Origin of the sequence: Rhizobium azibense (genome assembly GCF_004342325.1) — a bacterium.
GTDB lineage: Bacteria > Pseudomonadota > Alphaproteobacteria > Rhizobiales > Rhizobiaceae > Rhizobium > Rhizobium etli_B.
This window is the reverse complement of the sequence record NZ_SMBJ01000002.1, coordinates 342,542-399,888: the sequence shown is the minus strand read 5'-3', so window position 1 is coordinate 399,888 and position 57,347 is coordinate 342,542. Positions and strand designations below refer to the sequence as shown.

Sequence of the window (57,347 nt, the reverse complement as noted above, 5' to 3'; positions counted from 1 at the left end):
ACTTTGTTCCCTCTTTTGTTTGGTCTGACATGTTGCAGTTTCCGGTCGTTGCCGTTTTTAGTCGCCCTTTCCGCCGATGGACGGGCTGAAGACCATCAGGCTCAGGATTTCGAACAGGACCTGGGCGCCGGCATGGGCGGTATTCGTGGTCGCGTCATATTGCGGGGCGACCTCGACAACATCTCCGCCGACAAGATTGATCCCTTTCAGGCCGCGGATCAATTGCAGAACTTCACGCGTGGTCAAGCCGCCGACTTCCGGCGTGCCGGTGCCGGGGGCAAAGCTCGGATCGAGGCTGTCGACGTCGAAGGAAAGATAGGCCGGCGCGTCGCCGACAATTTTCTTCGCCCTTTCGATGATCGCGGACATGCCCATCTCCGTCACCTCCTCGGCGTGGATCACCGTCATTCCGGATTCGTAGGAAAACTCCCAGAGATATTCTGCCGAACCGCGGATCCCGATCTGCACCGTGCGTGTCGGATCGAGCACGCCGTCGAGAACGGCATTGCGGAACGGACCGCCGTGGTGGAATTTTGTCTGGTCGAAGGCGCCGCCGGTGTCACAATGCGCATCGATGTGAATCATGCCGACCGGCTGCTTCTTGCCGAGTGCCTTGAGGATCGGGTGAGTTATCGAGTGATCGCCGCCGACGCAAAGCGGTGCGATTCCTGCATCGACGATCTGGCCGATGCGTTTTTCGATGTCGTCATGGCTGAGCTCCAGTCGGTAACGGCTCTGGAAGGGAACGTCGCCGATGTCGGCTGCGCGAAGATCGAAAAGCGGCGCTGTGCCCAGCACATGGTTATAAGGGCCAATGCGCTCGATTGCGCGCAGTGCCCGCGGTCCGAAGCGCGATCCCGGACGGTTGGTGACGCCGAGATCCATCGGAACGCCGGTGATTGCGACCTGCAGATTGCCGAAATCCGGCTCGTCGGCGCCAACGGGCATATAAGGAGCGCTGAGGAATGTCGGAACGCCGGCATAGGGCGCAAGGCGCGTGCCGCTTTTTGAGAAGATCTTGTCGGCTACCTTGCGGAAGTCGGGGTCGAATATCTCGCCGCCGTGGCTGTCGGCAAACTTTGCGCGCAGTTCTTCGAGCTTCGTCTGATTCCAGGCCAATTCAGTTCACCTCTCATCTTGAACGGCTGGGAAGCGGAACCTTGTTGCGGCATCACATCATTCCCCTCGTCGCTCTTGCTTTTTACCCATTACCTAACAAAATGGTTGGAAATGCAACTCACATTGTTATAGCAGTTAGCGTGAGATTTACTCACATATAGATTGGCCATGTTCAACCGACTGCCGCCGCTGAATTCCCTGCGCGCTTTCGAAGCTGCTGCCCGCCGGGGCTCGGTCTCGGCGGCTGCGCGCGAGCTCAATGTTACGCATGGTGCCGTTAGCCATCAGATCAAGGCGCTGGAGGCGGTCTTCGGCACGCCGCTCTTTGAGCGCAATGGCAAACGGCTGAAGCTTACGCCGCAGGCTGCCCTGCTGTTGCCGGCTCTGACGCATGCATTCGAGAACATTGCGGCGGCAACAGCCCTGGTGACCCGGCCTTCGACAAGCGGGAGCCTTAGAATTTCCTGCGTTCCGGCTTTGCTGTCCTTCTGGCTGATCCCGCGCATGCACCAGTTCAGCGAGCAATTCCCCGATATCAGCCTGACGCTCGTCGCCTCCAATGATCCTGAGCTGCTTTACTCTCCGGATATCGATGTCTGTATTCTCTATGGTGATGGGACCTGGCTGGACTGCTGGGCGCGTCTTTGGAGCAACCTGCAACTCTTTCCGGTCGTCAGCCCAACCCTGATGAACAGCCGGGCACTGCGTTCGGTGCGCGATCTGCGCGACCATGTTCTGCTTCACGGCGACGATGGACGCGAATGGAATACGTGGTTGGCGGCAGCCGACGCGCTGGACATGCCGCGGGGCCGGCAGCACTTCATGAGCGATGCGCGCCTGTCGACGGAGGCGGCCTTGAGCGGGCAGGGGGTCGCACTCGGCGATACGATTACGGCCGGCAGCCTGATTGCTCAAGGCGAACTCGTCGTGCCCTTCGATCTCTCCGTTCCTGCCAATGATGCCTTTTATGTCGCCTGCCGAAACGAGGTGCGCTCCGCGCCGATCGTCAAGGTCTTTGTCGACTGGTTCTTCTCGGCGCTCGAAAGCGACCGCGGAGCAGAACTGCAGGCGTCGGCCCGGCGTGCGATCCGCGGGCGCGGACGCGTCGATGCTTTGGCGGCGGCAGCTGAAAGCTTCACGCCGGTCTCCCGTGCGCGCGCTGCGGCACAACGGCCCGTCAAGCGCCGTTTGAAATCCTGATCGATCTCTCAAGGAAGCCCTGGAATGCCGCTTGCTCATCCAAATCCGCTCGTCGCCCGTCTGTCGCCGCCGCCCATCCCATCGGTACTTGCCTGGGCTTGTGACTATGATGGTGCCAAAGGGCCGCTGATTGATCTGTCCCAGGCTGTACCCGGCTATCCGGCGCATCCAGAGATGCTGCGGCTGCTCGGCGAGGCGGCCGCCTCTCCGGCCATGACCAGCTATGGTGCGATCGAGGGGGAGGAGGTGCTCAGGAAGGCTTATGCGGCACATGTGTCGGCGGTCTATGGCGCCAGCGTTTCTGCCGCCAACATCCACATTACCTCCGGCTGCAACCAGGCCTTCATGTGCAGCACCATCGCGCTTGCCAAGTCGGGCGAGACGATGGCGCTCACCAATCCCTTCTATTTCAACCACGAAACCACGCTTTCGATGCTGGGGATCGGACGTGTTCTCGTCGATTGCGATGCCGCAAATGGCTTCCTGCCGTGCCTGAGATCGGCAGAAGAGGCCCTGATGTCGGGAGTGCGAGGCCTTGCGGTCGTTTCGCCGAACAATCCGACCGGTGCTGTCTATCCGCCGGTGCTGCTTCGCGAACTCTTTCACCTCTGTCAAAAATATGGAGCGTGGCTGATTTTGGACGAAACCTATCGGGACTTCTTGCCGACCGATGCCGGAGCGCCGCACGACCTGCTCTTGATCGAGGATTGGGAAGAGACGCTCGTCCTGCTCTACAGTTTCTCCAAGTCCTTCTGTATTCCGGGTCATCGATTGGGGGCAATCACCGCAGGTCCGCGCATCGTCAGCGAGATCACCAAGATCATGGACAACATGCAGATCTGCGCCCCGCGGGCAGCTCAGGTCGCCGTAGCGGCAGCGCTTCCGATTCTGGCGGAATGGCGGGTGGCAAATCGGCTGGAGATCTTACGCCGTGCCGATGCGCTGAAAGCTGTCATGGCAGCAACAGACGGCTGGTCGATCGCCGCCGTCGGTGCCTATTTTGCCTTCATCCGGCATCCTTACGGCAACACACCTTCCGCCGAGGTGGCGGAAAAGCTGGCGAAGGAAGCTGGAGTGATATGTATCCCCGGAAGCTATTTCGGCGAGGATCAGGAAGATTATCTCCGATTTGCCTTCGCCAATGCCGAAGTTGGCGTGATCTCGCAGTTGCACGAGCGTCTGCGATAGGCGGCTTGCGCGCAATTTTGTGATAGTCTCGCCCGACGATCCGATGGAGTAGGGAGGGCACCGATGAGGCGCTCCAAAGGGAAGGCAGCTCAAAGACTTGCGCCGATCGCAGGTGCGTTCATTGCCACTTTTCTTGTCAGCCACGCTGCGCATTCCCAGCCCGAATGGAGCGTCGCGCCGTCTGCATGTCTTTATTCTCTAGAGGCTTCGGCAGGCGGGCCGGCCCTTTGCGTTAGAAAGGAGAGCTTCAGCGTCGACATTTGCACGGCGATCGATCATTTTGCCCGCGCTAACCGACTTCCTCCTGATTACTTTGCCCGGCTCATCTGGCGGGAAAGCCGTTTCCGCCCCGATGCTCTAAGTCCGAAAGGCGCTGAAGGTATCGCCCAATTCATGCCGGACACTGCCAAATTGCGTGGCCTGGAAAACAGCTATGATGCGCTCAGCGCGCTGCAGGCATCGGCGTCCTATCTTGATGAATTGCGTAACCGTTTCGGCAATTTGGGGCTTGCCGCGGCAGCTTACAATGCCGGCGAGAAAGGTCTTTCGTCATTCCTCGAACATGGCACGTTGCCTTTCGAGACACGAAGCTATGTCACGGCGATAACCGCACACAGCGTTGAAGAATGGAAAAACGGCCCGCCCGACAAAGCAGCACTGGAACTCGATAAGGACAAGACGTTCCTGGAGGCTTGTACTGTTCTTGCCGAAAGCCGCCGCCTAAAGAATGCGCCTTGGCAAGGGGAAGGCAAGTGGGCGCCCTGGGGCGCCCAACTCGCCGCGCACTTCGATCCTGCGGCCGCGCGTAGCCGCTTTCAGGAAGACGTTTCCAAGTTGCCGGCGCCTTTGAACGCTGAAAAACCGCTCATTCTGCGCCAGCGTGACCGCAGCTTCGGCTACCGGCCTCGCTATGTCGCTCGGGTTGCGCGCCAAACGAGGACGGAGGCAAATCAGGTCTGCACCGAGGTGCGCAAGCGCGGCGGTGTCTGCCTCGTGTTCAAGAATGAATAAGTGCCTTTCTATTTGGCCGGAGAGTTCAGGGCCGTCGCCCGATCGGGATGAGCCGCAGCAAAGGCAGGCAGCCTTTCGCATTTTTCGGCGATGGCGCTCGCGCGCGGGAAGGCGGAAAGATCGACGTTCCATCGCCGGGCGTTGTAGATCTGCGGCACGAGGCAAAGGTCAGCCATGGTGGGCTGATCTGCATGGCAGAACTCACCAGCCTCTGTCGCCTTCAACATACGCTCGAAGGCCTCAAGACCCTCGCGGATGAATTTTCCCATCCATGCCAGCCGGGCAGCGTGGGGATCGTCCGATTGCCGCATGACATGGGAAACGACGCTCAGATTGCAGATAGGGTGAATGTCCATCGCGATGGCATAAGAAAGGGCCCTGACGCGCTGCCGACCCAAAGCATCTGGAGGCAGCAGGCCGGCGTTCGGCCGCGTTTCCGAAAGATACTCGATGATGGCGAGCGACTGCGTCAGCGTCTCGCCGTCGATGGCAAGCACGGGAACCAGACCCTGGGGATTTCGCGCGAGATGAGCCGCCTGCTTGTGTTGGCTTGCCAGCAGATCGACGGGAACCGACCGATAGGGAATTGCCAGCATGTTGAGTGCGATACGGACGCGATAGCTTGCCGAAGAGCGCCAGTAGTCGAAAAGAACGGTATCGCTTGGCATGGTCTGACCTCATGGTCTTTCGTAGCTGGCAACGACCTGCTCGATGGCTCCGAAGATCGAGCGTCCCTGTGCATCCTTCATCTCGATGCGGACGGTATCGCCGAACCGCATGAAGGGTGTTGCGGCCGCGCCGGTCGCGATTGTCTCGATCATGCGGATCTCCGCGATGCAGGAATACCCGGCGCCGCCTTGGGAGATTGGCTTGCCCGGCCCGTCGTCGAGCTTGTTTGAGACGGTCCCCGAGCCGATGATCGTGCCGGCGCCAAGCGGTCGGGTCTTTGCAGCGTGGGCGATGAGTTCACCGAAATCGAAGGTCATGTCGATGCCGGCATTGGCTCGCCCGAAGGGCTGGCCGTTGAGGTCGACGAGGAGCGGCAGATGCAGTTTTCCCCCATCCCAGGCATCACCAAGCTCGTCTATCGTCACCGCAACCGGCGAGAATGCAGAAGAGGGTTTTGACTGGAAGAATCCAAAGCCTTTTGCAAGTTCGGCCGCGATCAGTCCGCGCAGGGAAATATCGTTGGCGAGCATGACGAGCCGGATGGCTCTACGCGCCTCGTCGATCGTTGAGCCCATTGGCACGTCGTCGACGATGACGGCGATCTCCGCTTCCATGTCGATGCCATAGGATTCGTCCGCCATGAGAATGGCATCGCGCGGCCCAAGAAAGCTGTCGGATCCACCTTGATACATCAACGGCTCGGTCCAGAAGCTGGCCGGCATCTCGGCGTTGCGCGCCTTGCGAACCAGCTCGACGTGGTTGACGTAGGCTGAACCATCCGCCCATTGATAAGCGCGCGGGAGCGGCGATGCGGCATGGTGTTCGTGAAATCGCACGGCAGGTTGCGCGCCGGTTTCCAGACCCTCTGCAACCGCGGCTAGGCGTGGTGCGGCGTGCGCCCAGTCATCGAGCGCGGCCTGAAGCGTCCGGGCGATATGACCGACTTCGGAGCATTGGCTGAGGTCTTTGGAGACGACGACCAGGCGGCCGTCACGGGTGGAGTCCTTGAGCGATGCAAGCTTCATGCGTTGGGGTTCCGTTTCTTTTATAGCTGGTAACCGGCTTCACTTGATCCCGGGCGTTCCGTCGAATTTGCGCTCCAGGCCATCCCAGCATTCGAGATAGTTATCCTGCAGCGTCTCAAGCTCGGCAGCGTATCGTGTTAGTTGCTGCGGATAGCGGGTCTCGAACATGAAGGCCATCGTGTGGTCGAGCTTCACGGGCTGCAGATCGACGCTGGATGCCATTTCGAAGCCAAGCGAGTCCGGTCCATGCGGCAGCATCATGTTGTGCAGGCTCATGCCGCCCGGGACGAAACCCTGCGCCTTGGCATCGTATTGACCATGGATGAGCCCCATGAACTCGCTCATGATGTTACGATGGTACCACGGCGGACGAAATGTATGTTCTGCCACCAGCCATCGCGGCGGAAAGATGACGAAGTCGACATTGGCCGTTCCCTCTTCGCCCGAAGGCGCCGTCAGCACGGTAAAGATCGATGGATCGGGATGATCGAAGAGGATTGCGCCGACGGGCGCGAAAGTGCGCAGATCATACTTGAACGGCGCATAGTTGCCGTGCCAGGCCACCACGTCGAGTGGCGAATGGCCAATCTCGGTCGCATAGAACTTGCCGCACCATTTGACGTGGAGACGGCACGGGATTTCCTTGTCTTCGTAGGCGGCCGCCGGCGTCTTGAAATCGCGCGGGTTGGCAAGGCAATTGGCACCGATCGGTCCGCGATCCGGCAGGGTGAACTTGGCGCCATAGTTCTCGCAAATATAACCGCGCCACTCGGGACCCTGGCCGAGGCGCTCTACCTTGAAGATCATCCCACGCGGAATAAGGCAGATCTCCAAAGGCTCGACATCGATGATCCCCATTTCGGTGAACACGCGGATAGGGCCAAGCTGCGGCACGACCAGCAATTCTCCATCGGCATTGAAGAAATAGTCATCAACCATGTCGCCATTGAAGACATAGGCATGGGCAGCCATGCCGGTCTGGGTCATGACATCGCCGGCTGCTGTCATCGTGCGGATGCCGGCGAGGAAGCTGAGTTCGTCCGCTGGCGCCGGGATGGGGTCCCAGCGCAACTGACCGAGCGGCAGCGAATGATCATCGAGACAGGGCGCTGATTTCCAGAAGGGATAACTGGCGTTGGAAAAGCGGCCTGTGTGGCGCACACTCGGACGAATGCGGTAGAGCCAGGAGCGTTCGTTGGTGCCGCGCGGCGCGGTAAAAGGCGAGCCTGACAATTGTTCGGCATAAAGCCCGTAATTGCATTTCTGCGGACTGTTCTGGCCCTGCGGCAGCGCACCGGGCAGGGACTCCGTCTCGAAATCATTGCCAAAGCCAGGCATGTATTTCGGATTGTTGACGACGGCATGGGCAGCCGTGCTCCTCGTCTTGTCCAGCATCGCTTGCACCTCCTCTGCAGATATAGTTACAAACGTAACTGTCGATTTTGTAACTATCAAGGAAGCCATGGACATCAGTGATTTCGATCTCGAGCAGTTCCTGCCGTTTCGCCTCAATCGCGCCGCGGAATTCGTCGCCCTGCGCTTTGCTGCCGCCTACAAGGCCAAATATGACCTGACGAGGCCGGAGTGGCGCACGCTGGCGGCACTTGGAAGTTCAGGGCGTATGACGGCAAAGGAGATCGGCGTTCATTCGACGATGCACAAGACCAAGGTCAGTCGTGCGGTTTTTTCGCTTGAGAGACGCCGCTGGCTGAAGCGGACGCAGCACGAGGAAGACCGCCGCGTCGAGTATCTCGAGTTGACGGCTGCCGGAAGCACCGCCTATCGCGAACTGACGATGCTCGCCGTTCACTATTCGGCGGAAGTAGCGTCGCTTCTCGGCGCGGAAGGCCTGAAGGCGCTCTCCTCCGGTTTGAGCGCTGTGGAGGCTGCCATGGTCAAACGGCGCCGCTAGCTTTGACCGGGTTCGCGTGTAGGACCTGCAGGTTCAAATCCTGTGGTCATCGAAGCCTCCATCGGCGAGCGTCGGAGGCTCCTTTTTCGAAACGATCACGCTTCATGTGCTGTTGTGGCGGATAGAGGAAGCACCGCCGGATTGGGGCGCCAAGCGAGTCTCAGGCAGGAGGCTTCAGGCCGAGAGCGCGGTGCTGCAGCCTTCGGCGATCTTGCTGTCGGCTGAGGTTTGTCCTGGCATGGTTGCCCATCCGCCGGCTTCGATGAACTGGCGCTTCTTATAGCTGTCTGGAAGAGCCTTGAATTCGACTAGTTTTGCGGCGGCATCCGGCGCACTGTTGAACCGGTCAACGCATATGGCCGATGCAAGTTCTCCACGGGCTGTTTCGCCCGCAGTCGTCGCCGCTTTGAGGGAAGTGCTGCCCGTCACCCAGCCCCCCCAGCTAAATCCGACGATGATCGTGGCCACTGCAGTGACGACACAAGCCCATACGAGGATCGTCTTCGATGGCTGATAAGTGTTGAAACGTTGCGAAATCGATGTTTTGCTGCTGCTTTGCACTGCCATTGGAATTCTCCTTGCAATGTTGTTTGATTCACCGCTGCGGCCGTCCTGGCCGAGCGGCTCAGGCACTTTCCTCAGTATCCCATGCCACTCATGCCGCCGCTTCCGGCCGGCAGTGCAGATTCTCTTTCGGGAATATCGGCAATCACCGCTTCGGCGGTGATCAGAAGTGCTGCGATCGAGCCGGCGTCTTGCAAAGCGGTCCGCACCACCTTGGCAGGATCGACGATGCCAGCCTTTATCATATCGACATAGGTCTCCATCTGTGCGTCGAACCCTTGGTTGTAATCCGTGCTGTCGGCGAGTTTACCAATTACGATAGAGCCTTCGACGCCGGCATTGTCGGCGATCTGCCGGATCGGGGCTTCCAGCGCCCTCAGCACGACAGAAATCCCCGCCGTCACGTCGGCGTTTTCTGCAGATAGCCCCGCCAGGACCGACTTGGCGCGCAACAGGGCGACGCCTCCGCCCGGAACGATACCTTCCTCGACCGCCGCACGCGTGGCGTTAAGGGCATCGTCGATGCGGTCCTTCTTCTCCTTGACTTCAATTTCGGTCGAGCCACCGACGCGGATCACCGCAACGCCGCCGGCGAGTTTTGCGAGGCGCTCTTGCAGCTTTTCCTTGTCGTAGTCGGAGGTGGTTTCCTCGATCTGCGCCTTGATCTGGCTGATGCGTCGAGCGATCTCGGATTTTTCACCTGCGCCGTCTATGATCGTGGTGGTATCCTTTTCGATCAGGGCCCGCTTGGTGCGCCCAAGCATATCCAGCGTGACATTTTCCAGCTTGACGCCGAGATCCTCGGAGATCATCTGGCCAGCCGTCAAAATGGCGATGTCCTCAAGCATGGCCTTGCGGCGATCGCCGAAGCCCGGGGCCTTGACGGCAGCGACCTTCAATCCGCCACGCAGCTTGTTGACGACCAATGTGGCCAGAGCCTCGCCTTCGACATCTTCGGAAATAATAAGCAGCGACTTGCCGCTTTGCACCACGGCTTCGAGGATGGGCAGCATTGCCTGCAGATTGCCGAGCTTCTTCTCATAGACAAGAATATATGGGTCCTCCAGCTCCACGCGCATTTTTTCGGCATTGGTTACAAAGTAAGGCGAGAGATAGCCCCGGTCGAACTGCATGCCCTCGACGACATTGAGTTCAGTATCGGCCGTCCTGGCCTCCTCGACTGTGATCACACCATCGTTGCCAACCTTTTCCATCGCATCAGCGATCATTTTTCCCACCGTCGCATCGCCATTGGCGGCGATTGTGCCGACCTGGGCGATCTCGCTTGATGAGCTAACCTTCGTGGCGCGCGCTTTGATTTCCGCGAGTACGGCCGCAACGCCAAGATCGATGCCGCGCCTCAAATCCATCGGGTTCATCCCGGCCGCAACAAGTTTGGCGCCTTCGCGAAAGATCGAGGCTGCGAGCACGGTCGCGGTTGTGGTGCCATCGCCCGCAAGATCGTTGGTCTTGGATGCCACCTCGCGCACCATCTGCGCGCCCATGTTCTCGAATTTGTCTGCAAGTTCGATTTCCTTGGCGACCGCGACGCCGTCCTTCGTGATGCGTGGCGCGCCATAGGACTTGTCGATGACGACGTTGCGGCCTTTGGGACCTAGCGTTACCTTGACGGCATTGTTGAGCACCTCGACCCCGCGAAGCAGACGATCGCGCGCGTCGGTGGAGAAGATGATTTGCTTGGCAGACATTGTCTGTGGTCCAGTTCTGTCTTGAGAGTCGGGGTCGGAATTCGGCCGATCAGCCGGCCGTATCGGCGGTCGCCTCGGTCTTTTCGGCGATGCCCATGATGTCGCACTCCTTGACGATCCGGAGATCTTCGCCGTCGATCCCGATCTCTGTTCCCGTCCACTTTGCGAACAGGATCACTTCGCCGGACTCCTCGTCGAGCGGCATCAGTCGCTCATTTTCGTCGCGCAAGCCCGGCCCAAAGGCGATCACTTCGCCCTCCTGCGGCTTTTCCTTGGCGGTGTCGGGAATGATGATCCCGCCCTTGGATCTAAGGTCACCTTTCGCGCGCCGTATGACGACGCGGTCGTGGAGAGGACGGAATGTCATGAAGATCTTTCTGCGGTCGGCGCATAGGGTGGCCGCATCTATTACATAACATCTCTGGCACTCGATTGGTAGGAGTGCCAAGAAATATTATCTGCAAGCGAATAATCCAGATCATTATCGTTCAGAAATACAAAAAGCTCTTCGCTAGACCGTAGAGTTTTAGTTCGATTTTCATGAAGTTTTCATTTGAATCCTGAACTTATACCGCAGAACAGACCGCGAGGTCGTTAAAGTATCCAAGACGATTTTTCGGAGCATTAGCTCTCCGCGCTCGAGGCCATTTCCAACGCCCGGCAGGCGATATCGCTGCCGTCATAGCCGAACCCAAACTGCCTTGCCCGGTGCTGGTGGGCTCGTCGCTTGGTGGCTTCGTCGCTGGCCGCGGAACGAACGGTGGCGACGGCGGATTTCCTCGTTTCATGCTTTCATCAACCTCCAACGGGTGACGAACTGCAGGGATGTTTGTCATCAACGGCATGACGCCGCGTCGCGGTGAACGAAGGTTTCGTGAAGACCTCAGATCCGGAGCCTGCGTGCCGCGACTTTTCGCACCCCACTGTCCTGACGCACGGCAAGCACGATCGGCCCATCGGTCGGACATGTCGCAATAATAAGAGCGATGGACGGCCGCTTGTGGATCTTTGCCGAGAGCGCCGCTTCGCCCTTTTTACGACGGGGCCGACGCTTTGGGCGCGAACTGGCGATGTTCGTGAAGGCAGCAAATCGAGAGTGAATATAAAGGCTGGCCCCGGCCAAGCAGATTGGTTGACGCTGGCCGGAAGCAGACCAGGAACGAAGCCGTGGCGGCGCGCCCGTCGCAACCAAAACCTCCTTGCCGTAAGACTGGTGGACGAGCTTTCCGGCGGGCAACGCAAGCCTCTGGATTGCCTTGGCGCGCGGCCGGCCACATCACAACCGCAGTGGCTTGTCTGCCGACGACAATAATCTTGTGAAAAATCCGATACTAGGGCACAATTTATAAATGCACCTGAAGTGCGGAGCTATCTCAAATCCGGCCGTCTCGCGCCGAGTGACAGCTCGCGTGGGAGGGTCGCGTCGATGGGTCAGGGGTTCTTTCTTCTGTTCGCTGCGGTGTCCGTGATCACGGCCCTGACCGTGGTCCTGGCGCGGAATCCGGTTCACTGCGCATTGGCGCTGATGGCATGTTTCCTGCAGATTTCGGCAATCTTCGTCCTGCTCGAAGCGCCACTGCTCGCGGTCATCCAGATCTTCGTATATGTCGGCGCAATCATGGTCCTGTTCCTGTTCGTGATCATGATGATCGATGTGCGTGAAGCAATGTCGCAGCGGTTCCTGCCAGGCGGCAACCTGCCGGCTCTGGTGATGCTGGTTCTGCTGGGGATCGAGATGTCGGTATTGGTGCTTTGGAGCGATCGATTTTCCGTCACGGTTCCTGCAGGCGGCGGTGATGAGATCAGGCAGCTCAGCACGACGCTGTTCGCCGGTTATCTTCTGCCGTTTGAGGCCGCCTCCGTCATCCTGTTGGTGGCCCTGATCGGCGCCATCGTACTGGCGCGCAAGGAGCAGGGGTGATGGTTCCGCTATCGTGGTATATCCTGCTTGGGGTGATCCTGTTCGTGATCGGAGCAGCTGGCGTGCTGCTCAGGCGCAATATCCTGGTCGTGCTGATGTCGCTGGAGTTGCTGCTAAACTCGGTCAACATCAATTTCGTCGCTTTCGGGCGCATCTACGACGACTTCCGCGGGCAGATCTTCGCCATCTTCGTCATCGCAATCACTGCGGCGGAGGTCGCCGTTGCTCTTGGCATCGTGGTTGCTCTTGTAAGGAACAAATCCACCCTCAAGGTCGACGACGTGACCATGATGAAAGGATAAGGGCTTGGACCCGGTGATATCGATCAGGCCGCTGCTTGCCATCGCCGTCCCGGGCCTGACCGCTGTGGCAGTTCTTCTTCTGAATAACCGTGAGAAATTTCGCGATCTCGTCTCGCCGCTGGCCGCGATCGTCCTGTTTGCGATTGTCGCCTCTATGGCGCCCACGGTGTTGGCGGGCGGAACCGTCGATTTGCGCCTGTTCGAGATCCTGCCGGGGGCCGACTTCGCTTTCCGGGCGGATGCGCTCGGAATGGTATTCGCCAGCGTCTCTTCCCTCCTATGGATCGTCGCCGCCGTCTACTCCCTCGGCTATATGCGGCACTTGAACGAGCATGCGCAGACCCGATTCTTTGCCTGTTTCGCCACCAGCCTCGCGGCGGCCATCGGAGGCGCATTTGCCGCCAACCTGTTCACCTTGGTGATCTTCTACGAAGTGCTCAGCCTCGTTACCTATCCGCTCGTTTACCACCACGAGGATGAAGAGGGATGGGCGGGCAGCCGCAAATACCTCGTCTATTTGATGGGCGCGTCGAAAAGCGCGCTGCTTGCCGCGCTGGCACTGACCTATTCCATCGCAGGATCGCTCGACTTTGTGGCGGGGGGGCTATTGCAGGGCGTCAATGCCTCGGCGCCGCTGCTGACGGTCGTCTATTTCTGCTATCTATTCGGCTTCGCCAAGGCTGCGGTGATGCCCATGCACGCCTGGCTTCCGGCCGCTATGGTGGCGCCAACACCTGTCAGCGCGCTCTTGCATGCAGTAGCTGTCGTCAAGATGGGGGTGTTCTGCGTGCTGCGGGTGGTGTTTCATGTCTTCGGCGTCGGGCTGGTTGGAGGACTGGGCCTTGGGATCGCCACGGCCTACCTGGTTTCATTCACGATCCTGATGGCGTCGGTCTACGCCCTGACACGGGACGACCTGAAAGCTAGGCTTGCCTATTCGACCGTTTCCCAACTTTCCTACATCGTGCTGGGCGCGGTCCTGTTGTCGCCGGTCGCAATGGTCGGCGGGATCATCCATATTGCGGCGCATGCATTTTCCAAGATCACGTTGTTTTTTTGCGCCGGGTCGATCTACTGCGCATCGGGGAAGCGCAACATCAGCGACATGGCCGGCATCGGCCGCCGGCTGCCCTGGACGATGGGGGCATTCTTCGTCGCCTCGCTCAGCATGATCGGTGTGCCGCCCACCGCGGGATTCGTCAGCAAATGGTATCTGACGCTGGGGTCGGTCGATGCCGGACAGATCTCGTTCCTGGTCGTGCTCCTGGTGAGTTCGATCCTGAATGCCGCCTATTTCCTGCCGGTCAGCTATGTCGCCTTTTTCGGGACCGAGCCGCAGGAGAGCCGGGCGACGGTCCGCGAAATTCCGATGATTACGATTCCGCTCGTCGTAACCGCCATTTTATCGGTGCTGATGGGCATCTTCCCCGATTATTTCCTTACCCTGGCGGACGGAGTGGTTAAATGATCAAGCGCGTGGTCGACTTCTTTGGTGACGAGAAATGGGCAAGGCAGCGCCGCCGGCTGTTCTATCTGGCACTCGTTCTGATCGTCGCCGCCGACTTTCTGGTTATTCGCGAACACGCCGAATATCTTTGGGAGCGCCTGCCTGGCTGGTCCGCCGTCTACGGTTTCGGCTCCTGTGTTCTGCTCATCTTCGTTTCAAAGTTTCTCGGCCATCGGATCGGGCTGATGCGGCGCGAGGACTATTATGACTGAGTTCATCCACCCGGCTCTGCTCTTCATTCTCGGTGCTCTGCCGATCCCGTTCCTCAGAGGATCGATCGGCAAGGCCTATCTGCTGCTGATCCCGACGCTGGCGATCCTTGCCGTGCTCACGATGCAGCCGGGCACTTATGGCGAGGCGAGGTTTATCGGGCAGGAAATCCTGATTGCAAGGGTCGACAGGCTGAGTATCGTCTTCGCCACCGTTTTCACGGTCATGGCGCTGATCGGCACCGTCTACGCGTTGCACCTGACACGCACCGGCCAGCATGTGGCCGCGTTCATCTACGTCGGCAGCGCACTCGGCGTGGTATTTGCCGGTGACTACCTGACCCTCTATCTGTTCTGGGAAGGCATGGCATTTTCCTCTGCCTATCTGGTTTTTGCCCAGGGAGGCGACAAGGCGATCCGGGCAGGCTTCCGGTATCTCATGGTCCATATCACCGGAGGGGTCTGCTTGCTCGGCGGCATTGTTCTCCACGGGCTGGCAACAGGTTCATCGCTGTTCGGCCCGATCGAGGGGGAAATGGGCGTGGCCGTCATCTTGATTCTCGCCGGTTTCATCCTCAACGCCGCAGTGCCGCCGCTTAACGCCTGGCTCACCGACGCCTATCCGGAGGCGACCGTCACAGGCGCGGTGTTCATGAGCGCTTTTACCACGAAGACCGCCGTCTACGTGTTGGCGCGTGCGTTTCCCGGGACCGAGCTCTTGGTCTGGCTCGGCACCGCAATGGCGCTCTACGGCGTAATCTACGCGGTGCTGGAGAACGACTGCCGGCGGCTGCTTGCCTATCACATCGTCAGCCAGGTGGGATACATGGTGGCAGGCGTCGGCATTGGGACCGAGATGGCGGTGAACGGAGCAACCAGCCATGCCTTCGCCCATATCCTCTACAAGGGGCTCCTATTCATGGGCGCGGGGGCTGTGATTCATGTCACTGGTCGGCGCAAGCTCACCGAACTTGGCGGACTCTACAAGACCATGCCGCTGACCTTGACGCTCTACATGGTCGGCGCCCTGGCGATCTCGGCATTTCCCTTCTTCTCGGGTTTCGTCACCAAGTCGATGGTGGTGGCCGCCGCCGGGCAGGATCATCGCGCGCTGGTCGTGCTCGCGCTGACGATGGCATCGTCCGGGACGTTCCTGCACACCGGGCTCAAGCTTCCGTACTACATGTTCTTCGGCAAGGACCAAGGGCTGCAGGCCCGGGATCCGCCCGGCAACATGCTCCTTGCGATGGGTATGGCGGCGGTGCTTTGCATTGCGATCGGGGTGTTCCCGCGGCCGCTTTATGCATTGCTACCCTATCCGGTCGACTTCGAACCATATACGGGTCTCCATATTACCGAGAGCCTCGGCGTGCTGATGTTCACGGCACTGGGTTTTGTCATTTTCCTGCGAGCGCTCGATCCCGAGAATACCGTCAGCCTCGACACCGACTGGTTCTACCGCAAGGGCGCGCGGTACTTCATGTGGTTCGCCGAAAGGCCGCTGGCGCGCTGCGAGAAGGCGGTGAGCGAGGTGTCTGAGACCACGGCGCTGCCTTTCCTGCACGGGTCGGCACGAGAAGGATTAAAGATCGACCTTAACGGTGTGGACGCCGTCGTCAACGGCGTCGCTCGTTCGGTCCTGCGCGGGGGCGCGGCGTTGCGGCGGGTCCAGACTGGCGTCGTGACCCATTATGTGCTGGCGATGATTGCCGGCCTGATTGCCGCCGCCGTCGTTTTCGCCGTGGCGTGGCGGTAAGGGGTTGCGATGGGATTGCCGCTTCTCAGCCTCATTGTATTCACGCCCGCTGCCGGGGCAGTGGTTCTACTGCTTTTCCGCAGCGAAGATGCGGTGCGCTGGACAGCGCTGGCTATCACCGTCCTCGACCTGGCTCTCTGCATTGCAATGCTGGCCGGCTTCGACCAGTCGACCCACCAGATGCAGTTCACCGAGATACACCCGTGGGTGCCCACGCTCGGGATCACCTATGCGCTCGGTATCGATGGGATCAGTGCGCTCTTCGTGTTCATGACCGCACTGCTGGGGTGGATTTGCGTGCTCGCCTCATGGGTCGCGATAAACAGCAAGGTGAAGGAGTTCATGGTAAGCCTGCTCGTCATGCAGGCACTGATGCTCGGAGTATTCTGCGCCCTCGATCTGTTTTTGTTTTACGTCTGCTGGGAGGCGATGCTGATCCCGATGTATCTGATCATCGGAGTGTGGGGCGGTGATGGCCGGGTCTATGCCGCCTTCAAGTTCTTTCTCTACACGCTGGCGGGCAGCCTCCTGTTCCTGATCGGGGTCATCGTGCTCTATTTCCACGGCGGCAGGACCTTCGACATTCTCGCGCTCACAGGTCAGGATTTGCCGTTCTGGGTCCAATCCTGGCTTTTCTTCGCCTTCCTGATCGCCTTTGCCGTGAAGGTGCCGATGGTCCCGGTTCATACCTGGCTGCCGGACGCCCATGTACAGGCGCCGACCGCCGGCAGCATCATCCTGGCCGGAGTGCTCCTGAAGATGGGTGCCTATGGTTTCTTGCGGTTCTCGCTGCCGATGCTGCCCGAGGCGTCGGTATACTATTCGACGCTGATGCTGGCGCTTTCGGCACTTGCCATCGTCTATGGCGGATTGCTCGCGCTGGCACAGGACGATCTGAAGAAGCTGGTGGCCTATTCCAGCATCAGCCATATGGGTTTCGTAACGCTGGGGGTGTTTGCGCTGAACCTCCGCGGGCTCGAGGGCGGCATCCTGCAAATGTTCAATCATGGCATAACGACGGGCGCTTTGTTCCTCCTCGTCGGCCTGATCTACGAGCGGACGCATACGCGCAATATCCCAGATTATGGCGGGCTGATGAAGGTGGCGCCGGTCTATACCGCGTTTCTGGCGCTGTTTACCTTGTCGTCGATGGCCCTGCCGGGAACGAATTCGTTCGTCGGCGAATTGCTGGTGCTGTCGGGCGGATTTGCCGCCAACCTGGCCGCCGGCGCGGCCGCGGTCGTGGGCGCCTTGCTGTCAGCGGCGTATCTTCTTGGCATGTTTAGGAGGGTAGCACTTGGTCCGGCCAGCATCGGCGCTCGCTTCAAGATACGCGACGTGAACGCTCGCGAGATGGCTGCGATCCTGCCGCTGGCCGTCTTCGTGCTTTGGGTCGGGCTCTATCCGAAACCCTTTCTCAACATCATCGACGTCTCGGTGAAGCATCTGCTGGCGCAAGTCCTCACCAAGGGGAGCGGCCAATGACCGCCACCGCGCTTTTCCAGTCGGCTTTAGCGAGCCTTCCCGAGATCGTGGTGATCACCGGCGCGTGCATCCTGCTGATCCTTGGCCAGCTTGTGGGCAAGGGGCAGGGACATGTCTTTGTCTGGGCTTCCGTCGCCGTCGTGCTGATGGCAGCCTTGGGGACACTCATGCTGGCGAGCGAGGTTCGGCCTGCCTACACGGGCATGTTCGTCGCCGACGGCTTTTCGGTCTTTTTCAAGTTCGTTTTCTACATAGCGACTGTTTTGACATTCTTCCTGTCGCGAAAATATGCCGACATTGAGGGCATTGAAAGTAGCGAATACTATGTCCTGCTGCTCTTTGCCCTTTCGGGAATGATGATCATGGCCTCGGCGACCGATCTCTTGTCGCTTTATGTGGGGCTCGAGCTGATGGTGCTCTGCACCTATGTGCTGACCGGCTTCTTGCGGCGAGAGCCGCGTTCGAACGAAGCGGCGCTGAAATATGTGATCCTTGGCGCGGTCTCAACCGCGATCTTCCTCTATGGCGTCTCGCTGATTTACGGGCTCACCGGCACGACGCAACTGGACGGCATGGCGGCTGCGGTGACGGGCGATCCGCTCGATCCCGGATTACTGCTGGCGGTGGTCTTCATCGTCGCTGGGTTGGTTTTCAAGGTCGGCGCGGTGCCATTCCATATGTGGGTGCCGGACGTCTACGAGGGCGCGCCCACGACGATCACGGCTTTCATGTCTGTGGGGCCGAAGGCTGCGGGGTTCGCGGTGATCCTGCGGGTGTTCCTCAACCCGCTGGTTGCAGCCTCGGACGCCTGGCTCGTTGTCGCAGTCATTGCGGTGGTGACGATGGCACTCGGCAGCTTCGTGGCGCTGGTGCAGGACAATTTCAAGCGCCTCCTGGCCTATTCCAGCATCGCCCATGCCGGCTTCGCCATTTTTGGCGTGGTGGCCGGCAGTGCGGACGGGACCGCCAGCGTGATGCTCTACCTCCTGATCTATTCCATGATGAACCTTGGCATTTTCGGCATCGTCATCATGATGCGGAACGGCGATTTCTCGGGCGAGATTATCGAAGACTACGCAGGCTTTGCCAGGTCGCATCCCGGGCTGGCACTTCTGATGCTGCTTTATCTGTTCTCGCTGGCCGGCATCCCGCCAACAGCCGGGTTCTTCGCCAAGTTCTACGTGCTGGTCGCCTTGATCGAGCGGGGCTTCGTCATGCTGGCGGTGATCGCAGTGCTGCTCAGCGCCGTCGCGGCCTACTTCTACATCCGCATCGTCATGGTCATCTACATGCGCGAGCCACAAAGGGCGTTTGACCCGGCTCTGACGCCCCTGGTTCGAGCGACGCTCGCCTTCACAGCCTTAGGGACTCTCGGGATCGGCCTATTTCCGGAACGCTTCCTGAGGCTTGCTCAAGGTGCAGTGTTTGGAGGCTGATCTATTGGAATTGCAATGATTCCCCCGAGGGAATACACTGACGATCAAAGAAAGGAGCGCCCAAGTCACTTACTGGGGCGACCGCATTGCCGGCCCGAATGGCGCCGGTCGCGGCCTGAGCAAGGCCCCCGGTGACCGGGAAAATGCGACATGTCTGGAATGGAATTCCTGCCGGTTCTTTTCATGGCCGCCGGAATTGTTCTGGTGGCGATGACGACGCTTTTCGTTTCCTCGCTGCTGCGCCCCTCCAATCCCTATCCCGCAAAGAACATGCCCTACGAATGCGGCATGGACCCGTCGGGCGAGGCCGCCGGGGGCCGCTTCAGAGTGCCGTTCTTTATTCTTGCGATATTGCTGGTGGTCTTCGATGTCGAGGCAATGTTCCTCTTTCCCTGGGCCGTCGTTCTCAAAGAGATCGGATTCATCGGTTATGTCGAGATGTTCGTCTTCATGTTGCTGCTTATCGTGGGTTTCGCCTACGCTTGGCTGAAGGGAGCGTTGGAATGGGAGGAGTAAACAACGCGATCCGCGATAGCGTGCTGTTCACCACGACCGAAAGCGTCATCAATTGGAGCCGGAAATCGGCCCTTTGGCCTGAGACCTTCGGTATTGCCTGCTGTGCCATCGAGATGATCTCAGCGGGTTGCGCGCGCTATGATCTCGACCGGTTCGGCGTGGTGTTCCGCCCTTCACCACGTCAGTCCGATGTGATGATCATCGCCGGCACCGTGACCCGGAAATTCGCGCCCGTGGTGCGTCGGCTCTACGACCAGATGCCGGAACCGCGCTGGGTCATTGCAATGGGCACCTGCGCCATTTCTGGGGGCGTTTACAACACTTACGCCGTGGTGCAGGGATCGGAGACTTTCGTGCCCGTCGACGTACATGTGCCCGGCTGTCCTCCACGGCCAGAGGCGTTGATGCACGGCTTCCTCCTGCTTCAAGAGAAGATCAAGAGGTCCCGCGCGCTGGCCGGAACGTCTTTGGAACGGGCTGCAGTGTCATGAGCATGGCGCGACCTTTCAATCATGGTCCGATCATCGAGCGTTTCGGGGACGCAATCGAGGACCTAGGCTCTGCGCACGGCATTCACGTCTTTGCTGTTCCTCCCGAGACAATCGTTGAGTTCTGCCGGTTCCTCAAGGAGGATCCAGCGCTGCAATTCAACTTCCTGTCCGACATCTGCGGGGTTGATCACTATCCCGAAACGCCGCGGTTCGAGGCGGTGTACCACCTCTACTCGCTACCCAACCGGTGGCGGATTCGCATCAAGTGCTGGCTTGGCGATCCGCCGAAGCTTTCCTCGGTTACGGGCGTCTGGCGTACGGCCAACTGGCATGAACGCGAAGCTTGGGACATGTACGGGATCAGGTTTGACGGCCATCCTGACCTGCGCCGGATCTACATGTGGGAGGGATTCGAAGGCTTCCCGCAGCGTAAGGACTTTCCGCTGCGTGGATACAAGGACAAGTTGAATCCGTTTGGAGCCGAAGGTCCGCCGCCGACACCGCCAGACCTTGCCACCAGGGAAATTCCGAAAGGGGGCCGTTCCGCGCCGGAGCGTTGAGATGACTGAAGTCACCGAACTCAGCAGGCCAGAAGGCGAAGCGCTCAACACCAGGGAAGTGCTTCTCAACCTCGGCCCGCAACACCCCAGCACCCATGGGGTTCTTCGGCTCGTCCTCGAACTGAACGGCGAATACGTCGAGCGCGTGGATCCGCATATCGGCTATCTCCACCGCGGCACCGAAAAACTGGCGGAGAGCTTCACCTATACCCAGATATTCCCATTGACGGACCGGCTCGACTATCTCTGCCCACCGTCGAATAACCTGGCGTTTGCGCTGGCCGTGGAGAAACTCCTCGGCATAGAAGCCCCGGTACGGGCGCAGTATATTCGCGTGTTGATGGCTGAGCTGGCGCGGATTTCCGGCCATCTCCTGATCACCGGCGCACTGCCGATGGACCTCGGCGCCATGACGGCCTTGCTTTACGCGATGCGCGAGCGCGAAATGATCATGGATCTGCTGGAGATGATCACCGGGGCGCGGATGCATACCTCCTTCTGCCGGGTTGGCGGTGTGCGCGAGGATCTGCCAGACGGGTTCCTCCCCAAGATCCGGGAATTCTGTGACATCTTCCCGAACCGCATTCGCGACTATGAGCGACTGCTCGAGACCAACCGGGTGTTTTTGAACCGCACGCAAGGGATCGGCATAATCGCCGCCGAGGATGCCATCGATCTCGGCCTGAGTGGCCCGAACCTGCGCGCCTCGGGTGTCGATTGGGATATTCGCCGCGACGAGCCGTACGAGATCTACGATCGGCTCGACTTCAATGTCGTTACCCGCAAGGAGGGCGACTGCTATGCGCGCTGGCAATGCCGCGTCGCTGAAATGCGCGAGAGCATCCGGATCATTGACCAATGTCTCGACCAGATGCCCGAGGGACCGTTCCAGATCGACATGCCGACAATCGCCTACCCGGTGGACAAGGAAAGGGTGCACTGCTCGATGGAGGCATTGATCCAGCATTTCGACCTGTCGGCCTACGGCTTCAAGGTGCCGAAGGGCGAAGTCTATTCGGCGATCGAGGCGCCAAAGGGCGAGCTGGGCTTCTACATCATCAGCGACGGATCGCCCAAACCGTTCCGCATGAAGGTGCGGGCACCGTCCTTCGTCAACCTTCAGGCGCTCTTTGGAGTGACCAATGCCCGCTATCTGGCGGACATGATCGCCGTGCTCGGCAGTCTCGACCCGGTGATGGCCGAGGTGGACAAGTAGCAGGAAGGTGCAAACGCAATGACCATGCGCGAACAAATCGAGGCGGCGGCGGCGCGGTATCCCGACCAGCGCTCAGCGATCATGCCCGCGCTTGTGATCGCGCAGAGGGAGCATGGCCATTTGCCTGGTCCAGTGCTGGAAGAAGTCGCCGATATCCTTGGTGTCGAGCGGATGTGGGTCTACGAACTTGCGACCTTCTACACACTCTTCCATACCGAGCCGGTGGGCCTGTTTCACCTGCAACTGTGCGACAACGTTTCCTGCATGCTGTGCCGCGCCGAGGACCTCTTGAGGCATTTGGAAGAGGTTTTGGAAATCAAGAAGGGGGGCACGACACCGGATGGGCTGTTTACGCTTTCGACCGTCGAGTGCCTCGGTGCGTGCGAGATGGCGCCGGTGATGCAGGTTGGAAACGACTACCACGGCAACCTCGATGTCGTGCGCATAGACGCGCTCCTGGAAAGCCTCCGCGCCATGGCGAGGCAGGTCGAAACTGTTGAGCCCGCCGCTGTGCGATCGCCTGGGAAGTAGCGCCATGTTCGAACCGGTTCTTCTCAAGAATATCGACGTCCCAGACAGTCATTTGCTGTCGACATATGAGGCCGGCGGCGGCTATCAGGCGCTTGCCAAGGCGCTTCGCGAGTATTCGCCGGACGATGTCATCGAACTTGTCAAACAGTCCAACCTGCGCGGCCGCGGCGGGGCCGGGTTCCCGACGGGCATGAAATGGAGCTTCGTGCCGAAGCAGGCCGGAAAGCCGAAATATCTGTGCTGCAACGCTGATGAGGGCGAACCCGGAACCTTCAAGGACCGGATTATCATGGAGCGCGATCCTCACCAGCTCATCGAGGGCCTGGCGCTAAGCGCCTACGCAATCGGTGCCGACACCGCCTATGTCTACATCCGGGGAGAATATGTGACGGCGATACGCCGCCTGGAGCAAGCGATCGCTCAGGCTCGCGAAAAGTCCTATATCGGAGCCAACGTCCTAGGCTCTGATTTCAAGTTCACCGTGCACGTTCACTGCGGCGCCGGCGCCTATATCTGCGGCGAGGAGACCGCGATGCTCGAGTCGCTCGAGGGCAAACGGGCCCAGCCGCGATTGAAACCGCCGTTTCCCGCCGTGGCCGGGCTCTACTCCAGCCCCACCGTCATCAACAACGTCGAGACGCTTGCTTGCGTGCCGCATATTGTAATGCGCGGGCCCGCCTGGTTTCGGGGGATCGGTCCGGATCGGAGCCCCGGCCCGAAGCTCTACTGCCTGAGCGGGCAGGTGCGCAAACCCGGCCTTTACGAGTTGCCGATGGGCATAGCGTTGCGCGAACTGGTCGAGGAGCATGCTGGCGGTCCGTTACCGGGACGCAGGATCAAGGCTGTAATTCCGGGCGGGGTTTCGGCCCCGGTCATACCTGAGGACGGGCTGGAGGTCGGGATGGATTTCGACTCGCTTGCTGCCGCCGGCTCGATGCTTGGCTCGGCCGGCGTTGTCGTAATCGACGACTCGACCTGCATGGTCAAGGTCTCCACCAGGATCGTCGAGTTCTTCCATCACGAGTCCTGCGGCAAGTGTACGCCGTGCCGGGAAGGGTTGAACTGGGCCGTAAAAGTATTGCGTCGCATTGAGACCGGGGAAGGCGAACCTGGCGATCTGGAGCAGCTGGAGATGCTTTGCAAGGGCATTTTCGGCAATACGTTTTGTGCCTTGGGTGACGGTGCCGCGATGGGATTGCGGGCGGCGCTTAAGCATTTCCGTGACGAGTTCGTCGCCCATATCGAGGAGCGGAGGTGCCCGTTTCACTGAGAGCGTGTCTTTAAGGCGGGCTTGGAGGAAGCATGGTTAGCGTTACAATCGACGGACAAGCGCTCGAGGTCGAGGCTGGCTCCACGGTGCTCATGGCGGCCGAGCGTTTGGGAATCGCGATTCCGACCTTCTGTTACTGGAAGCGGCTGCCGCCGCTGGCCTCCTGCCGCATGTGCCTGGTGGAGATTGACGGGTTGCGGCGGCTGCAGCCGTCTTGCGCCACCACCGTCACCGAAGGCATGGTCGTGCGGACGAATACGCCGATGATCGACGAAACACGGTCTTCGATGCTCGACATGCTGCTTGCGAACCACCCACTCGACTGCCCGATCTGCGACAAGGGCGGCGAATGCGAGCTTCAGGACATGGTGATGGCATACGGGCCCCGCAAAAGCGAGTTCCACGACCCCAAGCGCGTATTCCACTCCGAAGATCTCCGTCTCAGCCCGGTCGTCATCATGAACGTCAATCGCTGCATCCAGTGCCAGCGTTGCGTGCGGATGTGTGAGGAGGTGGTCGGCGCGGTCGCACTTGGCACAGTCGAAAAAGGCATGGATACGGCCGTCACCGGGTTCGAGGGTAGCCTTGCGAGTTGCGATCAGTGCGGCAATTGCATCGAGGTCTGCCCGGTCGGCGCTCTGATGAGCTTTCCCTACCGTTACAAGGCGCGGCCCTGGGATCTGGTAGAGACCGACACGGTCTGCCCGCATTGCGGCACCGGTTGCCAACTGACGGTGGGCACACGCAAGGGAGAGTTTATGCGGGTGCGCTCGAAATGGGACGAAGGGGTCAACCACGAAACGCTTTGCGTGCGGGGACGCTTCGGTCTCGATTTCGTCTCGGGCAGGGACCGGATCGAGCGGCCGATGATCCGTCGCAATGGCGCTCTGGCTCCGGTTTCCTGGGACGAAGCGGCGGACTATCTGGGCCGGCGGCTTTCGGCTGTCGAGGACAAGGCCGCAGCGGGGCTGGCCTCGCCGCGCCTGCCCAACGAGGTGCTCTATCAGTTCCAGAAGCTGATGCGGACGGTATTCCGGACCAACAACATTGATTGCTCGTCGCGCTGGTCCGTACCCTTCGATACGCTCGGGCCATTACTGGCAGCCTTCTACAGCCGCGCACCACTGGACGAGGTGATCGCCAACGACTGCGTGTTTGTCGTCGGCGGCAACGTGACCGAGGAGAACCCGGTCACCGAATACCTGCTGCGGGACGGCGCCCGACGGCGGCAGACCGCATTGCTCATGCTTTCGGCGCGGCCCTCCCGTCTGGAGGCCGATGCCTGCGCTGTGGTTCGCGTGCCGCCGGGCGGAGAAACGGCCGCTCTTGCGGCGGTTGTTGCCGGGCTCGTGGCGGCGGCAGGTCACGCCTTGCCGGGCGAGGCTTTGGCGGACATCGAAGCGACGGTCGGCAGGCCGCCGGTCGATACCGGTCGCGACGGACCCAGTCGCCTGGCCAGCGCGCTCAACGAAAGCCGAAGCGTCTCTGTGCTTGTCAGCGTCGAGCTCTTGAGAGCATCCGCAGCGCGCCAGACGCTGCAGCAACTCAACAACCTACTGCAGGTTCTGCGCCTGCTCGGCAAGGGCCCGGCAATGCAGTTCCTCTTTGACCGTGCCAACCAGCTGGGCGCCTGGGACATGGGAGTTTTGCCGGCTGATTTGCCGGGATCGTGGACGCTCAGCCATGATACGGCCCGTACAACCCTTGCACGGAACTGGCGGACCGAAATCGCCCCTCCATCCGGCGCGGGACTCGACGCCATTCTGGAGCTCTGCCTCGGTGGCGGGATGGGCGCGCTCTACCTTGCCGGAGCAGACCCCCTGATCGCCTACCCCGACAGGGATTTCGTCATGCGGGCGCTTGGCGCCGCCGATCTCCTGATCGTGCAGGATACCTTCCTAACCGATACGGCAGGACTGGCCGAGGTAGTTCTGCCCGCGGCAGGCTACGGCGAGGAATCGGGGACCTTCACCAACAACGAGGGTCGGATCCAGAAGATCCGCAAATTTCGCGAACCCGCCTTCGAGGCAAGAGGCAATCTGGCGATTTTCGACTTCGTCGCAGCGCTGCGCAGCAAGACGCTGCAGCCTTCGACCGAAGGCGGAATATTCGACGAGATCGCCCGGCAGGTTCCGGCCTATCAGGGATTGACGCAGGATGGGCTTGGCGCTGACGGCGCGTTCACCAAGGCGGTCCCGTTCCAACCGTCTGGTGCGTTTTTCGCGCCGCCGTTGGTTGCTCAAACAGCCGGCGGACTCATGCTGATTACCGGCAACTGCCTGTTCCACAACGGATATCTTTCCGAACGCTCGGAGATCCTGAATACCGTCGCTGACGACCCCTATGTCGAGATGAGCGGGCAGGATGCCGCCCAACTTGGTTTTTCGCATGGCGATCAGGTGGTCGTGCGATCGGCTCTGGGAGAATTGACGGCGAAGCTCAAGGTCAACCGGCGCTTTCCCAAGGGCCTCGTATTCATCCCTGAAAACTATAGGGCCCTACGCCTCAACAGACTGATGCGTCGAGGTGTATATCCATGTCCGGTCGAGGTCTACAAACTCAAAACGTCCGTCGCCCCTCTCACCGGTTCTACGTCGAGCCCTGAGGATCGACACCAAGGCATGGGCGGTGACTTGCCCGACGACCCTCAATCGCACCTTGGTCAGTGATATCTGGTTCCGCAGATGTAATCCTGCAGATCCTGCTCCGTGCGCTGCGCTTCGTCGAGCCTGTGTTTGACCACATCGCCGATGCTGACCACGCCGACGACATTGTCCCCATCCATGACCAGGACATGACGCGTACGCCGCCGTGTCATGATACCCATCGCGACCGGCAGCAAATCCCGGGTGGAACAGGTTGCTACATTGCGGTTCATGATGTCGGCGGCTCGCATCATCGCCGCCGCGGCCCCGTATTCGGCAATGGCATTGCAGCAGTCCCGTTCCGACAAGCTACCAAGGTATTCGCCGTCTGACTGGCCGACGACGACGAAGCCTATATTGTTTTCGCGAAACAGCCTCAGGACTTCCACCATCGTCTGATCGCGATCGACCGCGATGACACCGACACCCTTGTTCTTCATGATTTCGCCGACAAACATCTGAGCCTCCTTTGCGAGCGCATTGTTTGACAGCTGGCGCGTCTTCACGTTCGCCGTATATTCCGCCACCAGTTGTAGCCCTGCGTCTCTTTGGTTTCGACGAGCACATCCTTCTCCGTGTTCAGGCGCGCGGCAACTACGCCGCCACCGGTTGCCGCCTTGCCCGGTTTGTCGAGCAGATCGTCGCGCCCGATCACCAAGTCGCGCGAGGAAAAGCTCGAAAATTCGTATTGTTGGCCAAGAGCGATCGCGTCTGCCGGACAGGCGTCCTCGCATAGCCCGCAAAATAGGCAGCGGGCCGTGTCAATCTCGAATTTTGCCGGGTGCCGGTTACCCTTCTCGTCCTCGTAGGGGATGACTTCGATGCAGTCGCAGGGACAAATTCGGGCGCAGAGTTCGCAGGCCACGCATTTGATCTCGCCCAGTTCGTCGCGCTTCAAGAAGTGATGCCCGCGGTAGCGCGGGTAAGGCAACCATTTTTCCTTGTCCGGATATTGCATGGTGACGGATCTGGCGAATATGTAGCCGAAGGTCACAGCCAAGGCTCTCGCCAGATCGGCGAAGAATGCCCAGCCGATCCATGTCCCAATTCTGTCTTGCGCGCGCGACATCATCGCCCCGCTTCAGAGCCACCGCGGCCCCTAAGAAAAAACAATTCCGGTAATGATTATGTTCGCCATCGATAAAGGAAGCAAGACTTTCCATCCGATCGCCATCAGTTGGTCGTAGCGGTAGCGGGGGAAAGTGAAACGGAACCAGATAAACAAATAGACGAAGAAAGCGACCTTCAGCAGAAACCAAAGCAGCGGTGGCAAGGGGATCAGCACGCCGTTCCAGCCGCCGAAGAACAGGATCACCACCAGCACCGACACCAGCAAGACGACGGCATATTCACTGATCATGAAAAACGCAAAGCGGATACCGCTGTATTCGGTATGGAAGCCAGCCCCCAGATCACCTTCCGCTTCCGAAAGATCGAAGGGAATGCGCTGAGCCTCGGCCAGTCCGGCAACGAAGAACACCAGGAAGCCGATCGGTTGGTAAACGATATTCCAGACATCGGCCTGCGCCCGTACGATTTCGAGCAGGCTCATGGATTGCGCCAACATGACTACGCCAATGACCGCAAACCCCATCGGAATCTCATAGCTGATCATCTGCGCGCAAGTCCTGAGACTGCCCAGAACAGCGTATTTGCTGTTGGCGGCCCATCCGCCGAAGATGACCCCATAGACCTCAATGCCGATCACGGCGAACACGAAAAGCAGTGCCACATTCATGTTGGAGACGTAGAGCGTGATCTCGGCACCCAATACCGAGACGGTTTCGCCGAACGGGATCGCGACAAACACCACGAATGGTGGGGCGAGCGCCAGGATTGGTGCCAGCTTGAACAGAAAACGGTCGGCCTCGTCTGGGATGTGGTCTTCCTTGGTCAAAAGCTTGATTCCGTCCGCCACTGGCTGCAGCAGCCCGTGCCAGCCGACGCGCATTGGCCCCAACCGCTGCTGGATGTGCCCGGCGATCTTGCGTTCCAGCCAGGTCAGCGGCAAGGGCAGCAGTAGCAGGATCGCGATCAGAAATGCGACCTTGAAGATGATCAGACCGAGGGCGACGATAAGGTCCATGATCGGCGGCTACTTATTCATCGGTTGAAACGCGCGACCGGACTTTGGCCCGGGCTTTGAACTGAGGACTTGCGCAGTTATCTGCTTGATAAGGTACAGCGGCGACGCGCCACTTGCAAAGCGGAAATCAAGTCTGCCTCAAGATGGCAGGAACTGCTTTGAACAGGATTTTCTGTAAACGACCAAGGTCGATGACAGGCAGAGTTTTTCAGGTCCGGCCTTTTGCGAGGGAACGGAAACTGGCTGGAATCGAGGCGAACAAATCTGTCGCTGGAATTTCAAAAAGATCGGAATGACGAGAAGCCTTTAAACCGGGCCTACGGCCTACTGCGCTGGTGGACCGGCAATCCCTGAAAGTCCTTGAGCGTTGCGAGTACGATCGACGTCTTGACGTGCTGAACGCTGTCGTGCGGCAGGAGCACGTCGTTGACGAAGCGGGAAAGTCCGGCAAGATCAGGCGTCACGACCTTGAGGTGATAATCCATTTCGCCGGTCAGGGCATAACACTCCAGCACCTCCGGCAGGTCCGCAATCAGAGCTGCGAAGCGCTTGGCGTTGTCGCGGTTGTGGGTGGCAAGGGTTACGGCGATGACGACCATGAGGTCGAGCCCCAGCCTGCCGCGATCGAGCACGGCACGATAGCCGTGGATAAAACCCTCGGCCTCAAGCCGTGCCCTGCGGCGCGAACATTGCGATGGCGAGAGCGCGATCAGTTCGGAGAGCTCGTTGTTGGTCAGGCGGCCGTCGCCTTGCAACTGGGCAAGGATCTTCAGGTCATATCTGTCGATCTGTTCCATTTGTGCGCGTTCTCCCGTCTTTATGCATGAAACGTGTATTGATTTGCCAAAACGGCGCATGAATGCAAGCACTATGCGTGAGAATCCCGTCATAATGTCTCCAGGATCCTGTTTTGGAGGAGAGAATGATGGGCCCTTATCCGCACGACGCGCCGCCGACAGGCATCACTGCCGACAATCCGGCCGGCACTGACGGTTTCGAATTTGTCGAATTCGCCCATCCGGAGCCGGAAAAACTGCGCGAGCTTTTTATGCGCATGGGCTACAGTTGCGTCGCCAAGCACCGGACAAAGGACGTTACCGTCTGGCGCCAGGGCGACATCAACTATCTGCTCAATGCCGAGCCTTCCACCCACGCCATGCGCTTTGTCGCCGAACACGGCCCGTGTGCGCCCTCGATGGCCTGGCGTGTCGCCGACGCAAAACATGCCTTCGACCACGCGGTTTCAAAAGGCGCGACGCCCTATGAAAGCAAGGACAAGGCCCTCGATATCCCGGCCGTCGTCGGCATCGGTGGCTCGCTGCTCTATTTTGTCGAAACTTACGGAGAGAAGGGCTCGCCCTATGATGCAGAGTTCGAATGGCTGGGTGAACGCGACCCGAAGCCGAAAGGCGTTGGCTTTTACTACCTCGATCATCTGACCCACAATGTCTATCGCGGCAATATGGACAAGTGGTGGGATTTCTATCGCGAGCTCTTCGGTTTCCGCCAGATCCATTTCTTCAGTATCGACGGCCGCATTACCGGGCTGGTGAGCCGGGCGATTACATCTCCTTGCGGCAAGATTCGTATCCCGCTGAACGAGTCGAAGGACGATACCAGCCAGATCGAGGAATATCTGCGCAAGTACAAGGGCGAGGGCATTCAGCATATCGCCGTTGGTACGGAGGCAATCTATGACGCGACGGACAAACTCGCCGAAAACGGCCTGAAATTCATGCCCGGGCCGCCCGATACCTATTACGAACTCTCGCATGAGCGCGTGCACGGCCATGAGGAGCCGATCGAGCGGATGAAAGAACATGGCATTTTGATCGACGGAGAAGGCGTCTTGGATGGCGGCACGACCCGCATCCTGCTGCAGATTTTCTCGCGAACAGTCATCGGACCGATTTTCTTTGAGTTCATTCAGCGCAAGGGCGACGAAGGCTTCGGCGAAGGGAACTTCCGCGCTTTGTTCGAATCGATCGAGGCTGATCAGATCCGGCGCGGTGCGCTGCGCCCGACGGCTGCCGAATAACCAGAACAGCTGTTGACAAGGTCAGGAGCGGCGATTGACCGATCGCCGCTTTTGCATCTGTGCTGTTTGTCGAAAGATTATATCATGCCGGCGAGGATGCCGAGGCCTGCTGCAGCGGCAAAACCGCCGGCAAGGCGTGTGACGATGAAGCCTCTGCGTTCGCCGATGCGGCCGATCCCGCAGCCAAGCCCTAGCCCGACAGCGTGTAGAAGAGCGGTCGCGATCAAAAAACCTCCTCCATAAGCAGCGCCCGCCGCATGTTCCGGCATTTCGGTGCCGTGGGCATGGCCATGGAAGGTCGCAAACAGCCCCACCACGGCCATCGCAATGGCTGCTGGAGCCTTGACGTTGAACGCAACGATCGCGCCGAGAAGGGCGACCGATAACGCGATACCTGCCTCAACAAAGGGGATATCGATACCCACAACACCGACAGCGCCGCCGACGGCCATAACAAGCAGGAAGGTTGTCGGGACAAGCCAGGTTGCGCGACCGCCAAGCTGATAGGCAAAGACGCCAACCATGATCATCGCAAGGACATGGTCGATACCCGATATGGGATGGGTGAATCCATGCACGAACCCTGCTGCTTCGCCGGCGGCTGGATGGGCATAGGCGGCGGCCGGAAACGCTGTTGCGACCAATGCGAAAAGGCCGCTCTTAGATGCTGATTTCATTAATCAATTCCCCATTGAGTTGCAGAATGTCGTTGCCGGCGCCGGGATCCGTAAGCACGGTGATAACGGTCGGGCAATGCTATGGGAAAGAGGCGGGAAAGGTCAACGAAAAAAATCTCGAATGTGACTGTATTTCAATAGTTTATCTGTCGTGTACTTGCGGCATGTGCAATTGCCTGTCAACCGTCGCTCATCGCCTCGCAGGACGCGTCGATTCCCGCAAGTTGAGCTCGACGGGCCATAATTCATGAATATCCGAAACCGAGCGTCCCGCTAAAAGTTGCAAGGTCAAGTCGGCGCATCTTGCGCCTGCTGCTCTCATCGATGATCGGCTTGCCGAAAGTGAGGGTGCCATGTTCTCCGCCGTCAGGTAGGGAAAAACGTCGTCATGGGCGATGACGGAGACGTCCTCGCCGATAGCGAGGCCGAGAGAACGCACGGCGCGATAGACGCCGAGTGCTGTCATCATCGAACCGGCCACGATGGCCGTCGGCGGATTAGAACTTTCCAGAAAAAAACGGGCATGCCTGAAGCCGAGCTCGTCGGTGAAGGTGTCGTGGGCGATCAGCTGAGTGTCCTGCTCAACAGCCCGCCCCTCGAATGCCTTACGGAAGCCGATATCACGGTCAATGGAGTAGGTCAGTCCTTTGCGGCCGTTGATCATCGCGATCCTGCGGTGGCCGAGGTCGAGAAGATGCTCCGTCGACCGCCTTATTGCCCCTTCATTGTCGATGTCCAGCCATGCATGGGGAACGGCGATATCGGATCGCCCGTGCACGAAGAAAGGAATTCCGAGCCTGTCCAGAAGCTCGATGCGCGGGTCGTTCGGTTTCGGAGAGTGGACGATAATTGCATCGACGCGCCGGCTTTCGGCAAGCCGTCTATAGGTCTGCATCTCCTCGTTAAGATCGCGATCGGCCATCGGGATCACCAGGATGTCAGTATCCTCCGAGGCCAGTCTCTCCGCCATGCCGGCCATGAATTCGGCGAAGTGGAATTCACCGGAGCGTCCCATAATGACCCCGATCGCGCCAACGCGGCCGGTCTTCAGCCGGACGGCGTTGACGTCAGGCCGGTAGCCAAGCCTCAGGGCTTCGGCAACGACACGTGCGCGGGTCGTTTCGCTTACCTCCGGATAGCCGCTCAGCGCTCGGCTTACAGTTGTCGGCGACAGACCGACTTGTTTTGCGAATTCCTTGAGCTTCATTCGAACACGTTTGGTTGGATCCTGGCGGATCAATGACGGATTGTTGAACGCTCGGCAATCTCGTCTACCACTGGCCGCGGGTATTTGAAATCGTTTTCAATAATTTTGATGCCATGAACAGGAACAATCAATTGCCAGGTCGGTCGAAGAGAATACTTTAAATGCTTGAGATAGCGACATAAAAACAAGAATATTGGAGCTTGTGGATCTCCGGGATCTCGCCCTTGACGGTTGAAAAAACTTTTGCGATGTTCCGTTTAACCAAATCGATTTCAATTATTTCATCTGGCAATGGGAGGATTGACATGAAATATCGTTTGATGGCCGCCGTTTCGGCGGTGGGTATGATCTCCACCTTGAATCTTGCAACTGCGGCCGAGCTTTCCTTCGCGGCGAATTCGACGGGAAAGAACCTCGAGTTCTTCCGCAAGCAATTTGCCGTCTTCGAAGAGAAGACGGGCCACAAGGTCAATATCGTGAGCATGCCATCGTCGAGTTCTGAACAGTTCTCGCAGTACCGTCTTTGGCTTGCCGCCGGCAACAAGGACGTCGATGTCTATCAGACCGACGTCATCTGGGCACCGCAGCTTGCCGATCAGTTCGTGGATCTGAAGGAGGCTGCCAAGGACGTCGTCGAGCAGTTCTTTCCCTCGATCATCGCATCGCAGACGGTCAACGACCGTCTCGTGGCGCTGCCGATGTATACCGATGCGCCGGCGCTGTATTATCGTCGGGACCTGCTTGAGAAATACGGCAAGCAGTCGCCTAAGACGTGGGACGAGCTTGCCGGAACTGCCAAGGAGATCCAGGAAAAGGAACGCGCGGCCGGTCAAAAGGACATGTGGGGCTTCGTTTTCCAGGGCAATTCCTATGAGGGCCTCACATGCAATGCGCTGGAATGGGTGAAATCCTCCGGCGGCGGACAGATCGTCGAGCCGGACGGCACGATCTCGATCAACAATGAAAAGGCAGCAGCGGCAATCGACCGTGCCAAGGGCTGGGTCGGCACCATCTCGCCGCCAGGCGTGCTCGCTTATCAGGAAGAGGAGTCACGCGGCGTCTGGCAGACCGGGAATGCCGTCTTCATGCGCAACTGGCCCTATGCCTATTCGCTCGGCAATGGCGCTGATAGCGCGGTGAAGGGCAAGTTCGAGGTAACGACGCTTCCCGTCGCTGCGCTCGGCGACAAGCCGTCTTCAGCGCTCGGCGGCTGGAATCTCGCAGTTTCGAAATATTCAGACGAGCAGCAGGCGGCAATTGAGCTCGTCAAGTTCCTGGCCTCGAAAGACGTCCAAAAGGCACGTGCCATCGAACTTTCCAATCTGCCGACCCTGGTGGCGCTTTACGACGACAAGGATGTCGCTGCCGCGCAGCCTTTCATGCCGGAGTGGAAGCCGATCTTCCAGGATGCCGTGCCGCGTCCTTCGGCGACAGCCAAGGTGAAGTACAACGAAGTGTCGTCGAGGTTTTGGACGGCAGTACACAACACGCTGTCCGGCAACGGAACTGCGGCCGAGAACCTTGAGCTTCTCGAGGCTGACCTGACGACGCTTAAAGGCGATAGCTGGTGATGAACGGGACCGGCGGCCGACCAGCCGCCGGTCCGTCCACAGATGTCTCAAGCACGGATTGCCTTTCATGAGCGAAATCACAGTTTCACAAGCGCTCAAACCGCCAGCCTCCGCTTTGAGGTCAACGAGCGAATTACGCTTCGAGCGTGTCAGGTCGGCATGGCTGTTTCTGGCGCCGACGCTCTTTATATTGGCTGTGGTGGCCGGGTGGCCGCTGTTCAGAACAATTTATTTCAGCTTCACGAACGCGTCGCTGACCGATCTTGGCAATGCGCAATTCATCGGTTTTGGCAATTATCTGTCCTGGGTCACGCTGAAGAGCGGGCGAACCATCTATCGTGGGCTGCTTGCCGATCCCGTCTGGTGGAGCGCCGTCTGGAACACCGCCAAATTCACGCTCGTTTCGGTCATGACCGAGACGGCCCTTGGCCTTATCGTTGCGCTGGTCCTGAACGCACAGTTTGCCGGGCGCGGCATTGTACGCGCTGCAATCCTTATTCCCTGGGCAATTCCGACAATCGTTTCGGCAAAAATGTGGGCCTGGATGCTCAACGACCAGTTCGGCATTTTGAACGATATCCTCCTTGGCGTCGGCCTCATCAGCGAAAAGATCGCCTGGACTGCCAATCCGGAAACGGCAATGATTGCGGTTCTGATCGTCGACGTCTGGAAGACGACGCCCTTCATGGCGCTTCTGATCCTTGCCGGACTGCAGATGGTACCTGGCGACATCTACGAGGCCGCCAGGATAGACGGGGTCAATCCTGTCAAGGTCTTCTGGCGGCTGACGCTGCCGCTGATCCGGCCGGCCATTATGGTCGCCGTGATCTTCCGGATGCTGGATGCGATGCGCATATTTGATCTGATTTATGTGCTGACGCCCAACAATGCCCAGACCAAGACCATGTCGGTCATGGCGCGTGAGAACCTGTTCGACTTTGACAAGTTCGCCTATGGCGCCACCGCTTCGACGGTTCTCTTCCTCATCATCGCGTCCGTCACCGTACTCTACATCTGGTTCGGGCGCGTCAAACTCGGTGGGGAGGAACGTTGATGCTCTTGCAGCTCACGAAGAACACGCTTCTCTACCTGCTCGTCGCAGTGATCGTCCTTCTTGCCGTTTTCCCCTTCTACTACGCGATCCTCACGAGTCTCAAAACCGGCACGGCGCTTTTCGAAGTCAATTACTGGCCGCGTTCGATTTCATTCGGAAATTACACATCGGTGATGAACCAGGGCGGTTTCGTCAGAAGCCTTGGAAATTCCATAATGATTGCCTTGATCGTGGTTGCCGCGTCGCTGCTGCTTGCAATCACCGCATCATTCGCCCTGGCGCGAGTGAATTTCCGCGGCCGGGCGCTGCTGATGCTGACGATCCTTTCAGTGTCGATGTTCCCGCAGATCGCAGTGCTTGCAGGCCTTTTCGAGCTCATTCGGTGGATCGGCATCTTCAACACGCCTTTCGCGCTGATTTTTTCGTACATGATCTTCACGCTGCCGTTCACCGTGTGGGTACTGACGACCTTCATGCGCGACCTGCCGATCGAGATCGAGGAGGCCGCCATCGTCGACGGTGCTTCGCCATGGGTCATCATCACCCACGTCTTCATGCCGCTCATGTGGCCGGCGCTCGTGACAACCGGCCTGCTTGCCTTCATCACCGCATGGAACGAATTCCTCTTCGCGCTGACCTTCACATCATCGAATGCGCAGCGCACGGTGCCGGTTGCCATTGCGCTGCTTTCGGGCGGCAGTCAATTTGAAATTCCTTGGGGCAACATCATGGCGGCGTCGGTCATCGTCACCGTGCCAGTTGTTGTCCTCGTCTTGATATTCCAGCGCCGGATCATCTCGGGACTGACCGCCGGCGGCGTTAAGGGTTGAGGGAGCAGACAGTGGCACAGATTCGCCTAGATAATATCCGCAAGAGCTTCGGTGCCTTCGAGGTCATCAAGGGCGTGACGATGGACATCCGCCGCGGCGAGTTCATGGTCTTCGTCGGCCCCTCCGGATGCGGCAAATCCACGCTGCTGCGCCTCATCTCGGGCCTTGAGGACATTACGTCCGGCACGCTCTCCTTCGACGATCAGGTGGTAAACCAGCGTGCGCCGTCGAAGCGAGGGATCGCCATGGTGTTCCAATCCTACGCGCTCTATCCACATATGACGGTTTTCGACAATATGGCCTTCGGCATGAAGCTTGCCGGACGGACGAAGGATGAATGCCGGCAGAGGGTCGAACAAGCCGCTGGCATGCTGCAGCTATCGCCCTACCTGGACCGTCTGCCGCGTCAGCTATCGGGCGGGCAGCGTCAGCGCGTCGCGATCGGCCGGGCGATCGTTCGCGATCCCAAGGTCTTCCTCTTCGATGAGCCGCTGTCCAACCTAGACGCCGCCTTGCGCGTTGCGACAAGGCTGGAGATTGCCAAGCTGCACCGCAGCATGCACAACACGACGATGATCTATGTGACACACGACCAGGTCGAGGCCATGACGCTTGCCGACCGTATCTGCGTGTTGAGGGACGGCCTTGTCGAACAGATCGGCACGCCACTTGAGCTTTACGAGAGCCCGAATTCGATCTTCGTTGCCGGCTTCATTGGATCGCCGAAAATGAATTTCCTGTCCGGAGCCCTGGCGCAGCCCTATAATACCCATACGATCGGCGTGCGTGCGGAACATATACGGATCACGCCGCAACCGGCTGTCTGGAACGGAACCGTCATTCATTCGGAGATCCTCGGCTCCGACAGCTTCGTCTATCTGGACATCGGTGCAGATGAGCCGCTGATCGTGCGCGAGACCGGCGTTTGCGGCCATGAGCCGGGCCAGAAGCTCGGGGTTGCGCCAGCTGCCGGCCACATACACCGTTTTGATCAATCTGGCCGCGCGCTCGAAAAGCCATCCATGCGGGCTGCCTGACTGTCCACCAAGGATCGATCCACCTCCCAGGCTCGGTCCTTTTCACATCGCAAGGAGTAACCACCGTGCCTATTCGCACCATTGTCTGGGGTGAAAACATCCATGAGAACACCAATGCCGTCGTCAGGGAAATTTACCCCGAAGGCATGCACACCACGATCGCCGCTGCGCTGAACAGCGACCCGGCGATCAGCGCGACGACCGCGACGCTGCAGGAGCCGGAGCACGGTCTTTCGCTAGAGCGGCTTGCCCAAACCGATGTCCTCACCTGGTGGGGCCACAAGGATCATGGCGCAGTCTCCGACGAAGTGGTCGAACGCGTCGCCAAGCGGGTCTGGGAAGGCATGGGCCTGCTGGTGCTTCATTCCGGACACTTTTCGAAGATCTTCAAGCGGCTGATGGGAACACCCTGCGCGCTGAAATGGCGCGAGGCGGGCGAACGCGAGCGGCTGTGGACCATCAATCCGCGCCATCCGATCACTGCTGGCCTCGAAGAGAACTTCGTCCTGGAAAACGAGGAGATGTACGGCGAACAGTTTTCGGTTCCCGAGCCGCTGGAAACAGTGTTCATCTCCTGGTTCCAGGGCGGGGAGGTGTTCCGGTCCGGGATGACCTGGCGGCGTGGGGCGGGCAACATCTTCTATTTCCGCCCCGGTCACGAGACCTATCCCACCTATCACGACCCCAATATCCGCAAGGTGCTGATCAACGCTGTCAAATGGGCTCATAATCCGCAGGGCGACCTAAAGACCATCACCGATGCCCCGAACGTTCCGGTGGAGAAGGCGCACGAACCGATTGTGGAGCGCGGCCCGAAACTGCATCAGGCCGGCGAAGCCGGTTACCGCTGAGGGGGCAAGGGATGAGGCTTCTTGTTCTTGGTACAGGCTCGATGGCAAAGAGCCAGGTCAGTCATTTCAAATCGATTGATGGCGTCGAGGTCGTCGGCGCCGTCGACACCGATCCGGCACGACTTGCCGAATTCGCCGATCATTTCAACATCGAGAAACGTTTCCTGGCGCTTGAGGAAGCAATTGCCTGGGGAGATTTCGATGCGGCCACCAATGTGACGCCGGATCGAATCCATCATCCGACGACCATGGCGCTGATTGCTGCCGGCAAGCACGTGTTTTGCGAAAAGCCGCTGGCGGAAAACTACGCTGACGCTCTGGAGATGACGACTGCCGCCGAAACGGCCGGAGTGATCAACATGGTCAACCTCACCTACCGCAACGTCGCGCCGCTGCAGCGCGCCCGCGAGATGGTGCTTGCCGGCGAGCTCGGCACCATCAAGCATGTCGAAGCATCCTATCTGCAGAGCTGGCTGGTGTCGCGGGCCTGGGGGGACTGGCGCACGGAATCGCGCTGGCTCTGGCGGCTTTCGACCGGTCACGGTTCCAACGGTGTGCTCGGCGATGTCGGCATCCATATCCTCGACTTCGCCGCCTATGGCGCGGCAACCGACATCGACCACGTCTTTGCGCGGCTCAAGACCTTCAACAAGGCGCCAGGCGGCCAGATCGGCGAGTATCTGCTCGATGCCAACGACAGCTTCACGATGTCTGTCGACTTCGCCAATGGTGCGCTCGGCGTCATTCACGCGACCCGCTGGGCGACGGGTCATCTCAATGAGCTGAAGCTTCGCATCTACGGTGAACGGGGCAGCCTCGAGGTCATTCACCGGCCGAACGGCTCGCAGCTGCGCGGCTGCCTCGGCGAAAACATCGAGACGGCGAGCTGGGCCGACATCGAGGTCGCGCCGGTGCCAACCAACTACCAGCGTTTTGTCGAAGCGGTCGCCACCGGCAAGCAGCTTGATCCGAACTTCCGTCATGCCGCAAACCTGCAGAAAGTCATCGATCTCGCGATCGTCTCGGAAAAGGAGCGCCGTGAGCTCAATCTGCTGTCGGAAGAGGTCGGCATGACGCCCGGACCGGAAGGCGCCGGCAACGTGGAGGTGCTGCCGATCGCGGTTTGAGCGCTTGCCGCACAAGATCCCATGCGCCCGGTGCAGAGCCGCATGGCCGGACGTGGAAGTCCCGCCTTGGTGAATCATGAGCGAGGGCCGGGCGCAAGCAGAAGGAGGCAACAATGAAGCTGATCATACTTGGCACTGGCTGGTGGGCGAACACCCATGCCACGAGTTTCTCTGAGATTGCAGACGTGGAAATCGTCGCGGCCGTCGATAGTGATGATGTGCGCCTGCGTGCCTTTGCCGCCCGGCACAATATTCCGCTCACCTTCAATTCACTGGAGGATGCGCTTGCCTGGGGTGAATTCGACGCAGCGACCAATGTCACGCCAGACCGCGTCCACTATGCCACGACCTTATCCCTGCTTAGAGCCGGCAAACATGTCTTTTGCGAAAAGCCGCTGGCGGAGAATTTCGCCCAGGCCGCGGAAATGGCCGACGCTGCCGAGCGGTCGAAGCAGATGACGATGGTGAACCTAACCTATCGCAATGTCGCTCCGCTGCAGAAGGCTCGGCAAATGGTGCTGAACGGCGACATCGGTCAGATCCGGCACTTCGAGGCTTCCTACCTTCAGAGTTGGCTTGTATCGAAGGCCTGGGGCGACTGGGCGACGCAGCCGCAATGGCTCTGGCGTCTGTCGAGCAGGCATGGGTCGAACGGCGTTCTCGGGGACATCGGCATTCATATTCTCGATTTCGTGGTCTACGGGGCTGGAAGCGATATCAAGACCGCGGCTGCGCAACTGAAGACCTTCGAAAAAGTGCCGGGTAACAGGATTGGCGAATACGAGCTCGACGCCAACGACAGCTTCGTGATGATGGCCGAGCTGCAGAATGGCGCTCTGGGCGTCATCCATGCCAGCCGCTGGGCGACCGGGCACCTGAACGAACTGCGCCTGCGGGTCCACGGCGACAGGGGGGCAATCGACGTCACCGACACGCCGAACGGCGCGACGCTTAGAATCTGTACCGGGGCGGATGCTGACAAGGCCATCTGGCGGCGGGTGCAGGTCGAACCCGTTGCGACGAACTTCGAGCGGTTCGCCCAGGCCGTCAGGACTGGCGTCGGGCAGGAGCCGTCCTTCCGGCATGCCGCCAATCTGCAAGAGGTCATTGACCACGCTCGCACCTCGGCCGATGGCCTGTCCCCGCGGGTTACCGCCTCTCAAAGCGGACCATAGCACATGGAAGCTGCCGGAAAGCGTCGTCGTTAGAAGGTTTCGTTCACGTCGCCGAACTGCTGACGGCGGTCTCTTCCAGGGCCTCATCCGGAATATCGTCGAAGGAGGCATAGTTCAGATTGTAGAGCCGCGAATAGAGTTTACCGTTCGTTATCAGCTGCCGGTGGTTGCCGCTTTCGATGAGCTCTCCATTTTGCAAGACGATGATACGGTCGGCCTCCCGGATCGTTGCCAACCGGTGGGCGATGACGAGGCCGGTGCGGTTTTCGAGAAGCTTAACCAGCGCCTTCTGGATCAGCATTTCCGTGTAGCTGTCGATATTGGCCGTCGCTTCATCGAGCACCAGGATCTTTGCATCGGCAACGAGCGCACGAGCGAAACTGAGCAGCTGCCGCTGGCCGAGCGACAGGTTGCCGCCGCGTTCGCCGAGCACGCTGTCGTAACCTTCGGGCAGGCGCATGATGAAGTCGTGGGCACCCACTGCCCTGGCGGCTTCGATAACCTGTTCGCGCGTCGCCTCTGTCTTGTGATAGCGAATGTTGTCGAAGACGGTACCGGTGAAAAGGAAAGGTTCCTGCAATACCATGGCGATTTGCTCGCCGAGTGAATCCTGCGTCAACTGGCGTACATCATGGCCTGCGACCAATACCTGCCCCTGCTGCACATCGTAAAACCGGTGGATCAACGACATACAGCTCGATTTGCCCGAGCCGGTCGGGCCGACGATGGCGACCGTTTCGCCCGGGTTCACCTTGAAGCTCACCTGCTTCAGCACCGGGTGCTTCGGATTGTAGCCGAAGACGACGTTGCGGAATTCGACTGAACCGTCCATGTCTTTCGTAAGTGCCGTGGCGTTCGGTGCATCCTTGATCTCCACCGGAACATCGAGAACCTCCGTCAATCTCTGACCCGAAGCCATGGCGCGCTGCATGACGGAATATTGTAGCGTCAGCGAGCGTATCGGATCGAAAAAACGCTGGATGTAGAAGAGGAAGGCAACGAGCACCCCGACATCGAGCGCCTGGTTCAGCACGCGCGCCCCGCCGACGACGATAACGAGAGCCATTGCCACGCCGGTCAAGGAATCAACGATCGGTACCATCACCTGTGCATAGCGGGCAGCCGTCAGATGCGTCTTGAGGTTCGCGTGCGCCTTGTCGTCATAGAGCGTGAAATTGACGCCCTGGCGATCCATGCTTTGCACGGCACGGACGCCATGGATTGCCTCGGCAAGCGCACCAGCTGCAACGGAGTTCGTCTCGTGCGCCGCCATGAAGGACTTGCGCGCCAGCGGCAGCCAGAAGAGACGGACGACGAAGAGGACAGGCAGGACGGAGAGTGTCAAAAGACCAAGCCTGAAGTCGAGATAGAGCATCACGAAAACGATGCCGAAGAGCAGGGTGATATCGCCGACGGAAAGCACCGAGGTCTCGAGAAATTCCTGCATGGAGTTCACGTCGCCCTGAAGACGCGACATCAACCGTCCGACCTCCGTCTTGTCCATGAAGGAAAGCGATACCCGCTGGAGATGGGAGAACATCGCCTTGCGAATGTCGAAGAGCACCTCCTCGGCGACGTTGCCGACGAGCGTCTCCTGGGCGTAGCTCGCCGCATAATTGATCAGGATCGCAATCGCAAAAGCGATGATCGAATAAATGAGGGCGGAGCGATCCCCGCCCGGCTGCATGCCGTGGTCGATTGCGTAGCGGATGATCAGGGGAATCAACAGCTGCATTGCCGTGAAGGTGAGCACGGCGACGAGCGACCACATGACTTGCGTGCGGTACGGCTCGACAAAGGCCCAGATGCGCTTGACGATGTTGCCGTCGAACGCCTTTCCGAACATTTCCTCTTCGATGCGGTGCGAGCCGACCACCGCCCGCGGCGGCCGGCGTCCGTCCTCGCGAACGTCGGAACGTTCGGTTTCCAGTTCCTCGGCCATAAAGTCCTCCCTGCGCCGGTTTCTTACGCGCTCAAAGCGTCGTCGCCCGGCCGCACCTGCAAGTCGTAAAGTGCCTTGTACCGGCCGCCGGCGGCCAGCAACTCCTCATGCGTGCCGCGCTCGATGATTGAGCCGTCCTCGACGAAGAGGATCTGGTCTGCATGCATCAGCGAACTCAGCCGATGGGCGACGATGATCGTCACGCGGTCAGCGGCATATTTGCGCATGGCGGCGCGGATGCGTTGTTCGGTGGCAGCGTCGATGGCAGCCGTCGAATCGTCAAACACCATCACCGCCGGCCTCAGCATCAGCGCGCGCGCGATTGAAAGGCGCTGGCGTTGGCCGCCCGACAGCGAAACGCCGCGTTCGCCCACCACCGTTCCGTAGCCTGTCGGCAGGCCGAGAACATAGTTGTGCAGTTGCGCACTCTCGCTGGCCCGCTCGATCCGCGGCTCCTTTGCCCACGGGTCGCCATAGGCGATATTGTTTTCGATTGTGGTCGTGAACAGGAAGGAATCCTGCTGCACGACGGCAACTGCACGGCGAAGCGATTGCAGTGTCGCCTTGCGGATGTCCTGCCCGTCGATCATGATCCTGCCCTTCGTCACGTCATAAAAGCGCGGGATCAAATGGGCGATCGTCGATTTGCCGCTGCCTGGCGGGCCGACGATGCCGACCGTTTCGCCACGCCGGGCCTCGAAGGAAATGCCGCGAAGCACCTGATGCATGTCCGAGCCTGGATAAGCGAAGTCGACATTCTCGAAACGAAGCGTGCCATCGGATACCTTCAGCTCCTTTGCATCCGGGGCATTGCGGATGGCGATCTCCAGGTCGAGGAGATTGAAAAGGCGCGTGCCGCATGTCGATGCCCGGGCAAAGGCGTTGACCATCAGGCCGAGTTGGCGCACCGGCATTTGCAGGATGGTCATGAACGTCAAGAACGAGGCGAGCGTGCCGACGGTGATGTCGCCGGCCATTACCTTTTCTCCTCCGAACCACAGCACCAGGCCCATTGCAGCAAAGAAGGAAAAGGTCATGGCGCTGGTATTGGCAACACGAATACCGACACGCTGGTGCGCAAGCGTCAGCGCGCTCTTCGAAGCCTTTTCGAACTTGGTGAGCTCATGGTCTTGAGCAGCGAAGGCACGGACGACACGGATGCCGCCGAGATTTTCCTCCATGATGCGGGTCAGCACCGAAAGCCGTTCCTGCAGATCGAGCCATGTGGCACGCAGCCGCAGCTGCGTCACTGAGGAACGCCAGCCGACGAAAGGCACGAAGCTCAGAGCCAGCAGGCCAAGAACCACATCGGTCGAGATCAGCATGTACGCACCGATCCCGATCAGCATCGAAAGCAGGAAGACGCGCACAAGCGCTGTCGAGAAATACATTCGCACGCCTTCGAGATCGAGCAGTCCGACAGTGATCAGGTCGCCCGAATGAACCGTGTCGTGAAAGCTGAAGGAGAGCCGCTGGATCTTCTCGTAACAGGCAAGCCGCAGCTCGTAGCCCATATGGTGGCCGACGCTTTCGCTGTAATAGTTCTGAACCATCGTGAAGACGCCGCGGAGCACGCTGGCACCGAGTAAAAGCAGCGCCGTCGCAAGCAGCGCCTCCTGCGCCAACTGGCCGGCCGCTCCGCCGGTCAATGCAACCTGCGTTTGGTCGACCGCCTGGCCGAGCAGGCGCGGTATCAGCAGCTGGAACGTGGATGCTACGAGGGTTGCACCGATGGCGAAACCGGCTTGCCAAGGGTGACGAAAGGCCATGACGGTAATGCGGACCAGCGTATAAAGGCCCTTGCCCCAGCCTGCCGCACTTACAAGCGCAAGCGAAGCTGAAGGCTTCGTCGCGCGTATCGACGCATCGCTGCTCACGGTATTGATTCCAGATAGACGTAGGGTTCGGACGCTGACCCGAAAAGACGGCGATTCCATGAAGGGATTGATTAGCGTACTCAGTTTTGCCGATTCTACCTGAGCGTTCAAGTAAAGAATTCACCAGTTGGTTATTTTCTCGTGAGCGAGACGATCGCAACCGCCCCCTCAGCTCGGTCCCAATTGAGGTGAGCGCCGCAGCATCAAAGGCTTCTTCATGATCCTTTCTGCGGACGTGACGAAACAGGACATCAATAGGACGGCGCAAACCGAAGCGCAGAACAATAAGCCGACGGACCCCGGCGAGACTGGCGGCAGCACTGTCGATAGCGATTGGACGATCGAGGCGCCGAACGTGTAATGATTAAGGTAGAGTGCGTAACTCAGGCTTCCGAGATATCGGAATATCGTGCGCTGCCGATGGGTAAACCCGGCTTCGAATGCGTCCGCATGCATGATGCAAAAAACCATAAAGGCTGTGGCCGACAGCCACACCGCAGTGGCCCCGGTGCCGATGCCCCATAACATGTCCCTGCCGACGAATATCTCGACAATGCACATCAGGCCTGCCGGCAGCAGGGCGCCGATCGCATTTTTGGAGCGATGGCTGCGCAGGTGAGCCCACAGCAACATTCCCAAAGCGAAGAAAACGCCGTAGCGCATGAGGAAGACCTTCGATGGGAAGCGCGATAGCGTCGCAAATAGCTCCTTGTCGAATAGAAAGGCTACAGACCATACCACGAGATAGACCGAGCTTCCGGCGCAAATGATCTTCGCCAGGTTTTCCAGGGAAAGACGCGGCGCAAAGATGATCGTGATTGCGACTGTCAGGTAGAACGCAGCCTCGACCACCAGCGACCATACGACGCCGTCGATATATGGTCCGACCGGCGAAAGGACCGAGGAACGGACGAGGGGAGCGATAAGAGACCCAATGTCTTGGCCTGCAAGCGATAAGGTGGCAAAGCCGATCACGCTGGAAATCCACAACGCCGGCAGGATGCGAAGGGCGCGCAGGTGAATAAAACGCAGGGCGCCTTGCATGCCCCTGGCGCTTTCTGCGCTCATGGAGATCACAAGGCCGGAAATCACGAAAAAGATCTCAACGCCAACGCTGCCAACGCCATCGAATGGCCAGAGGAAGGCGAAGACCGGCCCGCTAGTCTGCGGAAGCTGGAAGCTCGCAAAGTGGAATAGCAGAACCAATGCAGCAGCATAAATTCTGACTATATCTACCACATAATAATGTGTCGCAGGTTTATTTTCAGTCATACTCTCATCCAAAAGGAGTATATTTCCCGGATAATTTTCGAGTATTTGTTTCTTTGTCGTATTACTATTAATATAATTCCGTTGTCCACCCAAATTGCGCGTGGATGCAAACTTTTTATCTTGGATCACGGTGCCGACGGCGAGAGGTTGCAGCATGATTTACGGATTATCGAGGCCCATCACGGCGATACTGGCCATTGCCGCATTGGCGTTTTTCTTGCTGACGGCTGGAACTTGTGAGCTTTTGGCCTCGACCGATAGGCAAGGACCTGCCTTCAAGGACATCGCCTACGGAAGCGACGCCCGCAACAGGATGGACATCTATAAACCGCCCGGTGCCGGTCCGTTTCCGGCGATCATCTATGTCCATGGTGGCGGATGGTGGAATGGTGACAAGCAGTATCTGGCGGCCAACGCCAGGAACTACATGCTGTCGAAGGGCGTCGCGGTCGTTGCGATCAACTATCGCAATTTGGTCGAGGCAAAACGCGACCGGATATTCCCGCCTGTGCTGGCGGCGCTTGAGGATACCAGATCGGCCTACGGATACCTCATGAAGAATGGCCCGAGCCTCGGAATTGATAATACAAGGCTTGCCATATACGGCGCTTCGGCAGGCGGCTTCAATGCGCTCTGGCTGGCCTTGTCGATCGATGAGGACGGGTCGATAAAGGCGATCAAGGCGGTTGGCGGCATCGATGCGCAAACCACGATCGATCCCTTTGAGATGCGCGATTGGGTCGGTCCATCCATCAATTACGGTGGCCATGCCTTTGGCCTGCCCGAAGCAGATTTCCAATCCTTCCTGGCGCAGAGAGATAAGTTCCTAAATTACATCTCGGCGATGTCGCCCTCCTACCTCGTTCGGGCAGACTCGCCGCCGATCGTACTTCTCTATTCGGGGGGGCTGCAGGATCAGTCGAGCGATCACATGGCACTCGTTCACAGCCCGAAATTCGGCGCAGAATTTCAAAAGACCGCCGAAAGGAACGGCCATGCCGTGACCCTTCTGGAGGGGGCAGAGCGTATTCCGGCGCGCTACAGCGATTTCTTCAATTTCCTGATCGACCGCATCGTGAAATAGCCGCCCGTCCGAAGACGCGTCTTAGACGAGGGCGCGAGGCGCGGTCGGAAGACGAATCCCTCTTTTGTTTCAGTGCTCTGGCTGATCCGTCCGCAGTCATGGCGAACAAAACGCTTGCCACTTTCTCATTTTAGGGCTTTCATACACGACCAGTTTTATAGACTATGACGGCGGCAATGTTCCCTCGTTTCTGCCGAGCTCAACACTTCAACGAGCGGCAAGCATTTTAGACGGCCGCACGAACCAAACCAACGCAGGTGCGTGTTGTCCTGCGTTGAAAACCTCGATCGAGACGCGATGCGGGCTGATTCCGCAAGGGAGTTGAGATGACGGTTCAGGGTCTTTTTGCTTCGAAATTGAAGACGACGGCACGGGTTTCGCCTGTCCCGCGTATCGCAATCGTCGGTCGGGGCTTTTCCGGCATGATGAGCGCAATCGCCTTGATGAAGACGGTGCGGATGCCGTTTCATCTCCAACTTTTCGATCCGAATTCCTCGGTCAGCGGAGGTCAGGCACTGTCGTCGACGCGCGCTTCGACAATCCTCAACACCCGCGTGCGCGATCTTTCGGTGTCGCTCGGCGACGTCGACGATTTCAATGACTGGCTCTGTGGCAACACGCAATTTAGGGCTACCGTGCGTGCTGCGATCCCGGGTTTCCGCCAGATCTTCGTTCCGAAGGCACTCTTCAGCGACTACGTCTATCAGCGCTTTTCACAAGCGCTCGCAGCCCGCAAGGATATCACCGTACAGGTCTGCCATGAGCCGGTCGCAGCAATTCGCAAAAGCCAAGCGAACCGTTTTCTGCTCGAAAGCGCCCATCCAGCCAATCCGCTCTTCGATACCGTCGTGCTGGCCACCGGCTACGGGCTTTGCGAGCGCGAGCCCGAGCCGGAGGCGGAGGATCGGTCGCCGGTGCGCGCGAAGCGTCTCGTTACCCGACCGCATGCAGTTCTCCTTGGAAGCGGCATCCGTGTGGTCGACCAGTTGCTGCAACTGCGCGATAGCGGTTACGATGGGCAGATCACGGTTGTCTCCAAGCATGGGTTCCTGCCACAGAGCCATACACCGAACTCCGCCGATCCTGTTTTCCCGGCCGAGGCGTTGCCGCAAAAGCTGCCCGAGATCGTCCGCTTCATCCGCAAGGCCTGCCGCGAGGCAGAAGAAGAGGGCCGCAGCTGGCAATCGGTGATGAACGGTCTGCGCAGACATGCCCGCTCTCTCTGGCGATCGCTGCCGGCTGCTCAGAAACGCCAGTTCAACCGGCATCTGCGCGCCATCTACGACAGCCACCGCAACCGCCTGCCAGAAGCGATATATCTGCGCTTGAAACGCGAGCTTGCCGAAGGCAATACGGTCCTTCGTCGAGGTACGGCCGGGCGCCGGGGACTCAGTGGCATCTTTTTCAGGCCGGCTGGATCGGATGTCGAGGAAGTCATCTATGCGGAACGTGTTTTCGACTGCCGCTGCAAGGCACCTGATGTGGCGATGCCTTTGATGCAGAGCCTGATCGGCTCCGGTCTTGCAATGCCTGACGAGCTTTCGCTGGGGCTTGCCGTCGATCAGCGCGGCCAGCTCTGCCTGGAGGACGGATCGACGGTGAACGGCCTCTTCGCCGTCGGTCCGCTCGGCCTTGGCAGCCTGCCGGATATCGATCTGGTCCCCGAAATCGTCACCCAGGCCTACGCGGCGGCGGAGAAGATCGGAGAGCAGTTCTATCCTCAAAGCAGAGCGGTTTGAATTTTTCGGACCTTTGGGGGAACCATTTCAAGGCTCTTTAGGTTTAGGAAACTGATGTTTCCGACGGGGGGGCTTATGGAAGTGATGGATCGATCTGGTGCGTCTCTCACGGGCGAGGGCCGCTTGCGGCTACTCGTCGATGCCATCACCGACTATGCAATCTACATGCTCAGTCCGGAGGGTCACGTCGCCACCTGGAACGTCGGTGCGCAGCGCCTCAAAGGATATTCACAGGAAGAGATCATCGGAAGGCACTTCTCGAATTTCTACACCGAGGAGGACCGTGCTGCCGGTGAGCCTGAACGCGCGCTTGAAATTGCCCGCCGCGACGGCCGCTTCGAAAAGGAGGCCTGGCGCATGCGCAAGGACGGCAGCCGCTTTTGGGCGAACGTGGTCCTTGACGCTATCACGGACGATTGCGGGAAGGTCGTTGGTTTTGCGAAGATCACGCGCGATATGACCGAGAAGCGCGAAATCCAGCGTGCGCTCGACCAGGCACGCGAAGAGCTCTTCCAGGCCCAGAAAATGGAGGCGATCGGCCAACTCACCGGCGGCATTGCCCACGACTTCAATAATCTCCTGATGGCCGTTCTTGGCAGCCTGGAGATTTTGAAGAAGCGGATGCCTGAGCAGCCGGAGTTGATGCCCCTTGTCGAAAATGCCATGCAAGGCGCGCAGCGCGGCGCTGCCTTGACGCAGCGCATGCTCTCCTTTTCCCGGCGCCAGGAACTGGCGGTCAAGACGATCGAGATTGCAGCGCTCATGGACGGAATGGCCGACATGCTGCAGCGTTCGCTTGGGCCGCTGACCATGCTGGAAATTGATGTGCTGCCGGGCGTCCCGACGATTGCCACCGATCCGAACCAGCTCGAAACAGCAATCCTCAATCTCATCGTGAATGCGCGTGACGCCATGCCGCGCGGAGGGAAAATCACTGTCAGAGCGCAGGAACGGACGGTCGGTGAAGGGAACGGCATTCTTGCCCCAGGTGCGTATCTTTGCCTTTCCGTCATCGACGGCGGCGAGGGCATGGACGAAGAGACGCTTGAGCAGGCGACGACACCTTTCTTCACGACCAAGGGCGTCGGCAAAGGCACCGGTCTCGGATTGCCGATGGTTCAAGGGCTCGCCGCGCAGTCAGGCGGCCGGCTCGTGTTGAAGAGCCGCCTCGGCGAAGGCACGGTCGCCGAGCTTTGGTTCCCTGCGGTGCTGGCACTGGATGACGCACCGCAAGAGCTCCCGGACGAAGGGGCCGATCATCTCGGCCCTCCGCGCTCGCTGCGCATCCTGGCCGTCGACGACGACAGTCTCGTGCTCATGAACACGGTTTTGATGCTGGAAGATCTCGGTTACGACGCCATCGAGGCAGCATCGGGTGCCGATGCGCTGGCCATCCTTTCCAGAGAACCGGTCGATCTTGTCATCTCCGACCACGCCATGCCGCGGATGACGGGTGCAGAGCTTGCCGAGGCGATTCGCCGTGATTGGCCGCACATGCCGATCATCCTGGCCACCGGCTATGCCGACATTCCGCCCGGCAGCGGCCTGATCGAGCTGCCGCGTCTCGGCAAGCCCTTCTCGCAGGCACAACTTGCCGATGCAATCACCCGGACGATTGCCACGGCCACTGCCTCCGAATCTCGCTTCGGATCACGAATGCCAGCAGGCCAGCCATCATCAGCGCCAAGCCAAACCATGTGATTGCGTAGACGAGGTGATTGTTCGCAAAGACGATGCGCGTCAGTCCACCGACCGGCAGACCGCCGGGATTTGGAGTTTTGTCGGCGTCGATGAAATACTCGGCAGCGCCTGTCACGTGCTTTTGCGCCGCGATTGCAGCGACATCGCGCGAATACCAGCGGCCCGAGGCCGAGTCGTTCGATTTTAACAGCGAACCCTTCGGTTCCGTCATCCGCATCAGCCCCGTGATCGTGACCTGACCGGAGACTTGGCCTTCCGGTCGGGTTTGCGGATCGCGCCTGTCGGTCGGCACGAAGCCGCGGTTTATCAAGACCGTTTGGCCATCGCCAAGCGACAGCGGCGTCATTACCCAAAAGCCTGGACCCAGTTCGGTCGAGGCATAGACCAGCGTCTCCTTGTCGTTCTGCAACGTCCCGGTCGCCACTATGCGGCGGTATTCGTCGTCGGCGGCACTGACTGGCCTTCGCGTAGGGGCCGGGGCCGGGACGGCGTGGACCCGTTGATCGACCAGAGCAATGAGGTGACGTTTCCAGGACAGCCGCTCAACCTGCCAGAGGCCGAGGGCGACGAAACCGGCGGTCGACAGTAGCATCAGGCTGCACAGCATTGCGAGCCTGATTGAAGATCGGCGCCGGTCTTTGGGAAAGGAACAGCTGTCTGGCATGGCGGAAACCCTGCACGGACGGCCCTGCCGCCGCCCGCTCGACACCTCTAGGGCATGTTCTTCATCATTTCGGGGCTCATCGGCATCATGTTGGTATTCAGATGATGCATGACCCAAAGCGAGCCGGAAAGGGCGATCGCCACGATCACGATCGTGAAGATCAGCGCCATCATCGTCCAGCCGCCTTCCGAGCGCGTGTTCATATGCAGGAAGCAGATCATGTGAACGACGATCTGTATTGCGCCGAGTGCCATCACAAGAGCAGCAGTCACGCCCGGGCTCTCGAAGACGCCGGCCATGACAAGCCAGAACGGAATGGCGGTCAAGATGACCGAGAGGACGAAACCGATCGTATAGCTCTTCATGGAGCCGTGACCTGCCCCATGACCGTGGCTATGGCCATGATGGGCTTCGTGTGCGTCCTCATGTGTGGGTGCTTGCGAACTCATCCGAGGACTCCCATCAAGTAGACGAAGGAAAAGACGCCGATCCAGACGACGTCGAGGAAGTGCCAGAACATCGAAAGGCACATGAGGCGGCGCCGGTTGGCCTCGATCAGGCCGTACATGGAAACCTGCACCATCAGCGTCGCCATCCAGATGATGCCGGACGTGACGTGCAGTCCATGGGTTCCAACCAGCGTAAAGAAGGCCGAAAGGAAAGCGCTGCGCGATGGACCTGCACCTTCGTGAATCAAGTGAATGAACTCATAGAGTTCAAGACCGATGAACGCCGCGCCGAACAGGCCGGTCACGGCCAGCCACATCAGTGTGCCAGATTTGCTGTTCTTTTCCATCTGGAGCATGGCGAAGCCGTAGGTGATGGAAGAAAAGAGCAGCATCGAGGTGTTGACGGCCACGAGCGGCAGATCGAAAAGGTCCTTCGGCGAAGGCCCTGCCGCATAATTGCGGCCAACAACGCCATAGGTCGCAAACAGCACCGCAAAGATCAGGCAGTCGCTCATGAGGTAGAGCCAGAAGCCGAGATTTGTGCTGCCTTCGGGATGATGTTCGTCGGTCAGGTAGAACTCAGGCTTTTCGGCCGTGTCGATAGTATGATCGCTCATGGTCATGACACCTGTGTCGCAAGCAATTCGGTTCGCTTGTCTTCCGTTTTACTGACCTCTTCGGCCGGGATATAGAAGTCGCGCCTATAGTTGAACGTATGGACAATGGTAACGACGAGCAGCGCCGCGGCGCTGGCCACGACGAGCCACCACATGTACCAGATCAGGCCGAAGGCGAGTGCCACGCTGATGGCCGAAAGGATTGCGCCGGTGCCGGTGTTCTTCGGCATGTGGATCGGCTTGAAGCCTTCGAGGGGTCGTTCGTAGCCGCGGTTCTTCATGTCGTACCAGCTGTCATGATCGTGCACCACGGGCGTGAAGGCGAAATTGTAGTCGGGCGGCGGCGACGACGTCGACCACTCAAGCGTGCGGGCATCCCACGGATCGCCTGTATGGTCGGCAAGTTCCTCGCGCCTCATGAAGCTGACGACAAGCTGGACGAGGAACGCCAGTATGCCGAGCGCGATCAGGAACGCACCGAAGGCTGCGATGATGAACCAGATCTGCAGCGACGGATCCTCGAACTGTGACACCCGGCGGGTGACGCCCATCAGGCCGAGCACATAGAGCGGCATGAAGGCGAAATAGAAGCCGGTCAGCCAGAACCAGAAGCTGATCTTGCCCCAGAACGGATCGAGCTTGAAGCCGAAGGCCTTCGGGAACCAGTAGTTAACGCCGGCAAGCAGGCCGAACAACACGCCACCGATGATCACATTGTGGAAATGCGCGATCAGGAACAGCGAGTTGTGCAGCACGAAGTCTGCAGGCGGTACGGCAAGCAACACCCCGGTCATGCCGCCGATGACGAAGGTCACCATGAACCCGACGGTCCATAGCATCGGCACTTCATAGCGGATGCGGCCGCGATACATGGTGAAGAGCCAGTTGAACATCTTCGCTCCCGTGGGGATCGAGATGATCATGGTCGTTATTCCGAAGAAGGAGTTGACGCTGGCGCCCGAACCCATGGTGAAGAAATGATGGAGCCAGACGATATAGGAAAGGATGGTGATGACCACTGTCGCATAGACCATCGAGGCGTAGCCGAACAGGCGCTTGCCGCAGAAGGTCGCGACCACTTCCGAAAAGATGCCGAAGGCCGGCAGCACGAGAATATAGACCTCCGGATGGCCCCAGATCCAGATGAGGTTGACATACATCATCGGATTGCCGCCGAGGTCGTTCGTGAAGAAGTTCGTGCCGGCGTAGCGGTCGAGCGACAGTAGCGCAAGCGTTGCCGTCAGGATCGGAAAGGTGGCGACGATCAAGACGTTGGTGCAAAGCGAGGTCCAGGTGAAGACGGGGAGCTTCATCATGGTCATGCCAGGCGCTCGCATCTTCACGATGGTGGCGATCAGGTTGATGCCCGACAGTGTCGTCCCAACGCCTGCAACCTGCAGGCCCCAGATATAGTAGTCGACGCCCACCCCCGGACTGTAGTCGGCGCCTGAAAGCGGCGGGTAGGCAAGCCAGCCGGTGCGCGCGAACTCTCCGATGAAGAGCGACAGCATGATGATGATGGCGCCCGCCGTCGTCATCCAGAAGGAGAAGTTGTTGAGGAAGGGAAAGGAAACGTCACGAGCGCCGATCTGCATCGGTACCACGAAGTTCATCAGGCCAGTGACAAAGGGCATGGCCACGAAGAAGATCATGATAACGCCGTGGGCCGTAAAGACCTGGTCGTAGTGGTGCGGCGGCAGATAGCCTTCAGATCCGTTGAAGGCGATTGCTTGCTGGATCCGCATCATGATCGCGTCCGAAAAGCCGCGCAGCAGCATGATGATGGCGAGAATCACGTACATGATGCCGATCTTCTTGTGGTCGACGCTCGTGATCCAGTCGCGCCACAACGGGCCCCAAAATCTGTAATAGGTAATGAGGCCGAGCACGGCTAGGCCGCCGATGACCACGCCGATGAAGGTCGCGACGAGGATCGGCTCGTGATAGGGGATCGCCTCAGGAGTCAACCGGCCGAAGATGAACTTCAGGAGGTCAGGATTGGAAAACATGGATGAACCCGTTCATTGATGTCTCAGCGACGCAAAGCGCCAGGTTTTAATTCTTGCTGCCCGGTTGGGCCGGACTGCCGCTGCCATGATCCATGCCGGGCATCGAATGACCGTCATGCGGCATCGCGGGCATGGTCTGCCCACCCTGCTGCGGCTGGGCGTCAGGCTGCTGGGTGTTGCTGTCGGTGCCTTCGGGCTCTTGCCCGCTGCGTGCCGGCGTGCCGGTTGCGGGGAAAGTCGGGGCATTGGTGCGCTCACCTTGTTCGGTGTGGCGGTTGTCATATTCCAGCCGTTCCCGGTTTTCGGCGCTCTCCTTGCCTGCGCCGCCCATCATGTCGATGTGCATCATCTCGTTCATGCACATCTTACCGGGCGTCGCGCACATGTTGAGGATGGCCTCGTAGAGGCCGGTCTCGGTGCTGGCGTAGTAGCGCACGGGTTCCCGTTCGCTCGGTCTTTCGAGTTTCAGGTAGGCATCGCGGTTAAGCGCCGTACCTTGCGCTTTGACGCGCGCGAGCCAATCGTCGAATCCCTGCTGATTGAGGCCGTGAAACTTGAAGCGCATGTGCGAGAAGCCGTCGCCGCTGTAATTGGCAGAAAAGCCTTCGTACTCGCCTTCCTTGTTGATGACGGCGTGCAACTTCGTCTGCATGCCGGGCATGGCGTAGATCTGGCCGGCGAGTGCGGGAATATAGAAGGAATTCATTACCGAAGACGCGGTGATCTTGAAATTGATCGGAACGTCGACCGGGGCGGCCAGCTCGTTGACGGTCGCAACGCCGAGATCAGGATAAAAGAACAACCATTTCCAGTCGAGCGCCACCACTTCGACGGTCAGTGGCTTCGCACCGGCAGGAATCGCGCGTTCTGCATCCAGCCGGTCAAGCGCGCGGTAGGGGTCGAGCTTGTGTGTGCTGATCCAGGTGATTGCGCCGAGCGCGATGATGATGGCAAGCGGCGCTGACCAGATCACGACTTCAAGGCGGGTGGAGTGATGCCATTCCGGATCATAGGTCGCCGCTGTGTTCGACCGCCTGTATCGCCAGGCGAAGAACAATGTGAGGAACAAGACCGGCACGATGATCAAAAGCATCAAGAAGGTCGAGACCAGGATGAGGTCTGCCTGTTGATTGGCGATATCACCCGAAGGCGACATCACCACCAGATTGCACCCTGCCAGCATGAATAGCGGCAACACGGATAGAAGGCGGGAAAACTTCATCAGTTTGTGCACGTCTCTAAAGCTCTTGTTGTTTCGTCCGAACCGCGACTAAAGCACGAAACGGCATGGTGACATGAGGTGTTTGGTCGCAGTGCAGCAAATATGCCGCATTGCGGCAGAATGTGGTTTCACGGGCCTCTGAAAATCCTGATAACAAGAAGGATTGTGCCAGGGTCAAATGTTTTTCCGGCCTATATATACGCAAATACGCAGTTGGCCAGTTTCGCCAGCCGTGCGTTGCGGATTTCGCGATCTGCATGCAGTTTTGAGAATGAATGATGAACTATTTGCGCCGTGCGGACTTGATAACCCGGCGGGTTTGATGAAGATCGTCTTGAGGCGCTTCGCAAAAGCACCTCACCGAGGGAGGCGTTAAATGGCTGAAACACAGGTACGCTACGGACCGTCATCGCGCACGCTGGAACGCGACGCACGCAGAATTCACGATGACAAGCCGGTCTCGCCGGGCAGCATCGCGATCGGCGTCGTCATCGGACGCATGTCGGAGTTTTTCGACTTCTTCGTTTTCGGCCTGGCCTCGGTTCTCGTCTTCCCGCAGCTTGTCTTTCCCTTCGCGCCGGACCGGCTGACGGCGACGCTTTATTCGTTCGCAATCTTTTCGCTTGCTTTTCTTGCCCGCCCTGTTGGTTCCGTTGTCTTCATGACCATCGACCGCTTCTACGGCCGCGGCACGAAGCTGACGATTGCGCTCTTTCTGCTCGGCGGCTCGACGGCCTCGATTGCATTTTTGCCCGGGTACAACGTAATCGGCTATTGGTCGATCGCCTTGCTTGCGCTCTTTCGTCTTGGGCAAGGCTTTGCTCTGGGCGGCGCCTGGGACGGGCTTGCTTCGTTGCTGGCGCTGAATGCGCCGGAGCGGCACCGTGGCTGGTATGCGATGATCCCGCAGCTCGGTGCGCCGATTGGTTTTGCGCTAGCGAGCGCCCTGTTCGGCTTCTTCATTGCCAATCTCTCAAACGACGATTTTCTGTCCTGGGGCTGGCGCTACCCGTTCTTCGTTGCATTCGCCATCAACGTCGTGGCCCTCTTCGCCCGCCTGCGCCTCGTCATGACGAAGGAATTCGGCACGCTCCTGGAGCAGCATGAACTGGAAGCGGCGCCTATTGTCGATGTCCTTCGCATCCACGGTCGCGATATCCTGATCGGCGCCTTCGTACCTCTGGCAAGCTTTGCGATGTTCCATCTCGTCACCATTTTTCCGCTAGGTTGGATGAGCCTTTACGGCAGTCAACCGCTCGGCACTTTCATGGTTGTGCAGATCATCGGGGCCATGGTCGGCATCGTCGCCATCATCGCATCTGGGCTGATCGCCGATCGCATCGGCCGCCGCGGTCAGCTTGCCGTCTGTGCCGTGTTGATCGCGATCTTCTCCTTCATCGGGCCGATGCTGATTGCTGCCGGTGACACCGGTCAGGACGCTTTCGTCATCATCGGCTTCGGCGTGCTTGGCCTTTCGTTCGGTCAGGCCACCGGTTCGATCTCTTCACGGTTCGGCCGCGGCTATCGCTATACGGGGGCGGCCTTCACGTCGGATCTCGCCTGGCTTGTGGGTGCGGGTTTTGCGCCGCTCGTTGCACTTGGTTTGTCCAGCCGCTTCGGCCTTCCTTTTGTCGGCTATTACCTGCTTTCGGGCGCCGTCTGCACGCTTGCCGCGCTTGCCTTCAGCAAGGCGCTGGAGCAGCGCGAATAACGATCACTGAAGGATGAGACCAACGGCCTGGCCGAGCCCGCGGGCGTTTTTCCAGGGCCGGAACTTGCTGAAAATTACTGAAGCGCCGCCTGCGGTTGCTTTGCAGCGCGTGCGGCCGTCAATTCCGCCGTCGTATGGTTCAGGCGGTCGGCAAGGACGCGCATGATCTCGACGGCAATTTCGGGGAAATCGCTGAGAAGCTTCAGGAAATGCTCCTTGCTGATGCGCAGCACTTCCAAAGGAGAGGTGGCACGGACGGTCGCGGTGCGCGACACGTCACAGAGGATGGCGATTTCGCCGACGATGGAATTAACCTCGACGTCGGCGACCTTTATGTCGCCTGCAGGCGAATTCACGAGAATGTCGGCGGTGCCGGACAGCACCACATAGGCCGCGTCGCCCGGATCGCCCTGGTGGAAAAGGTCCTGACCGGCCTTGTAGGTCATCCGATCAGAGGTGAAGGCCAAAAGCTTGAGTTTTGCCGGGGCGATCCTTGCGAAGATCGGCACCCGCCTCAGCATTTCGACTTCATCTCTCAACAGCATGAGCGTCTCACCCCCTGCCGCTTCTCCTCGCCGAAGGAGAATGCGCTTTAAAAACTCTACTGACATTCCCTCAAGAATGCCGTCTCAGTTGCTGAAATAGAATATTACGATAACAGTTCCTTGAACATCCCGTTTTTCTCGGAAAGTTCGGGATAGTTTCCAGCTTCCACTAAATCTCCGCGATTAAAAAGTAGAATTCTGTCAAATATTTCTGCAAGTCTTGCGTTAGAAAGTACCCAGATGATCGCAGGGCGTTTACCCTCCTCGTGCAGGTCTTGGACGACATTGCGGATGATTTGGTCCTGCACACGCTGATCGAGCGCGGGAAGCGGCCGGTTGAAGATGAAGTAATCCGAGCGTTTCAAAAGCGCGCGGGCAAGATTGAGTTTCTGGCGCTGAACCATCGTCAGTCGCTTACCGCCGGAACCGACGTCAAACTCAAGGCCGATCGACAACACGTCATCGTAAAGATCAAGCGCGTCGAAGAGCTCGCTCATGATGGTGCGAATACGATCGGAAGCGTCCGCCTGCTGATAGGCAATGCGGCCGAACAGCACGTTGTCCATCAGCGTTGCCGAGGAGGTGAAGCGCTCTGGATCGTACCGCTCGATCAGAACGGC

52 protein-coding genes and 1 pseudogene (1 of these 53 cut by a window edge) are annotated in these 57,347 nt (G+C 59.2%); 30 read left to right on the top strand and 23 right to left on the bottom strand.

Annotated features, from left to right (window positions below):
• Positions 1–57: 57 nt before the first annotated feature.
• Entirely contained in the window at positions 58–1,119 is a 1,062-nt protein-coding gene (gene speB / locus EV130_RS06035) for an agmatinase (RefSeq protein ID WP_132659592.1), read from the bottom strand.
• A 168-nt stretch (positions 1,120–1,287) separates the two neighbouring features.
• On the opposite strand from speB, the gene EV130_RS06030 reads away from it, so the two are divergent.
• From EV130_RS06030 to EV130_RS06020, 3 genes are all read left to right on the top strand, one after another.
• Positions 1,288–2,319, top strand: coding sequence for a LysR substrate-binding domain-containing protein (locus EV130_RS06030; protein WP_074064982.1), 1,032 nt, complete (start codon positions 1,288–1,290; stop codon positions 2,317–2,319).
• A gap of 24 nt (positions 2,320–2,343) precedes the next feature.
• Complete coding sequence (locus EV130_RS06025; RefSeq protein WP_074064981.1) at positions 2,344–3,507, top strand: aminotransferase; 1,164 nt, start codon at positions 2,344–2,346, stop codon at positions 3,505–3,507.
• A 63-nt stretch (positions 3,508–3,570) separates the two neighbouring features.
• The gene (locus tag EV130_RS06020; RefSeq protein ID WP_074064980.1) at positions 3,571–4,518 is read left to right on the top strand and encodes a lytic transglycosylase domain-containing protein; all 948 of its coding nucleotides are present in this window, start codon (positions 3,571–3,573) and stop codon (positions 4,516–4,518) included.
• A gap of 8 nt (positions 4,519–4,526) precedes the next feature.
• On the opposite strand, the gene maiA is transcribed toward EV130_RS06020, so the two are convergent.
• Genes maiA through hmgA form a run of 3 tightly spaced genes read right to left on the bottom strand, consistent with a single transcriptional unit; the run spans position 4,527 to position 7,607 of the window.
• Complete coding sequence (gene maiA / locus EV130_RS06015; protein WP_132659590.1) at positions 4,527–5,186, bottom strand: maleylacetoacetate isomerase; 660 nt, start codon at positions 5,184–5,186, stop codon at positions 4,527–4,529.
• 9 nt (positions 5,187–5,195) lie between these two features.
• The gene (locus tag EV130_RS06010; protein WP_132551687.1) at positions 5,196–6,212 is read right to left on the bottom strand and encodes a fumarylacetoacetate hydrolase family protein; all 1,017 of its coding nucleotides are present in this window, start codon (positions 6,210–6,212) and stop codon (positions 5,196–5,198) included.
• Between the two features lie 39 nt (positions 6,213–6,251).
• Positions 6,252–7,607: a homogentisate 1,2-dioxygenase gene (gene hmgA, locus EV130_RS06005; RefSeq protein WP_074064977.1), complete on the bottom strand. Its 1,356-nt coding sequence runs from the start codon at positions 7,605–7,607 to the stop codon at positions 6,252–6,254.
• Positions 7,608–7,674: 67 nt separating this feature from the next.
• Between hmgA and EV130_RS06000 the strand changes: the two genes are divergently transcribed.
• Positions 7,675–8,124, top strand: coding sequence for a MarR family winged helix-turn-helix transcriptional regulator (locus EV130_RS06000; RefSeq protein ID WP_074064976.1), 450 nt, complete (start codon positions 7,675–7,677; stop codon positions 8,122–8,124).
• 174 nt (positions 8,125–8,298) lie between these two features.
• Here EV130_RS06000 and EV130_RS05995 read toward each other — a convergent pair whose 3' ends face one another.
• From EV130_RS05995 to EV130_RS05985, 3 genes are all read right to left on the bottom strand, one after another.
• Positions 8,299–8,691 carry a hypothetical protein gene (locus EV130_RS05995; protein WP_132659588.1) on the bottom strand — a complete coding sequence of 131 codons (393 nt, stop codon included), beginning with the start codon at positions 8,689–8,691 and terminating at the stop codon, positions 8,299–8,301.
• A gap of 71 nt (positions 8,692–8,762) precedes the next feature.
• A complete protein-coding gene (gene groL, locus EV130_RS05990; RefSeq protein WP_074064974.1) occupies positions 8,763–10,397 on the bottom strand; it encodes a chaperonin GroEL in 1,635 nt (544 codons plus the stop codon).
• A gap of 49 nt (positions 10,398–10,446) precedes the next feature.
• Positions 10,447–10,764: a co-chaperone GroES gene (locus EV130_RS05985; RefSeq protein WP_132659586.1), complete on the bottom strand. Its 318-nt coding sequence runs from the start codon at positions 10,762–10,764 to the stop codon at positions 10,447–10,449.
• A gap of 1,059 nt (positions 10,765–11,823) precedes the next feature.
• On the opposite strand from EV130_RS05985, the gene EV130_RS05975 reads away from it, so the two are divergent.
• From EV130_RS05975 to nuoG, 14 genes are all read left to right on the top strand, one after another.
• On the top strand, positions 11,824–12,318 hold the full coding sequence (locus EV130_RS05975; protein ID WP_074064971.1) for an NADH-quinone oxidoreductase subunit J: 495 nt from the start codon (positions 11,824–11,826) through the stop codon (positions 12,316–12,318).
• A complete protein-coding gene (gene nuoK, locus EV130_RS05970; RefSeq protein WP_074064970.1) occupies positions 12,318–12,620 on the top strand; it encodes an NADH-quinone oxidoreductase subunit NuoK in 303 nt (100 codons plus the stop codon). Before EV130_RS05975 ends, nuoK begins: the two co-directional genes overlap by 1 nt.
• A 4-nt stretch (positions 12,621–12,624) precedes the next feature.
• Positions 12,625–14,088: a monovalent cation/H+ antiporter subunit D family protein gene (locus EV130_RS05965; protein ID WP_132659584.1), complete on the top strand. Its 1,464-nt coding sequence runs from the start codon at positions 12,625–12,627 to the stop codon at positions 14,086–14,088.
• Positions 14,085–14,339 carry a hypothetical protein gene (locus EV130_RS05960; RefSeq protein ID WP_074064968.1) on the top strand — a complete coding sequence of 85 codons (255 nt, stop codon included), beginning with the start codon at positions 14,085–14,087 and terminating at the stop codon, positions 14,337–14,339. The genes EV130_RS05965 and EV130_RS05960 overlap by 4 nt, the downstream gene beginning before the upstream one ends.
• A complete protein-coding gene (locus EV130_RS05955; protein ID WP_132659582.1) occupies positions 14,332–16,092 on the top strand; it encodes a Na(+)/H(+) antiporter subunit D in 1,761 nt (586 codons plus the stop codon). The genes EV130_RS05960 and EV130_RS05955 overlap by 8 nt, the downstream gene beginning before the upstream one ends.
• Before the next feature lie 9 nt (positions 16,093–16,101).
• Positions 16,102–17,577 carry an NADH-quinone oxidoreductase subunit M gene (locus tag EV130_RS05950; RefSeq protein WP_132659580.1) on the top strand — a complete coding sequence of 492 codons (1,476 nt, stop codon included), beginning with the start codon at positions 16,102–16,104 and terminating at the stop codon, positions 17,575–17,577.
• The gene (locus EV130_RS05945) at positions 17,574–19,013 is read left to right on the top strand and encodes an NADH-quinone oxidoreductase subunit N (RefSeq protein WP_074064965.1); all 1,440 of its coding nucleotides are present in this window, start codon (positions 17,574–17,576) and stop codon (positions 19,011–19,013) included. Before EV130_RS05950 ends, EV130_RS05945 begins: the two co-directional genes overlap by 4 nt.
• A gap of 150 nt (positions 19,014–19,163) precedes the next feature.
• Entirely contained in the window at positions 19,164–19,529 is a 366-nt protein-coding gene (locus EV130_RS05940; RefSeq protein WP_074064964.1) for an NADH-quinone oxidoreductase subunit A, read from the top strand.
• Complete coding sequence (locus tag EV130_RS05935; protein WP_074064963.1) at positions 19,517–20,020, top strand: NuoB/complex I 20 kDa subunit family protein; 504 nt, start codon at positions 19,517–19,519, stop codon at positions 20,018–20,020. The genes EV130_RS05940 and EV130_RS05935 overlap by 13 nt, the downstream gene beginning before the upstream one ends.
• Entirely contained in the window at positions 20,017–20,580 is a 564-nt protein-coding gene (locus EV130_RS05930) for an NADH-quinone oxidoreductase subunit C (protein ID WP_132659578.1), read from the top strand. Before EV130_RS05935 ends, EV130_RS05930 begins: the two co-directional genes overlap by 4 nt.
• A gap of 1 nt (position 20,581) precedes the next feature.
• Complete coding sequence (gene nuoD, locus EV130_RS05925) at positions 20,582–21,796, top strand: NADH dehydrogenase (quinone) subunit D (protein WP_074064961.1); 1,215 nt, start codon at positions 20,582–20,584, stop codon at positions 21,794–21,796.
• 18 nt (positions 21,797–21,814) lie between these two features.
• On the top strand, positions 21,815–22,327 hold the full coding sequence (gene nuoE / locus EV130_RS05920; protein ID WP_074064960.1) for an NADH-quinone oxidoreductase subunit NuoE: 513 nt from the start codon (positions 21,815–21,817) through the stop codon (positions 22,325–22,327).
• Between the two features lie 4 nt (positions 22,328–22,331).
• Entirely contained in the window at positions 22,332–23,597 is a 1,266-nt protein-coding gene (nuoF, locus tag EV130_RS05915) for an NADH-quinone oxidoreductase subunit NuoF (RefSeq protein ID WP_132551671.1), read from the top strand.
• 32 nt (positions 23,598–23,629) lie between these two features.
• Positions 23,630–26,266 (top strand): NADH-quinone oxidoreductase subunit NuoG, encoded by a 2,637-nt coding sequence (gene nuoG / locus EV130_RS05910; protein WP_132659576.1) that lies wholly within the window; start codon positions 23,630–23,632, stop codon positions 26,264–26,266.
• Here nuoG and EV130_RS05905 read toward each other — a convergent pair.
• The 4 genes from EV130_RS05905 to EV130_RS05890 all read right to left on the bottom strand — a co-directional run bounded on the left by EV130_RS05905 (position 26,260) and on the right by EV130_RS05890 (position 29,125).
• On the bottom strand, positions 26,260–26,700 hold the full coding sequence (locus EV130_RS05905; protein WP_074065703.1) for a CBS domain-containing protein: 441 nt from the start codon (positions 26,698–26,700) through the stop codon (positions 26,260–26,262). The genes nuoG and EV130_RS05905 overlap by 7 nt on opposite strands.
• A gap of 44 nt (positions 26,701–26,744) precedes the next feature.
• Positions 26,745–27,311, bottom strand: a complete 567-nt coding sequence (locus EV130_RS05900; RefSeq protein ID WP_132659574.1) for an NADH-quinone oxidoreductase subunit I — start codon at positions 27,309–27,311, stop codon at positions 26,745–26,747.
• A 30-nt stretch (positions 27,312–27,341) separates the two neighbouring features.
• Positions 27,342–28,328 carry an NADH-quinone oxidoreductase subunit NuoH gene (gene nuoH / locus EV130_RS05895; RefSeq protein WP_074064957.1) on the bottom strand — a complete coding sequence of 329 codons (987 nt, stop codon included), beginning with the start codon at positions 28,326–28,328 and terminating at the stop codon, positions 27,342–27,344.
• Between the two features lie 317 nt (positions 28,329–28,645).
• Positions 28,646–29,125: an Lrp/AsnC family transcriptional regulator gene (locus tag EV130_RS05890; protein WP_074064956.1), complete on the bottom strand. Its 480-nt coding sequence runs from the start codon at positions 29,123–29,125 to the stop codon at positions 28,646–28,648.
• Between the two features lie 128 nt (positions 29,126–29,253).
• On the opposite strand from EV130_RS05890, the gene hppD reads away from it, so the two are divergent.
• On the top strand, positions 29,254–30,366 hold the full coding sequence (hppD, locus tag EV130_RS05885; RefSeq protein WP_132659572.1) for a 4-hydroxyphenylpyruvate dioxygenase: 1,113 nt from the start codon (positions 29,254–29,256) through the stop codon (positions 30,364–30,366).
• Positions 30,367–30,443: 77 nt separating this feature from the next.
• On the opposite strand, the gene EV130_RS05880 is transcribed toward hppD, so the two are convergent.
• Both EV130_RS05880 and EV130_RS05875 read right to left on the bottom strand, forming a co-directional pair.
• A complete protein-coding gene (locus EV130_RS05880; RefSeq protein WP_132659570.1) occupies positions 30,444–31,043 on the bottom strand; it encodes a HupE/UreJ family protein in 600 nt (199 codons plus the stop codon).
• A 190-nt stretch (positions 31,044–31,233) separates the two neighbouring features.
• Positions 31,234–32,250, bottom strand: coding sequence for a substrate-binding domain-containing protein (locus EV130_RS05875; RefSeq protein ID WP_074064953.1), 1,017 nt, complete (start codon positions 32,248–32,250; stop codon positions 31,234–31,236).
• 320 nt (positions 32,251–32,570) lie between these two features.
• Between EV130_RS05875 and EV130_RS05870 the strand changes: the two genes are divergently transcribed.
• The 7 genes from EV130_RS05870 (at position 32,571) to EV130_RS05840 (ending at position 39,895) form a co-directional block, all read left to right on the top strand.
• The gene (locus EV130_RS05870) at positions 32,571–33,821 is read left to right on the top strand and encodes an ABC transporter substrate-binding protein (protein WP_420493407.1); all 1,251 of its coding nucleotides are present in this window, start codon (positions 32,571–32,573) and stop codon (positions 33,819–33,821) included.
• A 67-nt stretch (positions 33,822–33,888) separates the two neighbouring features.
• Positions 33,889–34,875, top strand: coding sequence for a carbohydrate ABC transporter permease (locus tag EV130_RS05865; protein ID WP_074064951.1), 987 nt, complete (start codon positions 33,889–33,891; stop codon positions 34,873–34,875).
• The gene (locus tag EV130_RS05860) at positions 34,875–35,705 is read left to right on the top strand and encodes a carbohydrate ABC transporter permease (RefSeq protein WP_132551667.1); all 831 of its coding nucleotides are present in this window, start codon (positions 34,875–34,877) and stop codon (positions 35,703–35,705) included. Before EV130_RS05865 ends, EV130_RS05860 begins: the two co-directional genes overlap by 1 nt.
• An 11-nt stretch (positions 35,706–35,716) precedes the next feature.
• Positions 35,717–36,742 (top strand): ABC transporter ATP-binding protein, encoded by a 1,026-nt coding sequence (locus tag EV130_RS05855; RefSeq protein WP_074064949.1) that lies wholly within the window; start codon positions 35,717–35,719, stop codon positions 36,740–36,742.
• Positions 36,743–36,807: 65 nt separating this feature from the next.
• On the top strand, positions 36,808–37,593 hold the full coding sequence (locus EV130_RS05850) for a ThuA domain-containing protein (protein WP_132659568.1): 786 nt from the start codon (positions 36,808–36,810) through the stop codon (positions 37,591–37,593).
• Between the two features lie 11 nt (positions 37,594–37,604).
• On the top strand, positions 37,605–38,720 hold the full coding sequence (locus EV130_RS05845) for a Gfo/Idh/MocA family protein (RefSeq protein ID WP_132551661.1): 1,116 nt from the start codon (positions 37,605–37,607) through the stop codon (positions 38,718–38,720).
• A 113-nt stretch (positions 38,721–38,833) separates the two neighbouring features.
• Positions 38,834–39,895 carry a Gfo/Idh/MocA family protein gene (locus tag EV130_RS05840; RefSeq protein ID WP_132659566.1) on the top strand — a complete coding sequence of 354 codons (1,062 nt, stop codon included), beginning with the start codon at positions 38,834–38,836 and terminating at the stop codon, positions 39,893–39,895.
• Positions 39,896–39,938: 43 nt separating this feature from the next.
• Here the strand turns inward: EV130_RS05840 and EV130_RS05835 are convergent, their stop codons facing one another.
• The 3 genes from EV130_RS05835 to EV130_RS05825 all read right to left on the bottom strand — a co-directional run bounded on the left by EV130_RS05835 (position 39,939) and on the right by EV130_RS05825 (position 45,142).
• A complete protein-coding gene (locus EV130_RS05835; RefSeq protein ID WP_132659564.1) occupies positions 39,939–41,837 on the bottom strand; it encodes an ABC transporter ATP-binding protein in 1,899 nt (632 codons plus the stop codon).
• 23 nt (positions 41,838–41,860) lie between these two features.
• Complete coding sequence (locus EV130_RS05830) at positions 41,861–43,714, bottom strand: ABC transporter ATP-binding protein (protein ID WP_074064944.1); 1,854 nt, start codon at positions 43,712–43,714, stop codon at positions 41,861–41,863.
• A gap of 168 nt (positions 43,715–43,882) precedes the next feature.
• On the bottom strand, positions 43,883–45,142 hold the full coding sequence (locus EV130_RS05825; RefSeq protein ID WP_132659562.1) for an acyltransferase family protein: 1,260 nt from the start codon (positions 45,140–45,142) through the stop codon (positions 43,883–43,885).
• Between EV130_RS05825 and EV130_RS05820 the strand changes: the two genes are divergently transcribed.
• The 3 genes and pseudogenes from EV130_RS05820 to EV130_RS05810 all read left to right on the top strand — a co-directional run.
• On the top strand, positions 45,141–46,070 hold the full coding sequence (locus EV130_RS05820; protein ID WP_074064942.1) for an alpha/beta hydrolase: 930 nt from the start codon (positions 45,141–45,143) through the stop codon (positions 46,068–46,070). The genes EV130_RS05825 and EV130_RS05820 overlap by 2 nt on opposite strands.
• 326 nt (positions 46,071–46,396) lie before the next feature.
• Positions 46,397–47,809, top strand: a complete 1,413-nt coding sequence (locus EV130_RS05815; RefSeq protein ID WP_132659560.1) for an FAD/NAD(P)-binding protein — start codon at positions 46,397–46,399, stop codon at positions 47,807–47,809.
• Positions 47,810–47,872: 63 nt separating this feature from the next.
• Positions 47,873–49,510, top strand: a pseudogene (locus EV130_RS05810) (ATP-binding protein); the annotation flags it as partial.
• Here the strand turns inward: EV130_RS05810 and EV130_RS05805 are convergent.
• From EV130_RS05805 to cyoA, 5 genes are all read right to left on the bottom strand, one after another.
• Positions 49,413–50,102 carry an SURF1 family protein gene (locus EV130_RS05805; RefSeq protein ID WP_245520024.1) on the bottom strand — a complete coding sequence of 230 codons (690 nt, stop codon included), beginning with the start codon at positions 50,100–50,102 and terminating at the stop codon, positions 49,413–49,415. The pseudogene EV130_RS05810 and the gene EV130_RS05805 sit on opposite strands and share 98 nt — an antisense overlap.
• Positions 50,103–50,221: 119 nt before the next feature.
• The gene (gene cyoD, locus EV130_RS05800; protein ID WP_074064939.1) at positions 50,222–50,623 is read right to left on the bottom strand and encodes a cytochrome o ubiquinol oxidase subunit IV; all 402 of its coding nucleotides are present in this window, start codon (positions 50,621–50,623) and stop codon (positions 50,222–50,224) included.
• Complete coding sequence (cyoC, locus tag EV130_RS05795) at positions 50,620–51,240, bottom strand: cytochrome o ubiquinol oxidase subunit III (protein ID WP_132551653.1); 621 nt, start codon at positions 51,238–51,240, stop codon at positions 50,620–50,622. The genes cyoD and cyoC overlap by 4 nt, the downstream gene beginning before the upstream one ends.
• A 2-nt stretch (positions 51,241–51,242) precedes the next feature.
• Positions 51,243–53,249 carry a cytochrome o ubiquinol oxidase subunit I gene (gene cyoB, locus EV130_RS05790; RefSeq protein WP_132551651.1) on the bottom strand — a complete coding sequence of 669 codons (2,007 nt, stop codon included), beginning with the start codon at positions 53,247–53,249 and terminating at the stop codon, positions 51,243–51,245.
• 46 nt (positions 53,250–53,295) lie between these two features.
• Entirely contained in the window at positions 53,296–54,471 is a 1,176-nt protein-coding gene (gene cyoA / locus EV130_RS05785; protein ID WP_425375521.1) for a ubiquinol oxidase subunit II, read from the bottom strand.
• 376 nt (positions 54,472–54,847) lie between these two features.
• Between cyoA and EV130_RS05780 the strand changes: the two genes are divergently transcribed.
• On the top strand, positions 54,848–56,182 hold the full coding sequence (locus EV130_RS05780; RefSeq protein WP_074064936.1) for an MFS transporter: 1,335 nt from the start codon (positions 54,848–54,850) through the stop codon (positions 56,180–56,182).
• Positions 56,183–56,256: 74 nt separating this feature from the next.
• Here the strand turns inward: EV130_RS05780 and EV130_RS05775 are convergent, their stop codons facing one another.
• Both EV130_RS05775 and EV130_RS05770 read right to left on the bottom strand, forming a co-directional pair.
• Entirely contained in the window at positions 56,257–56,727 is a 471-nt protein-coding gene (locus tag EV130_RS05775; protein WP_022716669.1) for a cyclic nucleotide-binding domain-containing protein, read from the bottom strand.
• Positions 56,728–56,831: 104 nt separating this feature from the next.
• Positions 56,832–57,347, bottom strand: partial view of an ABC transporter ATP-binding protein gene (locus EV130_RS05770; protein ID WP_074065700.1) — the 3' portion only. 2,199 nt of this gene lie beyond the right edge of the window; 516 of the gene's 2,715 nt are visible here — the last part of the coding sequence; its start codon lies off the right edge, out of view; the stop codon is at positions 56,832–56,834.

Bases quoted from the DNA above. Each gene is read 5' to 3' on its own strand.
- EV130_RS06030 (WP_074064982.1), top strand. From the start codon at position 1,288: ATGTTCAACCGACTGCCGCCGCTGAATTCCCTGCGCGCTTTCGAAGCT.
- EV130_RS06025 (WP_074064981.1), top strand. From the start codon at position 2,344: ATGCCGCTTGCTCATCCAAATCCGCTCGTCGCCCGTCTGTCGCCGCCG.
- EV130_RS06020 (WP_074064980.1), top strand. From the start codon at position 3,571: ATGAGGCGCTCCAAAGGGAAGGCAGCTCAAAGACTTGCGCCGATCGCA.
- maiA (WP_132659590.1), bottom strand. From the start codon at position 5,186: ATGCCAAGCGATACCGTTCTTTTCGACTACTGGCGCTCTTCGGCAAGC.
- EV130_RS06010 (WP_132551687.1), bottom strand. From the start codon at position 6,212: ATGAAGCTTGCATCGCTCAAGGACTCCACCCGTGACGGCCGCCTGGTC.
- hmgA (WP_074064977.1), bottom strand. From the start codon at position 7,607: ATGCTGGACAAGACGAGGAGCACGGCTGCCCATGCCGTCGTCAACAAT.
- EV130_RS06000 (WP_074064976.1), top strand. From the start codon at position 7,675: ATGGACATCAGTGATTTCGATCTCGAGCAGTTCCTGCCGTTTCGCCTC.
- EV130_RS05995 (WP_132659588.1), bottom strand. From the start codon at position 8,691: ATGGCAGTGCAAAGCAGCAGCAAAACATCGATTTCGCAACGTTTCAAC.
- groL (WP_074064974.1), bottom strand. From the start codon at position 10,397: ATGTCTGCCAAGCAAATCATCTTCTCCACCGACGCGCGCGATCGTCTG.
- EV130_RS05985 (WP_132659586.1), bottom strand. From the start codon at position 10,764: ATGACATTCCGTCCTCTCCACGACCGCGTCGTCATACGGCGCGCGAAA.
- EV130_RS05975 (WP_074064971.1), top strand. From the start codon at position 11,824: ATGGGTCAGGGGTTCTTTCTTCTGTTCGCTGCGGTGTCCGTGATCACG.
- nuoK (WP_074064970.1), top strand. From the start codon at position 12,318: ATGGTTCCGCTATCGTGGTATATCCTGCTTGGGGTGATCCTGTTCGTG.
- EV130_RS05960 (WP_074064968.1), top strand. From the start codon at position 14,085: ATGATCAAGCGCGTGGTCGACTTCTTTGGTGACGAGAAATGGGCAAGG.
- EV130_RS05955 (WP_132659582.1), top strand. From the start codon at position 14,332: ATGACTGAGTTCATCCACCCGGCTCTGCTCTTCATTCTCGGTGCTCTG.
- EV130_RS05950 (WP_132659580.1), top strand. From the start codon at position 16,102: ATGGGATTGCCGCTTCTCAGCCTCATTGTATTCACGCCCGCTGCCGGG.
- EV130_RS05945 (WP_074064965.1), top strand. From the start codon at position 17,574: ATGACCGCCACCGCGCTTTTCCAGTCGGCTTTAGCGAGCCTTCCCGAG.
- EV130_RS05940 (WP_074064964.1), top strand. From the start codon at position 19,164: ATGTCTGGAATGGAATTCCTGCCGGTTCTTTTCATGGCCGCCGGAATT.
- EV130_RS05935 (WP_074064963.1), top strand. From the start codon at position 19,517: ATGGGAGGAGTAAACAACGCGATCCGCGATAGCGTGCTGTTCACCACG.
- EV130_RS05930 (WP_132659578.1), top strand. From the start codon at position 20,017: ATGAGCATGGCGCGACCTTTCAATCATGGTCCGATCATCGAGCGTTTC.
- nuoD (WP_074064961.1), top strand. From the start codon at position 20,582: ATGACTGAAGTCACCGAACTCAGCAGGCCAGAAGGCGAAGCGCTCAAC.
- nuoE (WP_074064960.1), top strand. From the start codon at position 21,815: ATGACCATGCGCGAACAAATCGAGGCGGCGGCGGCGCGGTATCCCGAC.
- nuoF (WP_132551671.1), top strand. From the start codon at position 22,332: ATGTTCGAACCGGTTCTTCTCAAGAATATCGACGTCCCAGACAGTCAT.
- nuoG (WP_132659576.1), top strand. From the start codon at position 23,630: ATGGTTAGCGTTACAATCGACGGACAAGCGCTCGAGGTCGAGGCTGGC.
- EV130_RS05905 (WP_074065703.1), bottom strand. From the start codon at position 26,700: ATGTTTGTCGGCGAAATCATGAAGAACAAGGGTGTCGGTGTCATCGCG.
- EV130_RS05900 (WP_132659574.1), bottom strand. From the start codon at position 27,311: ATGTCGCGCGCGCAAGACAGAATTGGGACATGGATCGGCTGGGCATTC.
- nuoH (WP_074064957.1), bottom strand. From the start codon at position 28,328: ATGGACCTTATCGTCGCCCTCGGTCTGATCATCTTCAAGGTCGCATTT.
- EV130_RS05890 (WP_074064956.1), bottom strand. From the start codon at position 29,125: ATGGAACAGATCGACAGATATGACCTGAAGATCCTTGCCCAGTTGCAA.
- hppD (WP_132659572.1), top strand. From the start codon at position 29,254: ATGGGCCCTTATCCGCACGACGCGCCGCCGACAGGCATCACTGCCGAC.
- EV130_RS05880 (WP_132659570.1), bottom strand. From the start codon at position 31,043: ATGAAATCAGCATCTAAGAGCGGCCTTTTCGCATTGGTCGCAACAGCG.
- EV130_RS05875 (WP_074064953.1), bottom strand. From the start codon at position 32,250: ATGAAGCTCAAGGAATTCGCAAAACAAGTCGGTCTGTCGCCGACAACT.
- EV130_RS05870 (WP_420493407.1), top strand. From the start codon at position 32,571: ATGGCCGCCGTTTCGGCGGTGGGTATGATCTCCACCTTGAATCTTGCA.
- EV130_RS05865 (WP_074064951.1), top strand. From the start codon at position 33,889: ATGAGCGAAATCACAGTTTCACAAGCGCTCAAACCGCCAGCCTCCGCT.
- EV130_RS05860 (WP_132551667.1), top strand. From the start codon at position 34,875: ATGCTCTTGCAGCTCACGAAGAACACGCTTCTCTACCTGCTCGTCGCA.
- EV130_RS05845 (WP_132551661.1), top strand. From the start codon at position 37,605: ATGAGGCTTCTTGTTCTTGGTACAGGCTCGATGGCAAAGAGCCAGGTC.
- EV130_RS05840 (WP_132659566.1), top strand. From the start codon at position 38,834: ATGAAGCTGATCATACTTGGCACTGGCTGGTGGGCGAACACCCATGCC.
- EV130_RS05835 (WP_132659564.1), bottom strand. From the start codon at position 41,837: ATGGCCGAGGAACTGGAAACCGAACGTTCCGACGTTCGCGAGGACGGA.
- EV130_RS05820 (WP_074064942.1), top strand. From the start codon at position 45,141: ATGATTTACGGATTATCGAGGCCCATCACGGCGATACTGGCCATTGCC.
- EV130_RS05825 (WP_132659562.1), bottom strand. From the start codon at position 45,142: ATGCTGCAACCTCTCGCCGTCGGCACCGTGATCCAAGATAAAAAGTTT.
- EV130_RS05815 (WP_132659560.1), top strand. From the start codon at position 46,397: ATGACGGTTCAGGGTCTTTTTGCTTCGAAATTGAAGACGACGGCACGG.
- EV130_RS05805 (WP_245520024.1), bottom strand. From the start codon at position 50,102: ATGCTACTGTCGACCGCCGGTTTCGTCGCCCTCGGCCTCTGGCAGGTT.
- cyoD (WP_074064939.1), bottom strand. From the start codon at position 50,623: ATGAGTTCGCAAGCACCCACACATGAGGACGCACACGAAGCCCATCAT.
- cyoC (WP_132551653.1), bottom strand. From the start codon at position 51,240: ATGAGCGATCATACTATCGACACGGCCGAAAAGCCTGAGTTCTACCTG.
- cyoB (WP_132551651.1), bottom strand. From the start codon at position 53,249: ATGTTTTCCAATCCTGACCTCCTGAAGTTCATCTTCGGCCGGTTGACT.
- cyoA (WP_425375521.1), bottom strand. From the start codon at position 54,471: ATGAAGTTTTCCCGCCTTCTATCCGTGTTGCCGCTATTCATGCTGGCA.
- EV130_RS05780 (WP_074064936.1), top strand. From the start codon at position 54,848: ATGGCTGAAACACAGGTACGCTACGGACCGTCATCGCGCACGCTGGAA.
- EV130_RS05775 (WP_022716669.1), bottom strand. From the start codon at position 56,727: ATGCTGTTGAGAGATGAAGTCGAAATGCTGAGGCGGGTGCCGATCTTC.